Origin of the sequence: Limosilactobacillus avium, assembly GCF_947381485.1 — a bacterium.
GTDB classification, from domain to species: domain Bacteria; phylum Bacillota; class Bacilli; order Lactobacillales; family Lactobacillaceae; genus Limosilactobacillus; species Limosilactobacillus avium.
Genome location: NZ_CANCWN010000007.1, coordinates 1 through 57,671 on the forward strand (window position 1 = coordinate 1; position 57,671 = coordinate 57,671).

Sequence of the window (57,671 nt, forward strand, 5' to 3'; positions counted from 1 at the left end):
TGGCATACACCAATCGAGATCTTCCTGCTTAATTTACGTCATTAAATTCGTTCAAGTTATTTCTTGCAATCTGCCATCTTTACGTTCTTTAGAAAGAGCCATGATCAATTTCCCACCTTTCAAATTTGTGTATGCCTAGTTCTAAGTACGACGTCGGTGAGGATCGTCAAACTGAGAAGAGGCAGGACGTTAAACGTCGATAATAATATACGTCATTTACCGGATTTTTGCAACTCTTTTCGTCAATTGCCGTGCTATTACCGGTAAACTATTGCAATAAGGCCCAGTCTTTTGTATAATGACAAATGTTGAAAATTCTGGTCAACTGAATACCGGGTATCGGAGGTGAAACTCATGCCAATTATCAAATCAGCGATCGAACGTGTTAAGACTAGTGAAAAGGCCGAAGCACGTAACGCTTCCCAATTAAGCCACATGCGGACTACTATTAAGAAGTTCGACAAGGCCAAGCTTGCTGGTGAAGGTGACCTTGATCAATTATACAAGGACGCTATTTCAGCAATTGACCGTGCCCACTCAAAGGGTCTTATCAAGGCTAATAAAGCAGCTCGGGACAAGTCCCGTCTGTCAGCTCGTTACAACAAGTAGTGAGTTTGTTAAGGCAACTTGTGTGAAGTTGCCTTTTTTCTTTCTTCAACATACATTAAAAGGTCAGCAGGTTTCTGCTGGCCTTTTTCTATTTCCTAGATTCATTTTAACGCTGGCTATACTTTAACATAAAAAGCTGAAAGAGAAGCTCCGGATCGCGTTGGGTAGTCTTTAACGACCGCTCGATATTAATTAGACCTAGATAGGCATTCTCTAATGCCGTCATTGAAAACTGTCGAACCGTCCGCAAGCCCAGTTTTACCCGGTACGGGTGAACATTTAGTTGACTCGCCATGCTTCCTTGACTTAGGCCCCGGTGAGCAAGGACCTTAAGCTGGATCAGCAAGCGGAATTGGCTTACCAGCACGGCGTTTATTTGTAGTGGTTGCTGCTGCCCTGCTAGTAGCTGCTGGTAGAGGCTTAAAGAACGTGGTTGGTCGTGTTTTAAAACCGCCGTAACCAGGTCAAACACATTTTCGTCGAGTGATTGCGGTACCAAGTTTTGCACCATCGATGAATCAATATGCTTCTCTTGGTAAGCAAGAATCTTTAATTTTTCCACGTTTGCTTTCATCAGCCCGTAGTCCGCATTGGTTCGTTGGACAAGTTCATCCATTGCCGCTTGGTCAATGGTGAATCCCGCGACCTTTAGTTCACGAGCAACTTGTTGCCGTGCCTGACGTTCATCCAATGGCGCCGCGTCGACCACCACTGCACTCTTTTTTAGTTCCTTAACAACCTTTTTGCGCCCATCAAGTTTCTCATATGGTGCCAAGAACACTAATGTCGTCGATGGTTCAGGGTGTTCAAGGTATGTTAAGAGACCGGGAATATCATGATCAATCTTTCCCTTTCCCCTTTCGTTAGTCAAAAAGAAGGGTTTATTGACCAGCACCAGACGTCGTTCCCCAAAGAAAGGCGCCGACATTGCATCATCAAGGGCCGTTGCCACAGGGGTTGTTTCCATGTCGTAGCGACCAACATTCATGACCCGCTGTTCAGGCGGAACCAACTTAATAAACTGCTGGACGGCTTCATCTAAGAGCACCTGCTGAGTTCCTAATACCAGGTACACCATTGCTGGTGTTTTTGTCTTCAATTGCTTAGTGAGCTCGGCAACGTCCATTTTATCTCGTCTCCCCTTAATTTAGTCTGCCACTTTCCACTTTGGCCGCGATAATTGTATTTTATCATTCCATACTGCTGCGTGGAAAGTGGCTTTATGTTTCTGCACTTCAATTCTTCAACAACGTCGTCATTGGGGTGGTGATAGCGGTTAAACCGACCAGCAGAGATAATTCCAATTTGGGGACGAATGGCATCTAAAAACTGGGGATCACTGGCGGTTCGACTCCCGTGGTGCCCTAATTTAAGAACGTCAGTCCTCAAGCCGGGATAACGTTGTAAAATAGCCCGTTCACCTTGCCGGTCTAAATCACCGGTGAAGATAAACGACTGCCCGCCAAAATTACCAGTTAAGGCCATCGAATCCTCGTTCTTACCATCACCACGATTAAAGGGATGAAGGATTCTTAACTCCGGATCAACTTGGTTGCGGTCGGTAACTCCCCGGAGCTGTCCAGTGAAGTGACCATCATTTAACCGTTTGATTAGCTGTGTCTGATCCTCCATCCCCGCCGGCACGGCGATCTTACGCACCCGCATTTCCTTCAGAAAGGTCGGTAAATAGCCGATATGGTCCGCATCATGATGGCTAAGATAAATCGTATCAATGGTCGTAATTCCCCGACTTTTCAAATAATTGATCGTTGCCCTTTTCGCGCCGTCGCTATGCACGGTCACCCGCGCCCACTGCGGTTGTTTAAAATTTAACTTGCCCCCGGTATCAATCAACATCACCCGTCGGTTAAGGGGGGTCCGAACCAGAATGCTGTCTCCTTGACCAATATCCACGAAGGTAACTTCCCCCGTGAGCGGAAGGTGGATGGCCGTGAAGCATACCAGATAGGCAACAAGTAGGTAACCGTATTTTTTAAATGATGGCCGCTCAAGAAGCCAGAGCGTCAAGATAAAAAAGGTAAGACTCCAAAACAGTGGTGGCTTTCCAAAGGGAATCATCCCCGGAATTTGTCCGACAGTACTCAAGGAGTGCTGAAAGAAGATCAGCACCTCGTTTGCGAACTGTCCGACCAAAGGAACGCAGTCATAGGTAACTGCGCTAACCATCACCAACGGAAAAATAACGACAGAGAAGAATGGAATCATAACAAAGCTGGCAAAAAAACTTAGCCAGTGAACCTCATAGACATTTGCTAATATTGACGGTAAGCTCACGAGGCTAAGCCACCAACACCGCTTAAAATTACCTATCTGAGGGTTGATCACGTGGAGGACTAATGATAATAAATAAGTCAGTTGCCCACCCAGGTTTAACAATAAATAGGGATTCCATGCCATTCCAATGAGAAGGCTAATTGCCCAGCCATCCAAGGCATCGATTTTTAGTATTCGGTGACCAAGAATAAGCTCCATCATAATTACCGCCCGAATAAGGCTAACCGAGCCCCCGCCAATTATTAAATAGGCTGGCAAGAAGAATAATAAACACCAGTTAACCAGTTCGAGGTCGAGCCACAAGTAATTGGCGGCCATCCGTACCAAAGTAACCAACAGGACGACGTGCATTCCGGAGATACAGAAAAGGTGGATGATTCCCAGCCGTTTTGCATTCTCCATCAATTCCCCATTGTCCTGGGTCTGCTCACCGATTATCAATTGTTGACAATAACCGGCGAGCGGTCGGGGCATCCGGTTAAAAAACGTAATCAGTTGCCTGCGGATAACGTGACAGCTAACTGCAATGTTGTACCGACGCAACGGTCGTACCGTTTTAACCTCTTTGATGCGCAATTCATTGCAAATTCGTCGTTGATTATAGTAGCGCTGGGTATCAAATTGGTTATCATTGGTCGCCGGGATAATGGGCTGCCGGTCCCCCGTTACCTGCCAAACCGTGGGTAATTTTGACCGGGTAAAACGGGATAACTCTTCTGGCGTCCGTGCCCGGACCATTGCTGTGTCCTTTTGCCGTGCGCCAGGATAGTGGGCCGTAAAAAAGACTAAACTTCCATTATGCCTGACCTCATCCGGATAGACGACAATTCGCCAGGTCCCTGCTTGCACATTCCGAAGCGTGTGGGCACCGACCCAATGAATAAAATATCCTGTCAGGAGAGCTAAACCGACAGCAACGAGGGTGCTTATCAACAGTACTTTTCGTTGGCGTAATTTAAAAATGCGCCAGAAAAGATAACCAGCAATCAAAAGAAGCCACTTATTTTCTGCCGCAATTGCCGTTGCTAAAGTTCCCGCTAGCATTGCCGGGAAAATCCAATAATGACGAATCTACTTTTCTCCGTTACCTGGATCGATGTACTGGTCCAGGTGAACTTCATCAAGAATATTGGTGTCTAATTTAATTTGGCGTAATTTGACATTCTTCATCTTTATTAACTTCATCGCGTAATCATCATTGTGGTAGTTACGGATGTAGTTTATCTCCTTAATCCCCGCCTGGAGGAGGCTCTTCGTGCATTGCAAGCAGGGAAAATCAGTAACGTACAGGCTGGCGCCATCCATTGACATACCGAACTTAGCACACTGAAGCAAGGCATTCATCTCGGCGTGAATTGTCCGGACACAGTGCCCCGCACGAAGGTAACATCCTTTGTCGATACAGTGGTCATCGCCGGAAACAGACCCGTTATAACCACCAGCAATGATTCGTTTATCACGAACAAGTACCGCCCCCACCGAAAGCCGTGTACACGTGCTTCGTGAGGCGAGCAAAGCTGCTTGGATCATAAAATACTGATCCCAGTCAATCCGTTTTTTCACTCTATCACTCCCTTAATTTAAGTTTAGTATAGCAAAAAATGTTCATTAGCCAAAAAAATTAGACAGATAATTGATCTTTTATTTTAGCAACGGTTTTCTCGCCAAATCCCGAAACCTGGTTTAGCTCGTCGACACTCTTAAATTGGCCATGCTGCTGGCGGTACTCCAAAATCAAATCCGCTTTCTTATCACCGATCCCCGAAATTTGACAAAGCTGCTCCTTGCTAGCCGAATTAAGATTAACAATTGGCTTGTTATCATTACTTTCACTAGGAGTTGTGCTGCTCCCCACTGCCAATTCCGCTGGTACCTGCTCACCCTGGGTTGGCACATAAAGTGCTTGCTGGTCAGTAAGTTCCTTTGCTAAATTGACCTGGCGCATATCTGCCGTGGGTAATGGTCCACCAGCGGCGCGGAGTGCTTCATCAACCCGCGCGCCCCCAGCCAAGCGGTATACTCCGGGACGCTTAACCGCCCCTTTTACATCAACACAAATTCGCCCGGTGTGTAGCGAACTAGTGCTTGTTGACGACGTACTAGCAGGGGTTGTAAATTTTTGATCAGTGCTTGCTTCGTGATTAGTCACCGAACGGCCAACAAAAAAGAGGAGGAGGGTAACGACAATTGCTCCACCAATTAGCTGGCTGCGGTAGTTCATCCATAATTCCCTTATTTTTTCCATTTCATCCCCTCCACCTAATAAATACGGTAATAAACAAAAAAGAAACGGAAAAGCTTAATCTTCCGTTTCTTTATTAAAATGGTTAACGGTGGCTTTCCAGGTAGTTAACCGCCTGCTTAAAGCTGGTCACCGGAACAACTTTCATGTTTGGTGCATATTTTTTGGCCGTTGCCTTGGCCATCTGGTAATTCGTCTGGTGACCCTCCTCGTATTTTAAAAGCAACTTAGAGGGCTTAACGTACGGTGCAAAGAAAATCGTTGCCCCGGCACGGTGGGCGGCGATAACCTTCTTGTCAATTCCGCCAATTTCACCGACCCGACCGGCAGAGTCAATTGTCCCAGTCCCGGCAATCTTGCGCCCCCGTTGTAAGTCGTGACCACTGATCTGCTGGTAGATTTGCAAAGTAAACATCAGTCCGCCAGAAGGTCCCCCTAATTGTCCTGGATCAACCTTGACGGCCGGTCTCGTGTGAACCTTCATATTATTGGTCAACATGATACCAATTCCGGCGCGCTTTTTGGTTAGCCGAACGAGTTTCCTCGTGGCAGTATGTTCTTTACCGTTCCGCTTAAAGGTCACCTTCAACGGACTGCCAACTCTTTGCCGACCAATGTACTTTTGGTAGCCCTGGGCCGTGTTGAAATGGCGGCCATTTACCTTGGTAATCGTATCCCCAACGTGAATAACCTTCTTAAACTTTGAAGACGGTTGAACCTGCAAGACATAAATTCCCAGGTACTTCTTACTTACTGGCTGGTGAGCGGCCTTATAGGCAACCGCAATGGCTTCATTTATCGAGCTTTGCATATAAAACTTTTGTACTCGGTCAAAGGTTGCGTTATTTTGCCCGCCCGTAACGTCATCAGCACTCTCGATTGACAAATAAGGGACCATCTTTGCCATGAGGTAAGTTGCTGGCCGGGCCTGCTGGAGGGCAACTGAAGTAATCATAAAGCTTCCCTTCCCCGGGTCCGGGTGTCCCTTAATTTTTACAAATGAGCGGAGGTTACTGGCGTTGCCGGGTGCTTCAATGTAGGAGTTGAGTGGCCACAAAAGCGACCACGCAACGAAGAGGACGGCAACCAGGGCAACACCAATCCACCGCAGAACCTTTTTATCTTGTCTTTTCATTACTTTCCTTCACCTGCATCAGTTGACGTTCTTCAAGACGCTTCTTCAAGGCCGTATTAATATTGGCGGGAAGGTAGGCTGAAATATCACCGCCTGCAGCGGTTACTTCCTTCAGTAAACTACTCGACAGGTGCTGGTATTCCGGCTTTGCCAAGAAGAAGACCGTTTCACACTGGTCATCAAGGTAGTTATTCATTGCCGAAATATCACGCTCATAGCGAAAGTCTTCGGTGTTACGTAGTCCCCGCATCAAGTAATCGGCCCCAATTTTATTCATTAGGTCAACAGTCAATCCCTGAGCAGTGATGACTGATACATTAGCGAGCCCACTAACTGCTTCCTTTACCTGCGCAACACGTTCATCAACGGTAAACAGTGGTTTCTTACTCTCGTTGGTCATTACCGCCACCGCGAGTTGGTCAAACAGGGCGCTCCCCCGCTTAATAAGGTCAAGATGACCCAGCGTCAGGGGGTCAAAGGTTCCTGGAAATAATGCAATTTTCATATTTCTACTCCTTTTCGTATTGGTAGATTGTTAGGACGGTGATCCCATAGGACTGCCGTTTACAGAACTTAAAATGGTCCCAGTCATGGTCTGGCAACTTGGCTTCCTGATTTGTCTCGGCAACAATGACTGCACCATTTGCCAACAGGTCGTTTTCCGCCATCAATGACATGTCCTTAACGATTTGCTGCTTGGCGTATGGGGGATCAAGAAAGACCAGGTTAAAAGCCTGCCCTTTCTTACCCAAGAGCTTAAGAGCCTTGTGGGCGTCCATCTTATAGACTTGGAATTGGTCTGGATGTTTGGTGGTCGCAATGTTTTTCTTAATTGTCTTAATGGCTTGGTATTGGCGGTCAACCAATACCGCCATATCGATTCCCCGGGAAACGGCCTCAATACTCAGACCTCCACTCCCGCCAAATAGGTCCAGGCTCTGTCCACCGTCAAAGTAGGGGCCAATAATGTTAAACAGGGCTTCCTTGACTTTGTCAGTGGTCGGCCGGGTCGCCATCCCCGGGACCGCACTAAGCCGGCGACCACCAAATTTTCCTGCAACTACTCTCATGTTTTATCATCCTCATCATGCAATTTGTATATTCCCGTCATTTCCAAATCGGTAAGGGTGGGGTCAAGGTCTGGCCGGTAGGACTGCTCGACCCTGCGTACTGCCCGCAGTTTCTTTAGCCTGTCTGTAACAGCTGTTACTTGGTCCTGGTCAACATACAGTACAACATAGTGCATCCGCCGCGAGACATAACGAACCATTCCGTAGTGGCGGAGGGTCCGAATAACACGGTTACCATTAATGTAAACAATTAGGGCGCGCCGTGCGGTTAATTTGAACATTAATAATTACCCCTTTCATTCGCCACAAACGGTCTCCCCATTTGGAGGCGACCCTTATTTTGTTGGATACTGATGTTCATGATGATCCCCACTGCACTGGACAAAACCAGCATACTAGATCCCCCGTAACTGATGAAGGGAAAAGTAACCCCGGTGATTGGGAGAAGGCCCAAGACACCACCAATGTTAAAGGCCGTTTCAATGATCATAAAAGTCGCTGTCCCATAACAAATCAAGGTTTGGTATAGTGAATTACTCCGGACACCGACCAGGATAATCCGACAGATCAGACATAGTAAAAGACCCAAAATGACTGTTACCCCAACCAGGCCCAACTCCTCACTCACAATTGACATGATAAAGTCGGTATTTGGTTCGGGAAGGTAACCCATCTTTTGAATACTATTACCAAGGCCCACACCAAAAATTCCCCCGTTACTAATCGCGTAATAGGAATTAACCAGTTGACTCCCTGAGCCACTGGCATTGCCAAAGGGGTTCATAAAGGCAATGAATCGTTGGGCCCGGTAACCACCGTGAAAGAGTCCGGACTCAATGGCTTTTTCCAAAAGGAAGTAGCAAACAGTGGGCACACCAACAATTAGGCCGATACCGAAACCCCAGCGGAAGTCACAGGCGAGCAACATCACCGCAATAATTGCGAAGTTGATTGCGAAGCCCCCCGTATCAGGTTGAACGAGGATCAGGATCAAAAACGCGAACGCAAACAGGAGGGGACCAGCGGCAGCACCCGAGTCCAGAAAGTGGGACCCACTCTGCCGCGCCCTGGCCATCCGGTCGGCCAGGTACAAGATTAAGTACAACTTACAAAATTCCGCTGGCTGAATATTAATTGGCCCCAGGGAAATCCAACCCTTGGCCCCGTTAACTGCCCGGCCAACAACCAGGACGAATAACAGCAAGAAAAGCATTATGAAGGTTGAATCCCGCAAAAAGCGCCGTGTTCGTAAGTGCTTCATCGACAGGTTAGCGAAGAAGAATACACAGCCCATTCCCAGTAAGGCGTAGATTGACTGCTTTACTAAGTAGCTTTGCGGACTTCCCCCGTTTTGCATCTCGATGCCCGCACTAGAAGAATAAACCATGATTATTCCGGCCAAGCAAAGCACTAAAAACGGGACAAGTAAGTAGTAATCCCAGTAGCGCATATCCTGCCATGCGCTCTTCAGTGGAAGCCGCCGGAGCCGTAATTTTCTCATTTTAATTAACTGCCACCTACCTTAACCAATAAAATACAGATTTAATTATAACATTAATCGTTAATGTTAAATTTAGAAAAGGTTACGCGGATGAAAAAAGGGAACCGGTTAAGGACCAATGTCCTTTCCAGTTCCCTCCGTAGTCAGTAACTATTTCCGCGAAGCAGCACGACGGCGCTTTGCTTCCTTTTCACGTGCATTAGTGTTCAAAATCTTCTTCCGTAGACGAATGTTTTCTGGAGTTACTTCACAGTATTCATCCTCGTTCAAGAATTCAAGCGATTCTTCAAGGGAGAAGTGAGTTGGTGTCTTGATGTGGGCCATTTCATCAGAACCTGCTGCACGAACGTTAGTCAAGTTCTTACCCTTGGTGATGTTAACAGTAATGTCGTTTTCACGGCTGTTTTCACCAACGATCATCCCTTCGTAAACTTCCGTACCTGGGTCAATCAGGAGACGACCACGACTTTCAATCCCCATCATTGCGTAAGTCGTTGCCTTACCGGCATTCATTGAAACCAGCGTTCCCTTTTGCCGACCAGGGTTCCAGTTCTTGATAACTGGTGCGTACTTTTCAAAGGTGTGGCTCATGATTCCGTATCCCCGGGTAAGAGTCATGAATTCAGTGGAGTAACCAATCAAGCCCCGTGAAGGTGCGAGGAAGATCAGGCGCGTCTGACCATTTTCACCGGGTTCCATGTTTTGCATTTCACCCTTACGCTTGGATAAGCTGTCGATAACACCACCGGTGTATTCATCAGGGGTATCAATCTGGACTTCTTCGAATGGTTCGCACATTGTTCCATCAACTTCACGGTAAATAACTTCTGGCCGTGAAACAGACAGTTCGTAACCCTCACGACGCAAAGTTTCAATCAGGATTGAAAGGTGCAGTTCACCACGTCCAGAAACCGTCCAGGCACCTGGATCATCCGTGTCTTCAACCTTCAGGGAAACATCGGTCTGCATTTCACGCTTCAGACGAGTTTCCAGTTGACGAGCAGTCACAAACTTACCTTCCCGGCCCGCAAATGGTGAATCGTTGGTCCGGAAAGTCATCCGCAGTGTCGGTGGATCAATCCGCAGTGGCGTCAGTGCTTCTGGGTGGTCAGGATCAGCAACCGTTTCACCAACGTTGATGTCTTCCATCCCGGAAACAGCAATTAAGTCCCCAGCTTTTGCTTCCTTAATTTCCAGTCGCTTAAGCCCGAAGAACCCAAACAGCTTAGTAACCCGGAAGTTCTTCTTAGAACCATCAAGTTTCAAGAGGGTAACGTTATCCCCAACCTTAATGGTTCCCCGGAATACCCGGCCAATACCGATCCGGCCAACAAAGTCGTTGTAGTCAAGGATAGCAACTTGGAATTGAAGTGGTTCATCAGAGTTGTCAACTGGCGCCGGAATGGTCTTGATAATTGTATCAAACAGCGGCTTCATAGTGTGTTCCTGTGTAGAAATGTCGGAATCGTAACTAGAAGTCCCATTCATGGCAGAAGTGTAAACAACTGGGAAGTCAAGTTGGTCTTCATCGGCCCCTAATTCAATAAAGAGGTCCAGAACTTCGTCAACTACTTCTTCCGGACGAGCACCCTTACGATCAACCTTGTTGATGACAACAATTGGGGTTAAGTGTTGTTCCAATGCTTTCTTTAAAACGAAGCGGGTTTGTGGCATCGTTCCTTCAAAGGCATCAACAACCAGGAGGACACCGTCAACCATCTTCATAACCCGTTCCACTTCACCACCGAAATCGGCGTGTCCTGGGGTATCCAGGATGTTGATTTGGTACTTACCGTACTTAACAGCAGTGTTCTTAGACAGGATAGTGATACCCCGTTCACGTTCGATTGCGTTAGTATCCATCGCACGATCTTCGATTGAGAAGTGCTCTGGTAAAGTATCTGATTGCTTCAGCATTTCGTTAACCAGGGTTGTCTTACCGTGGTCAACGTGGGCAATGATCGCAATGTTACGAATGTCGTCACGTCTTTTCATTGCTTGGTTCTTCCTTTCATTTAAACAATTATTCCTGGATAAGTATACACTCTTCCAGCTTCGATTTCACAAAAAAACTGTGACAATTTAGTCACAGCTTAACAGCTAACCAGTAATCTTTGCAATATCCTCACTGGCTTGTGTTGTAGCTACCAATACAAGGTTAGATGATAGCACATCTGGCGTGGTGCCGTCAATTGATTTAACGACAAGGCCCAGTTCTTCGGCCAAAACACGTCCAGCGGCCAGATCCCACGGCCGTAAGTGTGAAATGTAAGCTACTAACTCACCGCTTAAGACACCAATCATTTCCTTAGCCGCACTGCCGTACATCCGAAGGCCGCTGGCTGCTTGGGCAACCGCTGGTAGGTGATGAACATTGCTTAAGATTAAGGGACTACTAATTGCCACCAGGCCATGGTGAAGGTCGAGATTAACTGGGGGCGCAACCCGTTTTTCATTAACGTAGACGCCCTGTCCCCTGCCACCATGGTACAGGCGGCGGTTAACACAGTCCATGATATATCCCAGAGTCGGCTGACCATCAACATACAGGGCTAACATAATACCAAAATTATCATGCTGGCGGACAAAGTTAAGCGTCCCATCGATTGGATCCACAATCCAAACATGACCGCTAAGGCTCGTCAGATTATGAGTGCCAAATCCTTCCTCACTTAAGATCCGACAGCCCGGATCAATTATTTTCAGTTGCTGGTCAATAAAACGTTCGTTTTCCTTATCAACAGTGGTTACCAAGTCATTGTAATTGGTCTTTTCTGCGACATGAAAGGGCTCGTTCATTCGCTTGAGGGTCATTTCATTAACATTTTGAATCAACTTAATAACGGCCGCGTCGATCTCTTCAGTCATTAATCATCAGCCACCTTAATCATTTTCTTTTGACTCGTTGAAGCAAGTTTCACAACAGTATAGAGCTGATAGCCAGAATTCTTAGCGAACTGCCGCCCCAGTTGCTTTTCCCCCGCTTTGCTGTTGACGACCTTTTTAAATGCACGGTACTTTTCCAAGACCTTGCTACGGGGAGCGCCAATTTCATATGCATCCTCAACTATCCGTAAAAAAGCAATCACTGTCTCCATCTCATCCGTCGTCCAGTCAGGATCAAGTGGGTATGAATAACTTTGCTGTTTCATGAATTTACCTCTCCCCTTTAACGCTAACTGGCTATATTATAACCTGCTTGCTAAAAGATGGCGAGACCCAAAAAACAAGGAGTTACAACCGCAGTCGTAACTCCTTGTTCACTTATATTAACGTTCAGTGCTAAATGTGGGTTGGCAGACCAAGCGCAATATCAGCAGCTTCTTGGATTGGTTCATTAAGAGTTGGGTGTGGGTGAATAGTTAAGTCGACGTCTTCAACATTCATTCCGCAGTTAACAATTAATGACAATTCACCAGCCATGTCACTAGCACCAGGGCCAACGATTTGGGCACCAACGACGTTCTTTTCGTCCTTAGTGTAAATCAAACGAACGAAGCCATCTGGTTCGTCCAGGGAAACGGCCCGGGCATTACCGGCAAATGGGAATTGTGCAGTAGCAACTTCAATTCCCTTGTCCTTAGCTTGGTCAACATTCATACCAACTTCTGCCATTTCAGGATCAGTGAAGCAGACAGCAGGAACTCCTACCCAGTCGTTAGCAGTGTTCTTTCCGGCAATCGCACCAGCGGCAGTCTTTGCTTCAAAGAAGGCCTTGTGAGCCAGGGCAGGACCTGGAACAATGTCACCAATTGCCCAGATACCATCAACGTTTGTCCGACCTTGTTGGTCAACGATAACTTGGTGGTGGTCATTAAGCTTGACACTGGTCATGTCAAGACCGAAGTTGTCGGTGTTTGGCTTCCGACCAACGGAGACCATGCAGTAGTCGGCCTTGATCGAGCTTTCCTTACCATCAACTTCGTAAGTAACCGTAACACTGTTGTCGTCTTGTTCTGAGTTCTTAGCCATTGCACCAGTGATGATGTCAATGCCCTTCTTCTTCATGTTCTTTTCAACAACCTTAACCATATCCTTGTCAAAGCCGTTCAGGATTGAAGGAAGGCCTTCGATAATCGTAACATGGGAACCAAGGTTAGCATATGCACCAGCCAATTCGGAACCGATGTAACCACCACCGATAACAACAAGTTCTTTAGGGATTTCTGGCAGGTTCAGGCCACCAGTAGAGTCAATAACCCGGCCTTCAAACTTGAAGTTTGGAATTTCAACTGGACGGGAACCCGTTGCTAAGATAAGGTTCTTCCAAGTAATGGTCCGGCCGGCGTCATTGTCCATGAATTGCTTTGGACCTGGCTTGATAACCCGGAGTTGGTGATCATTATCCATGATGGCTTCACCATCGATAATTTCTACCTTGTGCTTCTTGAGAAGCATCTTAACCCCACGGGTCATCCGGTCAACAACCTTCTTTTGCTTCCATTCCTGGGTCTTCTTGAAGTCGATTGTAGCGTCGGTCTTAGAAACACCATAGGTTGAGGAATCCTTTGCTTCTTGGAGACGGTGTCCGGCAGCGATCAATGCCTTTGATGGGACACACCCAACGTTCAGACATACACCACCTAGGCCTGGGTCACCCTTTTCGATTAAAGTAACCTTTTGACCTAATTCCGAAGCCCGGATAGCGGCAACATAACCACCTGGGCCTCCACCAACAATAACTGTATCCTTTTGTTCAACATCTGCCATAGTAAATTAAGCCTCCAAAGCGAGCAATTCTGGGTCGTGTAACAGCTTCTTCAGGTAGTTCATTGCGTTTTGACCTAAGCCACCATCAATCAGCCGGTGATCAACAGTTAATGATAACTTCATCATGTGGCCAACAACAATTTCACCCTTGTCATTAACAATTGGTTCAGTAGCAATCGTACCAACACCTAAGATAGCAACTTCTGGTTGGTTGATAATTGGGGTGAACCACTTACCACGCATGGAACCAATGTTAGAAATAGTCATTGAAGTCCCGGCCATGGAATCTGGTGAAAGCTTATTGTCTTCAGCAGCTTGAGCATTGTCAGCAATTTCCTTGGCAATTTCAATCATGCTCTTGGAGTCAGCCTTCTTGATGTTTGGTACATACAGACCGTGGTCAGTGTTCGTAGCAATACCAATGTTGTAGTAGTGCTTTTGAACTAATTCCATCGTGCTGTCATCAATGGAGCAGTTGAATTCAGGGAACTTCTTCATTGTGGCAACCAGGGCCTTAACAACGTATGGCAAGAATGTCAAGTGAACACCTTGATCAGCAGCAACTGGCTTGTACTTCTTCCGGTTAGCCATCATTGCGGAAACTTCAACATCGTCCAGCAATGTGATCATTGGACTGATGTCAACGGACTTCCGCATGTTCTTAGCGATGATCTTCCGCATGTTGGAAAGTGGTTCACGGGTTTCAGCGTCTTCACCAGCACCCTTGTAAGGCTTGATGGTGTTACCAGCAGCCTTAGCTGGAGCAGCGGCGGCAGCTGAGGCAGCACCATTAGCTGGGGCAGCAGCGCCATTGAAGTTGTCAATATCTTCTTTCAGAACTTGACCATGCTTGCCACTTGGTTGAACAAGTGAAATGTCAACGCCCTTGTCACGAGCATATTGACGAACAGAAGGCATTGCCATAACAAGCTTGTTAGGTTCGGCCAGTGGAGCTACGCCACCCTTAGCTGGAGCGGCATCTTCCTTAGGAGCTTCGTCCTTCGGTGCTTCCTCTTCTGCTGGAGCTTCGTCTTCATCATCGTCGTCGCCACCTTCGGCTTCAACGTTTGTGCTTACGCCGTCCTTACCATCATCAATTAAGAGCAGGTCATCACCCTTTTCAACGTGGTCGTCTTCCTTGACGTTAAGGGTCTTAACGGTCCCGTCAACTGGTGATACCAATTGAGTAGTTGACTTATCAGTTTGAATTTCAATTAATGGGTCGTCGGCCTTAATTTGGTCGCCTTCCTTTACCAACCAAGAAGCAACATCCCCTTCGGTCAGACCTTCACCCATTTCTGGTAATCTAAATTTGTATGCCATATCGAATTAACTTCCTTTCATAACCAATAGCAATCTAGCTATGATTAATAATTAACTGTCTCGCGCGCAGCTTCTTCAATGTCGTTAGCAGTTGGGAGCCAAACATTTTCTGCTTGTGGGAATGGGTAAACAGAGTTTGGTGCAGCTACCCGGCTAACTGGTGCGTCAAGGTACATAATTGCACCTTCAGAAATGGCAGAAGCAACTTGTGCACCAACACCAGCCTGCTTCTGAGATTCTTGAACAATGACAACATGGTGCGTCTTCTTGACGGATTCAAAGATAGTGTCAGTGTCAAGTGGGTAAAGTGAACGAAGGTCAATAATTTCAGCAGAAATATTGTCCTTAGCTAACTTCTTAGCAGCCTTTTGGGCTTCGGATACTTCACCACCGTAAGCGATGATGGTAACATCCTTACCTTCTTGAACGACGTTAGCCTTGTCCAACGGAACAGTGTACTTGTCGTCAGGAACTTCACCCTTAACTGAACGGTAGAGACGCAGGTTTTCAAGGAAGACAACTGGGTCGTTGTTTTCGATGGCAGAAATGATCAGACCCTTAGCATCGTAGGCAGAACTTGGGGTAACAACCCGCAGTCCTGGTACACCAACGAAGAAGTTTTCAAAGTCGTCCCCGTGCAGTTCAGCGGTGTGAGTACCACCACCGTATGGAGTCCGGATAGTAATTGGCGCGTTCTTAGTACCATTGTATTGGAAACGAATCCGTGACATTTGGGCAACAATTGAGTCTAAGGCTTCAAAGATGAAACCAGAGAATTGGATTTCAGGAACTGGACGCCAGCCGGTAACAGCTAAACCAATTGACATCCCGAGGATACCAGATTCAGCCAGTGGTGTACTGAATACCCGGTCAGCACCATACTTCTTTTGTAAACCGTTAGTAGCACGGAAGACCCCACCGTTTTTACCAACATCTTCACCGAAAACGAGGGTCTTAGGATCTTCAGCTAAAGCAATGTCAATACCTTCAGTAATAGCTTTGATATAAGTCTTTTTAGCCATGATTACTTCGACTCCTTTGCTTCGTACTTCTTAATTTGTTCTTTAATATCAGGGGTTGGTACTTCAAAGGTCCGCTTCAGCATATCCGTAACCTTTTCAGGTTCAACAGCGTCTGCTTCCTTCATGGCCTTCTTGAAGTCGTCTTTGCATTCATCAGCGTACTTCTTTTCTTCGTCTTCAGACCAGAGACCCTTTTCAGTCAAGTACTTGCGGAGACGAATCAGTGGGTCCTTGTCGAACCATGGTTTTTCTTCTTCCTTAGTCCGGTAACGACTAGGATCATCACCAGCGGAACTGTGGGCACCGAACCGGTAAGTCAAGGTTTCAATCAGAACTGGACCGTTACCAGCAGCAGCGAATTCACGAGCTTCCTTGGCAACTTCGTAACATGCCAGAACATCCATCCCATCAACTTGGACAGCTGGGATACCAGCAGCAACACCCTTTTGGGCAATTGTTTGCGCATGAGTTTGCTTCTTACGTGGGTAAGAAATAGCCCAGCCGTTGTTTTGAATAATGAAGACAGCAGGTGATTGGAAGGCACCAGCAAAGTTCATCCCTTCGTAGGTGTCACCTTGTGAACTTCCACCTTCACCGGTGTATGCATATGCAACGGTATCCTTTTCCTTGTTCTTCTTGATACCTAAAGCAGCACCGGCCATTTCAACCATTTGTGCACCAATGATAATTTGTGGACGAAGAGCACGAGCGTCGAACAGGTTACCCTTAACGTGACCCTTTGACCATAAGTACATTTGAGCAACAGTAGCACCGTGTTGAATCAGTTGTGGTAAGTCACGGTATGCTGGGAACATGAAGTCTTGCTTCTTAAATGCAGAAGCGGTCCCCATTTCGGATGCTTCTTCACCCCAGGTAGGAGCATAGAATCCTAAACGACCTTGTTGTGAGAATGACATGGTTTGTTCGTGAAGTGCACGTTCCCATACCATCTTCTTCATCAGGTCGACTAATTGGTCATCAGTAAAATTAGCCATTAAATCCTTGTTAACGACTTTACCATCGTTATCAAGAATTTGAACGGGCTTTGCAAATGCAGCGCCTTCTTCGGCTTTAATCTTAGCAAAGTCTACAGCTTTGGCTTCGGCCATTATAAACATCCCTTTCCAAATCCAATTAACATCATATATAAGCGATTGCCTACTTACAGTTTCTAGTATACCTAATTCTGGACATAATACAAGCGCTTTCATAGACTTTTTTATTATGTTTTGACTATAAGTTGCGCATGTGAAAACGCTAACTTAATAGTTTTGTATAATAATGAGACTAATTTTGGGCGTTGTCATCGATAGGCATTATGATAGACTAGTATTGATAACTATTAATGGAGGCGGAAAAAGTGTATTTAATGAAGGATATTGTTCGTGACGGCGACCCGGTATTAAGAAAGCGGGCCGCTAAGGTTGAATTCCCCCTCTCTGAGGAAGACCAGCAGTTGGCCAAAAAGATGATGGAATATTTGGAAGTCAGCCAGGATCCCAAACTTTGTGAAAAATATAAGTTGCGGGCTGGTGTTGGCTTAGCCGCACCACAGGTCGGGGTTTCTAAACAAATGGCGGCTGTTTTAGTCCCACCATTGGAAAAGGATGGTCAACCAGAATTTAAGGATGTTATTATTAACCCGGTAATTGTTAGTGAATCTGTGCAGTATGGGGCGTTGACTGAAGGTGAAGGTTGCCTCTCCGTTGATAAGGACGTGCCCGGATACGTACCACGTCACGATCGGATCACCCTCCGCTACCAGGATACGGACGGCAAGAAACACCAGGTTCGGTTAAAGAATTATCCGGCAATTGTTTGCCAGCACGAAATTGACCACCTCCACGGCGTCTTATTCTACGACCACATTAATAAACAAGCCCCATTTGAGGCCCCTGCTGATACAGTGATGATCAGCTAAAATATTAAAAGCGACTTTTGGCACCCGCTATCATGGGTACCAAAAGTCGCTTCTTCTATTTACTGTGTTGCTTGAGTTTCTTTAGGTCAGCGACATATTCCGCCGTGGCTTCATTTAAAATATACGCGACATCAATATGGAGGACGCCTTCATATTGCCACCAGTCCGTAACCTTAAACACACTAAACTTTGTGTTAACCGCCGTTAACTGGTGGTCGTTAGCGTACTTAGCTAACTGTTCATTAAGGCTCTGGGGCGTCAGCGTAGCGTCCCGTTTTTCGTCCCCATCAAAGTGATATTCAAAGGCTAAGACGCCTTTTCCCCAAACATCGGCAACGAGTTGTGAATTTAGAGAACGATTCCACCCTAATAATGTCTGTAAACTGTCATTAACCGCAGCGTCGGTTGTTTCCTGCGCTTGACGTCGTAAAATAATTGTTGCCCGGTTAATCAAGATACGGTGAACAACGGTGTACAAGCACGCCACCACCACAACAGCGATTAAGCAAATTATAATTGTCTTCATCTCGTAACCCCCATAAGCCTCTTTGTTAAATTAATCATACCATGTTGCCAATTCTGAGGACAGCTAAACTTAGATGTGCTAAAATGGATAAGGTAAAACACTGAAAATAACATCTTTTAAGGAGTTTTTAGTAGAATGATCTTTAAAGTATATTATCAACCAGATAGTACCAAGCGCCCCGTTCGTGAAAACACCAAGTCACTTTATATCGAAGCTGACTCCGAACCAGAGGCCCTTTTAATGGTTGAACATAACACCGACTACAGTATCGAGTATGTCGAACAACTTGATGAAAAGGCTCTTGCGTACGAAAAGCAAAATCCAAACTTCAAAATGACGAGTTTCTAAATTTCAGGTCAGGGGTCCACGGGTGTCCCCACATACATATGATGCTGAATACCAATGGGGTCCAACATTCGGATGAACCGAACGCTGGGCCCTATTGCATTCATGAAGAGCCCAACTTATTTTGAAGATTAATTAACTTCTTATCCGGTTATATAGTTATTAAGATCAAGAAGGAAGATCACTATGCATTACTCAATCATCCTTAACCCAACTGCCGGTAACGGTAAAGCGCAAAAAGAATGGCAATTAATTGAGCCCCAATTAATCCAAGCGCAGGCTAGCTTTGACATCCACACAACCAAGGACCGCTCAAGCGCTGAATATTTTGCAACCCGTCTCGTCCAAAGGCGCAAAAAGGATATTGTCATGGTAATTGGCGGTGATGGGACCCTTCACCAAGTCTTAAACGGCCTTATTAAGGAGAGTCACTGTCTCCACACTAGTCCCCTCCCCCTGGCCTTTATTCCGGCGGGTATTAATAATGACTTTGCCCGTGCTTTTGGGGTACCATTAAAGCCGCTGGATGCCCTCCAGCAAATTCTTAATACCACAACGGTAACCAATGTCAATATTGGCCACTACCATGAGGCAATCAAAAATGAAGAAGGCTATTTTCTAAATAACATCGGCGTTGGTTTTGATGCCGCAATCGTTAGTCGGGTTAATGGGAAAAGCGCCAGAAAGCAGTCTACCGCCTTTCATCTTTGGCACCCCGGCTACCTTCGTCAGGCCTTAGGGGTCGTTTATGACCAGCAGCCCTTCCAGCTAATGGTCCAACAAGGAAGCTCACGGAATTTTTATCCCCGGGCGTACATCGTCCTGCTTGTCAACCATCCCTTCATTGGCGGTGGCGTCAAGGTTGCGCCCACAAGTAGTCTTAGTCAACCTCAATTAGACCTGCTTGTGGCGGAACAAAAGGGCTGGCCAATCACCTTTTGGCAACTGATCCAGTTTTCCCGAGGGAAGCTGCCAAATTCCCGTTTTGCCGACCACTTAACAGGGCCCCAATTCCACTACACAACTACCTCCCTTGAGTTTGAACAAAGTGATGGTGAGCCATTGGGTAACCGCTTTGTCGATCTCCGTACGGACGTTACCCAGTACCCATTCTGGCAGACAACGAAATCATAACCACCCGTCAAACGGGTGGTTTGCACATCGGCTATAAGCCGAAAAGAAAAGCCAGCGTCTCAAGGCGCTGGCTTTCGCTTTGCTCAAGCCAAAATGCTCTGACTACTTTGCTGCTACTTTAAGTAGCGTTTGTATTCCTTCACTTACCCTTAAAGGGTCCGAATATTCAGCACTGGTTATTTTATCAACTACCATGTCATGCTTTTCTTGATCTCGAATATACTTTCTTATTGTGGCTTCATTCATGCCTACTGTGCTCACATAATATCCTTCTGCCCAGAAATGTCGATTCCCAAATTTATATTTTAAGTTTGCGTGGCGGTCAAACATCATCAAGGCACTTTTCCCTTTTAAATATCCCATAAACTGCGAAACACTTAGCTTGGGCGGAATACTCACTAATATGTATACGTGATCTGGCATCATGTGACCTTCAATGATTTGCACTCCTTTATACTTGCACAGGAGTTTTATATAATCTCTAAGATCTCTGCGATATTGATTGTAAATTATTTTCCGTCTATACTTTGGAATGAATACGATATGGTACTTACATAACCATTTCGTATGGGCTAAGCTATTTAACTTATTAGCCATATTTATAAAACCTCTTTTCCCTTATTTGATTTTGGCTTGAACACCTACATCTTAAGGCAAAAGAGGCTTTTTTATATAATCTTTATTGCCCACCCGCATAGCAGGTGGTTTTTTGTTTCGCACACTCGCTCTGCTCGCGTACTCAACTAGGTCTAAAGACGTTAATAAAATAACTCCCACGTACTTAAATGATTTCAAGTACGCGGGAGTTTTTCTTAAAATGGGAATTGCCGCAATCAAGCTAATCCTCAGAAGCTTCCATTGCCTCGAGAATTATCCGCAATTGGCTACATTCATCCCGTAATTTTTGCATTTCATCGCCACAAGTTGGCTGAATCGTAACCGTCTGCCCATCGGTGGCATCGGTTACGTTTTCTGACCGGCAAAGGCTTGCCAGTTGGTCCTCTGCCCGGTGCAAATCAGTTTCAATCTCATTCTTATTGCTCACTTTAAACACCCCTTGTAAATGGTAAATATTTAAAGCAATTTCAATAATTGCATACTGACAAGATATCATGAAACTGACCAAAAGTTAACCCCTGCGGTGATTACATCTTGGTTACTTTATGATGGTAAAATTCTAATTATTTCACTGTCCCCGCAAAACTAGGTGCAAAGTAAGGGCTCAAAGTATAAACCGATACATTTGTTCCCGGTTGGGCCGCCGCTGCGTACTGGTTGTTACCAGTGTAAATTGCAACGTGATAAGTACTACCGTGTTGACCCCAGAAGAGGATATCGCCTGGTTGGGCCTGGCTGACCGCATGCTGGTTTACACAACTTTCCAGTGCAACCGAATTATGTGGCAACTGTTTATTTTCAGCGTGAGCGTATACGTAGTCAACAAATCCAGAGCAATCCATCCCACTAAGTGAATTACCGCCCCAGACATATGGAACACTATTAGAGTTAGCGATCTTGACTGCTAAGCTGACAACAGAGCCTGACTGCAGGTCAGTCGTTGAAGTGGCCTGATTATTGGCTGCTGGTTGTTGTGCTGCTACCTGACTGGTAGGCTGTTGGGGCTGGCTAGAGTTGACAGGAGCGGCCGAAGCAGTTGACTGTGCAGCTGAGCTTGCTGGAGTAGCCTGACTTTGCACTGCAACTGCTGATGAAGCAACCGGTGCCGGTTGTTGGCTAACGGGAGCAGCACTAACTGGCTGTTGACTTGGCTGGGCAGCTTGACTAGTAACCGTTTGACTAGCACTTGCTTGCGTCGTAACCGTATTCGCCACTGTTGCTGATTCATCACTAGCTGTTTGAGTTGCATTGGCAGCAGATGGCGCTGCTAGTTGCTGAACACTAGCAGAAGTGTTCGGTGTTGCTGCTGCCAAGACTTCAGTCGTCTGCGCAGTTTCACTCCCCGCCATAGTTGCGGTGGACGCTGGCTGAACGTTAGTCTGGTTAGTGGTGTTAGCCGATGACTGAACACTAGCCTGGCTAGTGACTGCTTGGTTAACCTGACTAGTCGTACTTGCATTAGCCGCTTGTGACTGGGTTGACGCAACCGGAGCTGCACTAACCGGACTAGTGGTTACCACTGTGGCGTTATTAGTTACTGCTTGGTTAGCCCCGTTAACCGTCAATTGCTGACCAACATAAATATGTGGCGTTGTCAGATTATTCCAGGCAATGATCTGGTTGACACTCACATTGAAATGCTTAGCAATACTATTCAGCGTATCACCGCTGTTAACGGTGTAGGTTCCTACCTGTGGACGCGCTGCCGTTTGGGTAGTCTGGCCATCCGGTAAGGTTAACTTTTGCCCCACCTGAATCAGGTCAACGGTATTGCTAATCTTCTTAATCGTGGTTGGGTTGGCCTGTTCAATTGACTGGACCGTCAGTTGGTGCTGTTGGGCAATCCCCCAAACAGTGTCACCTGGTTTAACTGTAATTTGACTTGCTGAGGCAAGCTGCGACGTAATTGCCAAGAAACCAAATGCACTCAAGGTTCCCGTTACGGCATGCCGTAAGTGGTGACTCTGGTAATGTTTCTTAGTCATACTGAATAAACACCTTCTCAAAAATTATACAACATCATAATAAACACAGCGCTCCGTCAAGTATGCGCTCTCATGCTCCTAATTTTACCATTATTTTTATAATTGGTATAGCGAACACCTGGTTGGCCGGGATGAAGAAAAGGGCTGTCCAGCACCGTTAAGGTAACCAGGCAGCCTAATTTCAAACTAATTTTTCTCCATAAAGGCGGTTAAACGTTCAATTGCCTGATCAATACTTGAGTCAGCGGCCGCGTAAGAAAGACGAACATGCCCTTCTCCACCAGCACCAAAAGCACTGCCGGGAATCACGCCGACCTTGGCCTCATGTGCTAACCGACGCGCGAAGGCAAAGTCATCACTGCCAAATCGTTCGGGAACCTTTGCAAACAGGTAAAAGGCACCGTCCGGAACCGCAAATGAGAAGCCCATCTTCTGCAAAGCGCTGGCTAACTTATCCCGCCGCTTTTGATAGTGGGAACGAAAGGCAACAGGATCTGCCGAACCGTTTGTCAAGGCCTCAAGAGCTGCGGCTTGGGCGGTATCGTTAGCGGCAGTAACCATAAAGGAATGCATCTTTGAAATCTGGTTGATAACATCACCCGGTGCCGCGACGTAACCTAAGCGGTAGCCAGTCATCGCGTGCGATTTTGAAAGGCCATCGATCAGGATCGTTTGGTCAGGCAGTAAACTGGCTAACGAGGTAAAGGGTTGGTCGTAAATCAATTCACTGTATATCTCATCCACAATCGCAAGTAGGTGGTGCTTCTTGATAACCGCCGCCAGTGCCGTTAGCTCCTCCTTGGAGTAGCAACGACCAGTGGGATTATTGGGGTAGTTGAGAATTACCGCCTTAACCGCAGCACCCCCCTTTTCAATTTCTGCTTCCAGGCGGTCAGCTGTTAATAGGAAGTTATCGTTAACGGTATTTACCGAGACCGGTTCCGCCCCTGTCAAGGCAACACTGGGAAAGTAAAGCGAGAAGATTGGCGTCGGGATGATCACCTTATCGCCAGGGTTGAGCAGGGCAAATGTCGTGGCCGTGATTGCCTCCGTGGCCCCCACCGTCACGATCAGTTCTGCGGCGGGATCATAGTTAACCTGGCGGGTCTGCTGGAGATAATTACTAATTGCCTTTCGCAGGGCCATTGTTCCCCGACTGGCAGAATAATGGGAGTCATTCTCCTCAATACTCCGTACCGCCGCTTGCTTGACATGGTCAGGGACATTAAAGTCCGGTTCGCCAAGGGTCAACTTGACAATCCCCGGAATCGCGGATATTTCGTCGTCAAAGGCCCGAATCTGTGCCGGTGGAAGGGCAGCAACCCGGTGGTTAACAATTGTTTTCATTTCACTTGGTAAGGTCGGCATCTTGTCACTTCCTATAAAACATTCTCTAGTCCGACTACTAACTCGTCAAGGTCCAGCACCTTTTCTAAGGCAACTTTGACCCCACTCATGAACGACTGGCGATCAAAAGAATCTTGCCGAATCGTTAGTGCTTCACCCGCACCCCCAAAGAGGACTTGTTCATGGGCAACATAACCTGGTAGGCGAACTGAGTGGATCTTAATCCCGTGGTAGTCACCACCACGGACATTATCCAGGGTGCTGACCTCATCGGGGCTACTCTCGTGTGCTGGCCGCACCTGGTCAATCAGCTTGGCGGTGCTCAGTGCCGTGCCCGATGGGGCGTCCTTTTTGTCGGCATGGTGCATCTCAATAATTTCAACATCCGGGAAGTACTGCGCAGCCTCCTTGGCAAACTTCATCAACAGGACCGCCGACATCCCAAAGTTAGGGGCAATCAGTCCCCCCTGGTGACGTGCGGCACTGGTCTTAATTAATTCATCCTCCTGGTCATCCGTCAACCCGGTGGTCCCGACGACCGGTGCAAAGTCATTGTCAATGGCAAACTTAACGTTGTCGTACACGACTGCTGGAATCGTAAAGTCAACCCAGATATCGGCAGCGCCCTCTGGGATCTCATTTAATGAGTGGTAGATTTTCACGTCTGGGCCAAGTTGAAACTTAGCACGCTGGTCATCGGCCATGTGCGGGGCCAGGACGGCAGTCAATTCAACATCATCCATTCCGTTTACCAAGGCAACGGCTTTTTGGCCCATTGCTCCGGCAGCACCGGCAATTAAAACTTTTTTCATCTTATTATTCCCCCAAGTTCAATGGTAACTGCTTATTTAGTAACTTATCACTCGGCAGGTCGAGGGCGTTTGCCAAGGCCTTCTTCTCGTCATCGTTAAGTGGCAGAATCGGTAAGCGGCAGCTGCCCGTGCTGAAGCTCTGAGCGTTGAGGAGTGCCTTAACCGGTGATGGTGACGGGTACATGAATAGTGCCGCCATCTTTGGGGTCAGCCACCGTTGCAGCTTTCCGGCCGTCTGGTAGTCACCCTTGTAGAGGGCGTCATACATTGCCCGCATCTGGGGAGCATAGCTGTGGCTAGCAACCGAGATAACCCCGTTAGCACCGAGAACCCGAGCAGTCAGCGCCTGCGCATCCTCACCAGTGAAGACGGCAAAGTTCTTGTCCTTTCCTTCAACAATTTCTTCAAGTTCCTCCAGGGAAGCACACTGCTTAACGGCCGCAATGTTTGGGTGTGCAGAAAGTTTAATGATTGTTTCTGCCGCCATCTTAACACCTGTTCGACCAGGAATGTTGTACATCACAATTGGCATCTTCACCTGGTCTGCAACCGCAGTAAAGTGGGCAACCATCCCCCGCTGGTTAGGCTTATTGTATGGGGGAACAACTACCAGGGCATAGTCAATCCCCGGAATCTTGGCAACCTCATTGGTAAAGGCAATCGTTTCGGCGGTATTGTTGCTCCCGGTCCCGGCAATTACTGGGACGCGATCACCAACGATCTTGCCGAATTCTTGATAAAGGCTAATTTTCTCGTCGTGACTAAGTGTCGGAGTCTCACCAGTGGTCCCACCAATTACAAAGCCATTACTCCCCTGGTCAATCAGGTAGTTTGTTAACTTCTTCAAGCTTGCAAAGTCAATCTGCCCCTTATCATCGAAGGGGGTAACAATTGCTGTTAAGAGATCTGCATCTGCTAATTTCATTTTTATTCCTCCATTACTTTGCCATCCGCGCATTCATAAAGCCAGTGATTGCATCAACGCCCCGCTTAATTGCCGCCTCATCAGGTGTTAAGGTCGCTGAGTGGAGCTGCGAATCATCATCGACACCAAGCCAGAACATCGTCCCTGGAAACTTCGCCAACAAGAAGCCAAAGTCTTCGCCAGTCATTGCCGGCGCAGTTTCGATAAAGTTGACGTCGGGGGCCTTTTGCATGTAGCCAATAAAGAACTTCGTTAACTGCGGGTTGTTTTCAACTGGCCAGTAACCACCCTGGTTAAGGCCAAGCTTAACATCCATGTTAAAGGAACGCCCGATTCCTTCACAAATATCTTGCAGGCGACCATCAATCTTTTCAATCATCTTCTGGGTCAGGCCGCGAATGGTTCCCTCAATCCGGGTATGGCCAGCAATTACGTTGCGAATACTGCCCCCACGAATTTTGCCAAGGGTAATAACGCCACTGTGAATGGGGTCGATACTCCGGGAGATAACCGTCTGCACCTGCATTATTAATGCTGCGGCCGCAACCACCGTGTCATTAGCATCTTGGGGGTAGGCAGCGTGCCCGCCCTTCCCATTCAAATCAATGTTCACTTCTGTGGTCCCCGCAAACAGCGTTCCCATCCGGCAGCCGATTGCCCCAGCGGGAAGGTCCGGATTATCGTGAAGACCATAAAACTCGTCCGGGCACCACTTACCGGAAAACAGACCTGCTTCGTAGGCCCGCTTACCACCGTAATCACTCTCTTCTGCCGGTTGGAAGAAGAAGAGCAAGTTATCCTTTGGCTGGTTTTCGGCAAAGTAGTTTAGCACGCCAAGGGCAACTGTCATGTGGATGTCATGGCCACAGGCGTGCATAACACCCGGGTGCTGGGATTTGAATGGTAGGCCCGTCTTTTCCTCCACTGGTAAAGCGTCAATGTCCGTCCGGTAACCAATTGTCCGTTGGGGGTTACTCCCCTGAACACGGACAAACAAGGCGGTCGGTAATTCTGGCGTCTCCCGAATTTCGAGGAACTGTTGGTTAAAGCCCTTGATTACAGAAAGAAGGTACTCATGGGTCTGGGTCTCATGAAGGGCCAACTCCGGAATTTGGTGGAGGTGGCGACGGATTTGAATAAGTTGCTCATTTGTTAGTGTCATAATTACAACTTCCTCAAATCGTCCTGCAGGGCCGTCTTGTCACTGGTCTGTTGGTCAACATTCTTAATAAACTTTGCGGGGACCCCGGCCACCATCGTGTGGGGAGCAACATCGTGGGTAACAATTGCCCCGGCAGCCACAACAGCACCTTCGCCAACATGGACACCTTCAATTACAACGGCGTTGGCCCCAATTAAAACGTTGTCATCAATCCGCACCGGTTGGGCACTTGCTGGTTCAACCACACCTGCTAAGACGGTCCCTGCACCGATGTGACAATGCTTACCAACAATGGCACGGCCACCAAGGACCGCCCCCATATCAATCATCGAGTCGGCACCAATTTCCGCACCAATGTTGATGATTGCCCCCATCATGATGACGGCATTATCACCAATTAGGACCTTGTCACGAATGATTGCCCCCGGTTCAATCCGGGCATTGATCCCCTTCAAATTGAGCAACGGTACGGCCGAATTACGGGCGTCATTTTCAATATGGTAGTCGGCAACCTTCTCCTTATTTTCTTCTAGGAAGGGCTTAACGTCGGCCCAGTCACCAAATAGCGTGGCGGTCTGTTTTTCCGGAAATACCTGCAGATTCTCTGGAAAGGTTAGTCCGTCAATGTCTCCCTTTAGAATGACCTTCACTGGGGTCTTCTTGGGAGCATTACCAATGTAGTTAATGATTGCTTGTGCATCTAGTTTTGCCATTTTTTTATTCCTCTTTCTTCCTATATAATGGAATTAATTTTGTTCGTAAGATTGGTCCAGGTGGGTCAGGTCCGCAAAAGTTTCCCGCTTAATAACCACTTGAGAATGACCGTTTTCCGCAAAGACCACGGCCGGACGTGGGTTCCGGTTATAGTTTGAGGCCATTGAATAACCGTAGGCACCCGTGTCCAGCATGGCCAAAACATCACCCGGTTTAGTCTTTGGTAAGGCTTGGTCCTGACACAGGATATCGCCCGATTCACAATACTTACCGGCTAAGCGAACGTGCTCAGTAAGTGGGGCTTGCGGGTCACTGGCCAGAACCGTCTCGTACTTAGCCTGGTAGAGGGCTGGACGAATGTTATCACCCATCCCCCCGTCAACCGTTACGTACGACTTCAGTCCTGGGAGGTCCTTCCGTGACCCCACCGTGTAGAGGTTATAACCGGCCGGGCCAACGATTGACCGGCCTGGTTCAATCCAGATTGCTGGCTTTCCCAAGTTAGTTGGCTGAACGGCCTTCTTAATCGCCTTGATGATGGCATCAACAAATTGCTCAGGACGGAGGGGCTGGTCATCCTTAACGTAGCGAATCCCAAAGCCACCGCCAACATTGATTACCTGTGCCTGGTAACCAAACTTCTTTTGCCAGTGGTCAGCAACCTCAACTAGCTTATTAGCCACCCCTTCAAAGCCCGCAACTTCAAAGATCTGCGAGCCAATGTGGGCGTGCAGGCCAATCAGGTCCATCCGCGGGTTAGCCAGTACCTTTTGCAGGGCTTCATCTGCCTGGCCAGAAGCGAGGTCAAAGCCAAACTTACTGTCAACCTGGCCAGTCTGAATGTACTTATTAGTGTGGGCAGAGATCCCAGGAGTGATCCGAATCATTACCTTTGTCTTTGCATCCAATTCGTTTAAGACCTGACTTAGGAGGTCAATTTCGTGGAAGTTATCAATGACGATTACCCCCACGTGGTTCTTAACCGCCATTACCAGCTCATCATAAGACTTGTTATTGCCGTGAAAGCTGGCCCGTTCCATTGGGAAGCCGGCCTGGATAGCGGTATACATTTCACCACCAGAGACCACGTCGATGTGGGCACCCTCCTGGTTAACCACTTGGTACATCGCAACTGCGGCAAAGGCCTTGCTGGCGTAAGAAACCGCGTATGAAACGTCGTTTTCTTCGAAGACCCGTTTAAAGGCGCGAATCTGTTGGCGAATCTGGCTAACATCATAAACAACCAGCGGTGTCTGGTACTCATGAGCTAAGTCAATCGCGTCACAGCCCCCAATTAGCAGGTGCCCTGCCTCATTAAGCTGGTCTGCGGTAATCTGTTCATTCATAATCAATTCCTCCAATTCATGTTGCCGGGGAAGTCGACCAATAAAAAATCCACTGTTTGCGCAGAACAAACAGTGGACTAAGTTCCATTCTCATTTGTCGATAGCGCAACGCAGGCTGATATTCGTCCTACGACAGTCCGTGGCTTATTCAACCACGCCCCAGTTAACCTGGCTCCTGTCAAGTCAAGCACTTCGGCAACCGCCCTGTTGAGGTAACCTCACTGCCCGACAGTGGCTCCATTACCCTACTTGTGTTGGCTGCACCTCTTCGATTTGTATTAAGCTTATAAAAAAATAATGAGAAAGTCAATAGGGATAATGAGGTCCGGAAAAGATCTACTCATTTTTAGCATTTGGTAAAACGTTTAATCATCAACATCATAAAATTATTTTACTTGCATGTTTGGTGAAACATGTTAGAATTCGATTAAAATTGTTTACGGAAAATTAGCATTTATTGGCGTTTTCCAGAAGGAGTTCTTAAGAAATGAAAGTTGTAAAGTTTGGTGGCAGTTCGCTCGCTGATGGCGAACACTTTGCCCAGGCAATTAATATTATCACTGCTGACCCCCAGCGCCGCGTCATCGTTACCTCAGCCCCCGGAAAGCGGAACAGTAAGGATACGAAGGTTACTGACCTTTTAATCCAGTATGCTAATGAAGTCCTAAACAACCAACCATACCAGCAAACGGTTGGCCAAATTATTAATCGCTACGTTGAAATTGCAAACTACTTTAACGTTCCCCAAGAAAAGTTGGCTCCCATCATTGGCCGCCTGAAGGAGTTGCCCAGCTGGCACTTTCCTAACCATAATTACCTGATGGCAACGTTCAAAGCCCATGGCGAGCGGTCAAATGCTAAATTGATGGCCCTGATCCTCCAGCAACAGGGGTACGAAGCCCGCTTTGTTACCCCAACGGAGGCGGGTATCCGGGTTACGGGGACGCCAAATAACGCAACCGTGATGCCCGAAACCTACTCTTTGTTGGACCACTTCTCGTTTAACGACAGCGAGCTCCTCGTTTTTCCTGGCTTTTATGGCATCACCCTGGCTGGTCACATTGCAACCTTCTCCCGGGGAGGTTCAGACATCACCGGCGCCATCCTTGCCCGGGGACTGCATGCAACAATGTATGAGAACTTCACCGATGTTGACGCCATTTACGCAGCTAACCCGGCCGTAGTTGACCATCCGCAGGCAATCACTAAGATGACCTACCGGGAAATGCGGGAATTGTCCTACGCGGGCTTCTCGGTCTTTCATGATGAGGCCCTAATCCCCGCCATCCAGGGTAATATTCCAATTAACGTTAAGAATACCCAGCATCCGGAAAAGCCAGGGACCTTGATCGTTCCCGATAAGGGCTTTCAGCCGGCGGATATTGTTACCGGGGTTGTCAGTGGCAAGCACTTTGCCGCGCTCTACCTGCATAAGTACCTCCTGAACAAGGAATCCGGATTTACCCTCCGGATCCTGAATATTCTCGCCCGGCACGATATTTCTTACGAGCACATGCCATCCGGGATTGACGACATCACCCTAATTCTGGACCGGAACCAGTTAGATGACGAATTGGTCGACGTGATTTGTAACGAAATTCAAGAAGAGATTAACCCCGACCAGTTGGAATGGATCGACAACTACGCAATTACGATGGTGGTTGGTGAGGGAATGCGTAATCGAACCGGTGTGATTAACGATATCTTGACGCCCCTAACGGAGGAAAACATCCCCGTCCCAATGATCAACCAGGGGGCATCCCGCATTTCAATTATGATTGGTACCTACGACCGCGATGCTGATAAGGCGGTCCGGGCAATTTACCACCGCTTCTTTGCAAACTAGGAGGAGATTAACAAATGGCAAATTTAATAAAAGTCCACGGATCACAAAATAGTTTCTTCATCTTGGACCAAACCAAGCTAAAGACGGCATTAACTGATGACCAACTGCGCAAGCTCGCCCAGCACCTTACCAACCACCAAACGGGACTCCTTGGCGGTGCTGACGGTCTCTTAGTCGTTAATAAACCGACCCGGCCCGGTGCACTTGCCCAAATGCGGGTAATCAATGCGGACGGCAGTGAAGCCTCAATGTGCGGGAATGGTCTGCGGACCGTTGCCCGTTACCTTGCAGAACGGGACCAAAAGAAGTCCTTTAAGGTGGATACCATGGACGCAAGTCTCCAGGTACGCCGTGAAAAGGACTTCGCTCCAGATGTACCGGCCTTTGCCGTGGAGATATCACCCGTTCGTTTTAACAAGGAGGCCCTCCCCTTTGACAATCTCGGTCATGATCGCCTTTTGGGAACCCTAGTACCGGAGCTTGCTCCGCAGTTGACCTTCTCCGCAATCGCTATTCCTAACCCCCACCTAATCTCATTCGTGAGTCAGAAAGTAATTGAGGGTCCGCTCCTTGGTGAATTGGGGCCCTATTTAAACGGTGACAACCCCTACTTCAGTGATGGCGTGAACGTCAACTTTGCCCATATCATAGGTCCAAACCGCCTCTTTGTCCGGACCTATGAACGAGGTGTCGGGTTCACCAATGCTTGCGGGACCGGGATGTCTGCCACTAGCTTAGCCTTTGTCCTTTTGCATGGTGACCAGGGAGCCTTCGATGAACCAATTACCGTTTACAATCCGGGCGGAATGGTTAAGACAGTTGTCCACTACCAGGATCGTCGTTACTGGGTCGAACTGGTCGGCAACGCCACCTTCACCCACCATATCAAGGTTGAAGAAGCAGACCTCCACCAGGCAAGTGTAAACGCGGAAAATTGTACGATTACAGCAACTGGTGAGCAAGCAGCCTATGAGCAATTCATTCGCCACCTGCCGAAGTTTAATTTGAGTCAACGGAACTAAAAAAGACGCGGAAATTAATTCCGCGTCTTTTTTAGTTTACCGGTTAAACAGCGTATCAATTGATTGGTGGTTGTGAATGCGCACAATTGCTTCCTTCAACAGGTCGGCAACTGATAACTGGACCAATTTGTCAAACTTTTTCTCCTCGGGAAGGTGAATCGTGTCAGTCACGACTAACTTCTCAAGCTGCGAGTTCTGCAGGGTTTGAACCGCATTACCAGAAAGAACCGCGTGGGTGGCAACGCCGTAAACGTCCTTTGCCCCGAACTTCTTCAGTGCTTGAGCGGAAAGCTTCATCCGGACCCCGGTATCGACAATGTCGTCAACAACCAGTGCCGTCTTACCCTTAACGTCACCAATGACGTATTCGGGAACTTCCTGAACCGTCTGTTCCCGAACTTCATCGGCACGGTTATCGATAATGGCAATTGGGGCCTTAATTCTTTCCGCAAACTTACGAGCAAAGCTGACACCAGCGTGGTCGGGAGCAACAACAACGGTGTCGTCGTTGATTAGTCCTTGCTTGTCAAAGTAGTTGGCAAACAAGCTCGTTGCTTGCAAGTGGTCAACTGGAATATCAAAAAATCCTTGCACCTGGGCAGCGTGGAGGTCGATCGTAACCAGCCGGTCAATTTTGTCCATTTCAAGCAGGTTAGCAACCAGCTTGGCCGTAATTGGTTCCCGGCTGCGTGCCTTGCGGTCCTGACGCGCGTACCCATAGTAAGGCATCACCACATTGATCTTGGCGGCACTTGCCCGGCGAAGGGCATCAACCATGATCAGTAGCTCCATTAAGTTAGTGTTAACGGGATCGGATACGGACTGGATTACGTATACCTCACATCCCCGCACACTTTCGTCAATTGTAATCTTGATCTCCCCATCAGCAAAGTGGTTATCAGAGGCCTTACTTAGAGGTAGACCAATCTTCTCGGCGATTGCTTCTGCCAGCGGGTAATTTGAATTTAATGCAAACAAACGGACATTTTGAGCATTCTTGATTTGCGTCATTATTGTACTCCCTTTGATTTTCTAGCTGTTTAAACCCTATTATCGCAACAAATGGTGGTGCAATCAAGCCTTAGTTTAAAGGTCTCCTGGGCGAATTCCGTCCATGCCAATCAGTGGGTCAATCGTGCCCTGCTCGATTAGCGCCGGTGTTAAGACCGTTTCACCGCCAGTCGTGGGGGCAGACGGCGAAGGTGACTGAACATCCCCTGCGGTTGACTGTTTATGCCACTTTTCATTTAACCGTTGCAGCAGGGTCGTTTGGCGATTAGTACCAACATTGCGAACCGCCATTGCCATTGCCGAAGCCTCGCCCATCATGATTAGCTTATCCGCGGCGCGCGTAATTGCAGTATAAATCAGGTTTCGCTGCAACATCCGGCTGAACTGACGCACCACTGGCAGTAAGACCATCTTAAACTGGCTCCCCTGGGACTTATGAATCGAAATTGCGTAAGCTAACTGTAGCTGATTCCATTCCATCCGGGAGTATTTAACCTCGTTTCCGTCGAAATCAATCGTCATGCTCGGAGCCTTTTGCCCCTTTTCCGTGCCTTCAATGGCAACAATCTTACCGATGTCCCCGTTAAAGACGTTGTTCTCTGGACTGTTGACCAGTTGTAAAACCTTATCGCCAACCCGGAAGGTCTGTCCCCGGTACTCAACTGACTGCTTGGACTGACTGGCGGGATTATAAACATCTTGGGCAAGCTCGTTTAGGTTATCCACGCCGGCCATCCCGCGATACATCGGGGCCAAGATCTGCACATCCGCTGGTGAATAGCCCCGCTCCTCACTCTTTTTAATGATTTGTTCAACGACGTCCGGAACCTGACCCGCATGACAGGGAATGAACGACCGGTCCGCCTTCTTAGCCATCAGATCAGCGGGCAAACGGCCTTCCTTAATTGCGTGGGCAAGTGGAATGATCGTCGAATCGGCCGCCTGACGGTGAATATCGACCAGTTCAATCTTAGGCAACTCGTCAAAGGACAGGAGGTCATGGAATACCTGTCCGGGACCTACTGACGGTAGCTGGTCCTTATCGCCCACCAGGACAACGTGCATCGCGGTTGGGACCGCCTGAATTAACGTTTTAAACAGGAGGGTGTCCACCATCGACATCTCGTCAACAATCAGCAGGGAGCCCTTCAAATCGCGGGCACTAATGTCCGTTGGCATTTCCCGACCGTTTAACCCTAACAAACGGTGAATTGTGCTTGCCGGAAGGTCAGTAGTCTCACTCATCCGCTTGGCAGCACGGCCGGTCGGGGCAGCGAGCAGGATGGGAAAGGCCTTCCCCTTGTAATCGTTGACTTCTAAAGACAGTTGGTAGACCTTAGCATAACATTCGACGATGGCCCGGATAATGGTCGTTTTCCCGGTCCCTGGTCCCCCCGTCAACAGCATGATTTTATTGTTGAGAGCGGTTTTGACTGCTTGAACCTGGACCCGGTCATACTTGATACCCGTTTCCTTCTCTGTCCGCTTCAACGTCGCCATGATCGTCTCATCAGCAATCTGCTCCTCGTCCGTGCCCATCAGGCGTTGCAGGTGGTCGGCAATTTGGTATTCGGCCCGGTAGAGGCTGGTCGGGTACAGGCGATCATCTTCATAGTTAATTTGGTGTTTCTTCTCCATCGCAACGATCTGATCCGCAACGGTATTACTGTCCGCAAACCGACCGTCGCCATTGAGGAGCTGGAGGCTGTTAGCGAGGAGGGGCTTGATACTGGTGTAGGTATCCCCCGTGGCCATTGTGAGGTCGTCTAAGGACTGGACAACCGCCGCGTTAATCCGGCGGGGGTCGTTACCGGCAATCCCTAACTTAGCGGCAACCTGGTCAGCGCGCTTGAAGCTAATACCATCAATGTCCGCCGCGAGCTGGTAGGGATTTTCCTTAATCACCTGGAGGGCATCTTCACCGTAACGGTCGACAATGGAGGAAATCAGGTTACTTCCGAAGCCAAAGTCATTAAGGCCAATTATTACCTGATCAAGTCCCTGGTTAGCCTGGAGGTTTTCCACCAGTGAATCACGGACAGCCTTACGAAGGTTTAGGGGGTCTAAGACATGGGGATCAGCAGTAATCTTATCGATGGCGTTAGTGCCTAGGGCATCAACCACCTTTTCGGCCGTCTTCTGTCCGACACCCGGAAACTGCTTGCTGGCCAGGAATTCCACCAGGCCCCCACGACTGGTCGGCCGGTTGACGTGGTATGATTGCGCCTGAAACTGCCAACCATAACGGGGATGTTCAATAAGTTGTCCCTCAAAACGGTAAGTCTGGTCATCACTCAGGTCACCGAAGCTTCCCGTTACCGTGATCTCGTTTTCGTCCCAATCAAAGTTGGCGTCTTCCACCGAGACCGCCAATACCTTGTAGAAGGAATCCGGGCTGGTAAAAATCTCGGACTGAACCTGGCCAACAAAAAAAGACGGCTCCTGTGGCGTCTTAAATAAATCCATTTCCGTTGCCATTGAAGTCATCCTTTCCAGCACTATTTATTCTTTTTTGATTGTGTTTTTTGGAGCGTCTTTTCAATATCCGCTAACCGTTGTTCACTCTTTTGGTAATAAGTTGGGTTTAACTGCTTAGCCTGGGTTAAGTAATCGGTGTACGGTTCACCCAGCACCATGGCTACCAGTCCCCGGTTGAACTGGGTATCCGCACGGCCAGGGTGACGTTTCAAAATCGCGTCATAGTATTTCTTAGCCTCCGCAAATTCACCAAGGGCCAAGAGAGAATCACCAATGACCTGGTTGATTTCCGGATCCTGGGCCCGTAACTCATGAGCCGTCAAGCCGTATGCAACCGCCTGCTTATGCTGCCCCTTCTTCATGTAACTCTGGGCAAGCATCAAGTATGAGTCAGCCTTTAATTTGTCATCATCAATCTTATTGTAAAGCTTAATTGCCGCATTTGGTTTCCCCACTTCGTAGTAAAGGTTACCAAGTCCGTAGTTTAACAGGTTGATTGCTGACTGATCTTTTTTGGCCTCAAAAATTCCCAGGGCCTTCATAAACAGTTCTTCCGCCTGTTCATAGTCGTTTAGCCGGGTCAGCAAGGAACCGAGGTCATAGTAGTTATTCACCTTTTCCGGATGTTCATCAATTGCCCGGATCAGCTTATGAACTAGCTTTTCCGTTTCCCGCTTTTCACTTTGCTTTAACTCATTCTTCTCTGTCATCACTGCCACCCCTTATTAGATTGTATCAGTTGGATCGACCTTGGTCTTGTGTAGATAAGTTGTATCATTCCACTTCTCAAGTGTGAAGTGTTCGGCATCATCCGTCTTTAAAATAGTTGTTGAGGTATTACTCAACCCGCCCCGGTCCTTTAAATGCGGAAGGGGGGTCCCAATCAGGGCGTTTATCGTGGCGTTCAGTGCCGCCCCGTGTGAAACAATTAAGATGTTGGAATCCGGATTAACACGGCAAAACTCTTTAACGGCTGAGCCCACCCGGTCAATCACCTGCTGGAAACTTTCACTACCCGTGACTTCTTCATTATAACGGTCAGGATGGTGGCGGAAATTGTTTAGTTCGTCTGGCCACTTCTTAGCAACGTCATCGAAGTGCATTCCCTCCATTTTTCCCAGATTAAACTCCATCAGGCGGCTATCAATCGTTAACGGGATCGGTTGATCAAGGTGACTAATCAACTTTTGCGCAGTTACCCGTGCTCGTCGTAAGGGACTTGCATATACATGCGCAAAGGAGACCTTCTTCAAGGACTGGGCTAGCAATTCAATTTCCTGGTAGCTTGTCTTTAAAAGTGGTGAATCGCCATGGGCTCCCTGGTAACGAGACTGAAGATTCCATTCTGTTTTTCCATGTCGAATTAGATAAACTTTTGTCATTGTTAATCGCGGACCTTTTTTATATATTATCTTACCAAAAATATTATGAATGTTCACATTGATTGTGAAATATGTATAAGCAGGCAATAAGCATGCCCGCTTGAATAAATTCTATGTTAATTAAACGTACTGTAACTGCCGTTCGTTATTGTATGCCCGGTCAATAATGGCGCTTCCCAGGCACTCTTGGCCGTCATAGAAGACGACCGCTTGTCCCGGAGTGATTGCCCGCGCTGGGTCGTCAAATTCAACCGTCACATGCTGACTATCTTCAGCGATGTGGGCAGTTACCCCGACATCTTTTTGCCGGTAGCGGAACTTAGCCGTGCAGTGGAAGTCATGTCCATAACGGCTGACAACATCGTCAACCCACTGGATGTCACTGGCTTCCAGGTGGGTGGCATAGAGGTGCTCATTGTGGTAGCCCTGACCGACGTAGAGGATATTCTTCTTAATATCCTTGCCAATCACAAACCAAGGCTCGTTGCTCTTCTTATTACCACCCAGGCCAAGGCCCCGACGTTGACCAATGGTGTAGTACATTAATCCCATGTGTTGGCCAACAACTTGGCCATCAACGGTCTCCATGTTTCCCGGCTGGGCGGGAATATACTGACTCAAGAACTCACGGAAATGGCCGTCTTCACCAATGAAGCAGATCCCAACGGAGTCCTTTTTATCCGCCGTGGCCAGGCCGGCTTCCTTGGCAATCTGACGAATCTCCGGCTTAGTGTAATTAGCCAGGGGAAACATCACCTTATCCAGTTGGTGGTAGTCCAGTTGACTTAAGAAGTAGGTCTGATCCTTATGCTGGTCCTTTGCCCGCATCAAGTGCATCCGCCCATCGGCATCCCGCTTTAGATCAGCATAGTGACCGGTAGCCACGTAGTCTGCACCCAACTGGTTAGCATAGTCGATGAAGGCCTTGAACTTGATCTCCTTGTTGCAAATAACGTCTGGATTGGGTGTCCGTCCCTTTTTGTATTCTGCGATGAAGTACTTAAAGACCCGATCCCAGTATTCCTTCTCGAAGTTAACCGAGTAGTAAGGAATACCAATCTTGGCTGCTACCTTGGCGACATCCTTATAGTCTTCAGTCGCGGTACAGACACCGTTTTCGTCCGTATCGTCCCAGTTCTTCATGAAGACGCCAACGACATCATAGCCCTGCCGCTTTAACAGTAGCGCGGTTACTGAAGAGTCGACACCCCCACTCATCCCGACAACGACACGGGTGTGACTGTGGTCAGTCATTATTAATCACCATCATTTCAAATAGATTCTGGAATAATCTACGATTGAAGGTCGCATGCATCCAGTATCGTACATTGTACCAAAGTCCTTTCAGGACTGCACCTATTTTTGCCCGTCACTTTTAAATACGTTTCTTTTGAGCATTTCATCTAAAATAAAGTGATACTGCTCAACAAATTCCGCTGACCGTTGGTGGTTAAAAATATTGATCTTCCGGGCCCCGTTTCCGGTGACGGTTTCCATCTTGAACCCGGTCAAGTCAGCATTAATTAAAATCCGGAGCCGGGCCACGGGCTTAAAGGGGTTATCAGTATCAAGGCTCCCCTTGTACTCGAAGTTCCCCCGCTTGGTTTCTTCAAAGCCGAGGTCAATCAGGGCGTACCGTTTGACTTCCGGACTTAGCGAATAGGTAGTCTGGTCCCCCGGCACCTTAACTTTTTTAGCAAAATCCACTTTAATTTGCCCCCTTATCGAGCTTATTAAGCTTGTCGACAATCTTGACAATTGCCGCAATCAACTTATCAATGTCTTCATCCGTGTTTAGCACCCCAAAGCTAATCCGGATTGATTCACTAATCCGCGGGCTATCCGGACCAAACATCGCCGTCAAGACATGGGAGGGTTCAATGCTCCCCGCGGTACATGCCGACCCACCAGAAACCGCAATGCCAGCTAAGTCCAAGTCGGTTTGCATGACATAGGTTGAGATACCCTTGAACCAGATGTTCAGGACGTGGTTTAGATTATCCGGACTGATTTGACCGTTCACCTCAAAGGGGATGTGGTTGTCCTTGAGTCCCTGCACAATCTTCTGCTTGAAGTGGTAATAGCGTGTCTGCCGGGCTTGCTTTTCGTCTGGTGTATCAATTGCCACCGCCTTGGCAAAGGCCGCAATTGCGGGAACATTTTCGGTCCCTGCACGACGCTTGGTTTCCTGGTCCCCGCCCTTGATAAAGCTTGGGAAGCTAATTCCCTCACGGCGGTACAAGAAGCCCATCATCTTCGGCCCGTTTAACTTGTGGGCAGAGGTCGATAAGAGGTCAATATGGTCCTTTTTTACGTCAATCGGCAACAAGCCATAAGCCTGAACGGCGTCGGTATGGAACCAGGCCTGGTGGTCCTTAAGGATTTCACCAATTTCGTGAATTGGCATCCGGCTACCAACCTCGTTATTCCCCATCATGATTGTAACGAGAATCGTGTCATCGCGAAGTGCCGCTTTAAAATCGGCCAGGGAAATATTACCGTTCTCATCGACGGGGAGGTAGGTTACCTCAAAGCCATGTTGTTCAAGAAAATGCAGTGGCTTGAGAACCGCCTCATGTTCGATGGCAGTAGTGATGATGTGCTTCCCCAATTTTTGCCGGGTGAAAGCGGTCTGGATGATGGCGGTATTATCACTCTCCGTCCCCCCGCTGGTAAACACAATCTCGTTATCATCGGCATTAATACTCTGGGCGATTACGTGGCGACTGTTCTCCATTACTAGCTTAGCGTGCCGGCCGTAGGAGTATCCAGTGGACGCATTCCCCCATGATTCCTTCATCTGCCTAGTCATTTCATCAATGACTTCCGGAGTCATCGGCGTCGTTGCCGCATTATCGAGGTAAATTTCGTTCACGACCAACCTTCCTTTCATTGTGCAGCCCGGTCAGCAAACAATTGCAAAAGCATTTTGGCTGACCGCTTCCCGGCATCAATAATAAAATCATCAAAGCTGACGCCGGCATCCTCATCGCCAGTATCAGACATTGCCCGGACAACCACGTACGGGACATCGTGATCAGTGGCAACTTGGCCAACCGCTGCCCCTTCCATTTCACTGGAGAGGGCATCAGGGAAGTGGGCGAGAATCTGGTCAATTGCCTTCTTGCTGGCGATAAACTGGTCGCCAGAAACAATTAATCCCTGCTTGACGTTCAAGCCAGTTTTTTCACCGGCCTTCTTCAGTGCTGTCCCCCACTCTTTGGAGGCAAGAAAGCGGGGTTCCTTACCCGGAAGTTGGCCGTACTTGTAGTCAAACGCCGTGGCGTCAACATCATGGTAGGCGGTTGCTGTCGAGATAACAACATCCCCCACGTGCAGCCCCTGGCCAATTCCGCCCGCAGAGCCTGAGTTAATCACCACATCAGCATGACAGTCCGTAATCAGGTGTTCAGTCGTTATTCCGGCCTCAACCTTACCAATTCCTGATTCTACCAGGACAACATCCTGACCGCTGATTTGTCCCATGAAGTAGTCCTTGCCACCGATTTTTTTGGCAACACCACCAACCAACTGGGCCTTAAGTTCCTTGATCTCCTCTGGCATCGCACAGATAATTCCAAAACGCATTTTAAATAACTCCTTTACCCAACAAAAAATAAAACTAAATAGACAATAATGATTGCCACGATGAGGCCAACAATTGCAATGTTAAGCTTCCGCTTCAGGACAGCTGTTTTTTCTTCACGGCTTTTGCCCTCCTGGTCTTGCGCGTAGTGCTGGCGGGTTTGTTCTCCGCCTTCTTCTTCCTGTCCAGCAGCTCTTTTTTGGGCAAGCTGCTCACGGTACTGCTTTCGCGAAAGCTGTTCTTCAGGAAACGGCGGCTTTTGATTATCCATTGGCCCTCATTCCCTGCCAATAATAAATGGCCATAATTGTTTTCGCATCTTCAATCTCACCGGACGCAATCATCGCTTGTGCCTCATTCAAACTAACCTTTTTCACGACTAGCTCTTCGTCTTGGTCCTTGGGAAGGGCGTTGGCAACCGGGGATAAGTCGGTTGCCAAATACAGGGTCATGTATTCGTCCATACACCCAACTGAGGTATAGAAGCTGGAAAGCTTCTCTAGTTTACCGGCCTGAAGACGGGTTTCTTCGTTCAGTTCCCGCCTTGCAGCATGGTCCGCACTTGCCTGGTCCCGGGAATCGACCTTGCCAGCCGGGATTTCCAAGGTGGTCTTAGCAACTGGGGTCCGCCACTGCTTTTCTAGCAACATCTTATTATCATTAGTGATGGCCAGAATGGCCACGGCGGGAGCGTGATGAACGATTTCCCGTTGGGCGATATTGCCCTCAGGGGTCTTTACCTGTTGAACTTCAACATTAATCAGGTGGCCGTCAAATACCTCTTTGCTGCTAATCGGTTTTTCCGTAAAATCCATCGTATCCCTCCTAGCGAATTACTCTGACGTGGGCGGCTTGCGGGCCCTTATGTCCCTGAACAATCACCAGTGAAACATCTTCACCGGCCTGAAGGACCCGCCGCCTGGTGCCCTCAATACCACTGTAATGAACAAAGATCTCACCTTCGTGAGGGACGGTAATGAACCCCCACCCCTTTTGCTCATCAAAACTTTTGACTTTTCCTTTAAGCATATTTTCACCTGCCAATAAAAATAGGAGTTGTGGAAATTTCCCGCAACCCCTATTAAAAATAAGTCTGATTAATATATCACTACTCAAGTAACCTTGCGGGGTTAAGATACGAAAGGTTGCCCTTTCACATTATCTCTTCCCATTTTACACCGCAAGAAAATCAATGTCACCGTTTGGCACCTTGAGCAAGAAATTATATCACTTTTTTTACTTTTCCAATCCGGTCTCCACCGTCTCCGGGAAGTTCGTCCGGACAATCTTAGCACACCGTGCACAAAGCATTGGGTAAGCATCATCGGTGCCCACGTCTTCCTTGACCATCCGACAACGTGCACAGGTTTCACCCGTTGCTGGTGAAACCTTAACAGCAACACCGTCTTCGTACTTGTCAGCATCCGCCGGTGCTTCGTCAAATGGGTGCAAGTGCAAGGCAGATACCCCAAGCAGGAGCGCAACGTTTTCGTTTAAGCTATCAACTAGCTTTTGTTGGTTAGCATCCAGGTAAAGATCAACCGCTGCTTCAAGGGACTTACCAATTTGCTTATCATTCCGGGCTTCTTCTAGTCCCTTCAGAACGTGGGAACGGACCTCCATGAACTGCTCCCACTTATCCAGGAGTTCAGTCTCATTAGCAAAAGTCCGGGCATCAGGGATCTCCGTCAGTTGAGCAAATTGTTCTGGCTCATCCATGTACTCCCAAACCTCTTCAGTGGTGTGGGGAAGGATTGGCGTCAAAAGCTTAACCATCGTCAGCAAGATGTTGTAGAAGACCGTTTGCATTGACCGCCGTGCGTGTGAATCGGCTGGTTCAATGTACAGAACGTCCTTTGCCAGGTTCATGTAGAAGGCGGAAAGGTCATTGTTGACGAAGTTGATGAGCAGCTTGTAAGCATCCAGGAAGTCGTATTCGTCAAAGTAGTCCCGCATCTTCTTCAAGAAGTGGTTAAGCTTGACCATCATGTACTGGTCGACACTGGCCATCTTCTCATAGGAAACCGTGTTTTCTGCTGGCTTGAAGTCACCCGTGTTGGCCAGCAGGAAGCGGAAGGTGTTCCGCAACTTCCGGTAGGCTTCGGAGATCTGCTGGAAGGTCCCCATGGAAACCCGGACATCGGCAGAGGTATCAGCCGACATTACCCACAGACGAATAATTTCGGCCCCCATCTGCTTAACGACCTTGTTCGGGTCAATGACGTTCCCCATCGACTTCGACATCTTCTTCCCCTTCTTATCAAGGGTGAAGCCTTGGGAAACGATTCCCTTATAAGGAGCCTTACCAGAGCAAACCACACTGGTAATCAGACTAGAGTTGAACCAACCCCGGTACTGGTCAGAACCTTCCAGGTACAGGCCAGCCGGGTAGGTCAGGTAGTCCCGTTCTGCCAGAACACCCTGGTGAGAAGAACCGGAATCAAACCAAACATCCATGATGTCCGTTTCCTTAGTAAACTTCCCGTGTGGTGAGTGTTCATTGGTGTATCCATCCGGAAGCAGGTCCTTAGCATCCCGGTCAAACCAAACGTTGGAGCCGTACTTGGCAAACAAGTCAGCAACGTGGTTAATGGTCTCTTCTTCCATAATTGGTGTTCCATCTTCAGCGTAGAAGATTGGCAGTGGAACGCCCCAGACACGTTGCCGGGAAATTACCCAGTCGCCACGGTCCTTGATCATGTTCCGGAGACGAACCTTCCCCCAGGATGGCTTGTATTCAACATCTTCCAGGGCGTTCAGAATATCCTGACGCATCTTGTCAATGGAGACAAACCACTGGTCAGTGGCCCGGAAGATAATTGGCTTCTTGGTCCGCCAATCGAATGGGTAGGAGTGCTTCAAAGGTTCTTCAAGCAGGAGGGCACCATTTTCTTCCAGCTTCTTCAAGGAAACATCATCCGCATCCTGGTAGAAGACCCCGTCAAAGTCGGCACCATTTTCCTTAGTCAGGACCCCTTGGTCATTGATTGGGGCAAAGATTGGCAGGTTGTATTCCAAACCAAAGTGGTAGTCATCGTCACCATAGCCAGGAGCCGTGTGAACTAAGCCAGTCCCAGCATCAGCAGTAACGTAGTCCGCCGTCCCTACCAAAATGTCACGGTCGAGGTAAGGGTGCTTGGTAACCATCCCGTCAAGGTCTGTTCCGGCGAGGTGCTTAACAACCTCGTAGTTCTTCCAACCGAGCTTTTTGGCAACTCCTTCAAGCAATTCAGTGCCAATTACAAATTGCCGGTCATCATCAGCTGGCTTAACAACCGAATAATCGAACTTACCATTGACCGCCACAGCTTCAGAAGCGGGAACGGTCCATGGCGTCGTCGTCCAAACAACTAAGTAGGTATTGTCATCAAGAATACCCTTACCGTCCTTTACCTGCTCAGCAAAGAAGGCTGTCTTGGCAACAACGTCGTGGTATTCAACTTCGGCTTCCGCCAGTGCTGATTCTGAGGACCAGGACCAGTAAACAGGCTTTTTAGCCTGGTAGAGTAAGCCCTTCTTGGCAAACTCACCGAAGACCCGAACCTGGGCAGCTTCAAATTCCTTATCAAGGGTCAAGTACGGGTGATCCCATTCACCACTAACCCCTAGCCGCTTGAAGTCGGTACGCTGCTTGTCGACCTGCTCTAAGGCGTACTTGCAACACAGGTCCCGGAATTCGGATGTGGACATCTTCTTGCGGTCGTAGCCGGACTTAGTCAATTGGTGTTCGATTGGCAGCCCGTGAGTATCCCAGCCAGGAACATAGGGTGCCCGAAAGCCCGTCATTGACTTGTAACGAACAATGAAGTCCTTGGAAATCTTATTCATGGCGTGGCCAATATGAATGTTACCATTGGCGTACGGGGGGCCATCGTGAAGCACAAAGGTTGGCTTCCCCTCATTCAATTTTTGTCGTAATTGGTAAACTTTATTTTCTTCCCAAAGCTGCTCACGTTTAGCTTCGGTTACCGGCAACTTCCCCCGCATGGGGAACTTGGTCCGGCCAAGATTTAACGTATCTTTAACCCGCATAACAACTACTCCTTTCTCTTACCCTAGTAAACCGAAATAAAAAAGCTCCATCCCTGAAGGGACGAAGCTATCGTGGTACCACCCATTTTCAAGGCCAATTTAGGCCTCCTCTTGTCATTGATAACGGTCATGAGCCGGTCGCGCCTACTATTGTTGAGCACGACACTCAGAGACGATCAGGACTAAACGTCGACCATCAGTCTCACACCAAAACTACTGACTCGCTGGGGTCGGGTGGTAAAATCCACTTCTCTTCAACGTTTTATTTAAGTTTACTAGCTAATTTATCTCTAGTTCTTTTCCTCGTCACTGTCCGGGAAGACAACCACCGTTTCCCCTGAATCTGCGGGAACAACGGGCTGTTCACTAGCCGCTGGTTGTTCTGATGCTGCCGATTCCGGGTTGGTTGGTGCAGATGATGCCGGCTCAACAGCTGGTTGGTCAGCAAAGCTCTCATCTGCTGGGGATGCGGAACTAATTGCTGTTGATTCTACACTTTCCGATGAATTCTTGTCAAGGTCATTTCCAAACATCTTTTGAATTTCGTCGTATTGTTCTGGATTATCATCCGCAAGTAGTTTGTCCCACTCATCACTCTTAACAACTTCCAGTTGTGATTCAAGCATAACCTGCAAGCGTTGCCGGAAAATCCGGGTCTGCTTCTTCAGGTCGTTGGTTTCGGTCGTCAGTTTCCGGGCTTCTTCAGTTGTGTGGTCAATAACTTGGTTGGACTTTTCATTTGCTTCAGAAACGATGTCAGTAGCCTGCTTCTGCGCTTCACGAACCATGATGTCCGCTTCCCGTTTGGCATTGCTCTTCACCTTGTCAGCCGCTTCCTGGGCTACCAGGATTGATTTGTTAAGGGAGTCCTTCAGTTCACTAAAGTACTTCAGCTTCTCTTCGTCCGCCTTAACGGTCTCTTTTAACGCATGATTTTCTTCGGTTAATTCTTGAACCGTTTGTGAAACCTCTTGAATGAAGTTCTTAACTTCTTCCTGGTTGAAGCCCCGCATTTTAGTTGAAAAGTTTTGTTTATTAATTTGTTCCACAGTTAAAGCCATTTTTATTTCCTCCAAATATTATGCATGCACAACTGATAGTTTGATTTTATCCTTACCCTTCCGTGTCTTGCCATCATCTTCATCCAGCCGTAAGCGGCCAGCATGGCGAACCGAGATTAGGTCATGAACGACAACTTGTTCATCCGGCCGGGTGACATCCTCCCAGTTAAGCCGGACCATGCCATGCTCAATTAATGTCTTCGCCCGGTTACGGGAGTAATTAAAGCCGGCCGCAACGATGCTGTCCAGGCGTAAGGAGGTCACGGTCGTCGCTACCGCTTCCCAATCTTCGACGGGGGTTAACACCGCGGCTGGATCATTTACTGAAAGCCACTTAACCTTTGCCCGGCCAACATGGTGCACACTTGTCCGTAAGTACTGGGCCATGGAAGTTGTCACTACAACTTGCCACCGTCCCTGGTCACCTAAGATATCACCAAACGCGCTCCGTTCCATCCCTTCGCCAATTAAGGTTCCCATAATCTGTCGGTGGTGGAGTTCCACGAACTTAGTTGGGTAGTCAACCTCTAAGACTTGGAGGTCGAAGTCACTATCCTGGGGTTCGTAATACGGTGGATAAAATAGGAGTCGTTGCATTTCGGCACCTTTCCAACCACCGTTACTAACCACTTTGACCTGGTCATCATGACGGTTGGCCATTGTTTGTGCAATATAACGCTGCCGCGGGTTCAAAAAGGAAGTAAGAACCGGGCGATACTGGTCAATTGTCGTACTGATCCAGTCCGCGACTTGATCGATAAAAGGACCTTCGTTCGGTCGAAAATGTTGTTTAATATTTTCTTCTGCCATTTTTCTAACCAAACATTCCTGCTAAAGCAGAAAGACCTGACTGCGCAAGGTAAAGGACGAAAATCGCCACGACCGGTGAAAAACTAATTCCGCCCAGTGGTGGGATAAAGTTGAACCAACTCATGTACGGTTCAACCAGCCGGTCAATGATTTCGCCCAGTCGTGTTCCCCGCGCATTCGGGAACCATGAAAGGAGACACCAAATCACGATAACCCAAATATAAGCATCAATTAAGCTGTTTAAGACCCAAAAAATAAAGCCAAGCATGCTTTTTCTCCTTAATTATTAAAACTGTCTGTCTCTGCCTTTAAGTTACTGGACAGATTTCCCGAAAGTTCAAAATTATTCGGGGCGCAAAGAAAGATTTCCTTTCCAATGCGTTTCATTTCACCATTGATGGCGTAGACTGCGCCGTTGAGAAAATCAACCATCCGGGCCGCCGCCTTAGTGTCCATCTGGGTAAAGTTGACAACGATTGCCCGCCCGGCCAGTAGCTGGGAAGCAATTTGTTTTACATCCGCATACATCCGTGGCTCGTACAGTGAAATCTGACTGATGTTCTGACTGCCCCGTTTGGCGCGACTTTCGTTAAAGGAAACAACCTTGTTATTTCCCTTTGCTGGTGCAGCAGGGGCATCGTCATAATACTCTTCTTCTTCAATTCCGTCATCGCCGAAAAGGCTCTTGAGAAATTTTGCAGCCATTATAGGACCTCCTTCATAAATACTAAAAAGAGGTGTAATCTAACTCGCTTGTTAAACCACTCCCCCTTAGTTTTTAACTATTTACGACGATTCTTAAAGAATGGTGGCGTCGATAAATTAGTGTCATCGTTATCATCGGAATTAGCCGTATCATCATTGAAGACATTAAATTCCGGCTTATCAACATGTGAAAATTGATTATCACTATTTTCCCGTTGGTCATCGGCAGTTGCCGTTGGGTCATTCCAACCATCAAACGGGTCACTGTTCTCCTCTTGGCCGCCATTATTTTGGTTAGCAGGCCGGTCAGTAGCAGCGGGACGACTTGGCCGGTTGAGCGGTTGCGCCTGCTTAACTTGTGGCTGACTCTTCTTTGGCTTGTCAATTCCGGTGGCAATGACCGTAACCCGTACTTCATCACCCATATTCTTGTCTAAGGACATCCCAAAGGAAATATCCACGTTGGTACCAGCAGCCTGCTTGATCACATCAGAAGCTTCCTGAGCTTCGTACATGGCCATGTCTTCGCTACCAGTGATGTCCATTAAGACGTGTTGCGCACCGTCAATGGAGAGTTCCAGGAGTGGGGAGGAAATTGCCTTCTTAGTTGCCTCAGTGGCCCGGTTTTCACCAGTAGAAGAACCAACACCCATCAAGGCAGCTCCTTGGTTGGACATCAGCGTCTTAATGTCGGCAAAGTCCAGGTTAATGTACCCTGGGGTAACAATCAGGTCTGAAATCCCTTGGACACCCTGACGCAGGACATTATCGGCTTCCTTAAATGCTTCCATCATTGGCGTCTTCTTGTCAATCATTTCCAACAAGCGGTTGTTAGCGACAATAATCAGGGTATCAACGTTAGACTTCAGTTTTTCCAAACCTTCAACCGCAAACTTGCCCCGCCGTGGACCTTCAAAGGAGAATGGCCGGGTAACAACGCCGACGGTTAAGGCCCCACTGTCCTTGGCAAGCTTAGCAACAACCGGCGCCGCACCGGTCCCGGTTCCACCACCCATACCAGCGGTGATGAAGACCATGTCTGCACCTTCGAGGACCTTCTTAATTGCCTCTTCGCTTTCTTGGGCGGCCTTTTCACCGACTTCTGGGTTAGAACCCGCACCAAGCCCCTTGGTAAGCTTAGGTCCTAATTGAATCTTTGTGGAAGCCTTAGAACTATTGAGGGCCTGAAGGTCAGTGTTGGCAACAATAAAGTCAACCCCCTGAACCTTTTCGGTAATCATCCGGTTAACGGCGTTTCCACCACCGCCACCGACACCGATGACCTTAATACGTGCCCCGGCAAATTCGTTTTCCATTGTGCTTGTATCGTTATCCATTTACTTCTCCTCCGTGACTTTAATCAAATAGGTTGTCAAACATACCCTTTAACCGGTTACCAAACGAATGCTTTTCCTTTTTTGGCGTTGACCGTTTTTCTTGCCGCGAATGGTTAGCCTCACGTGCTGGTTGCGCCTGCTTATTTGACCACTGGTGAACCATTTGGCGCCCACCGTCAGCAGACTTTTCGTCTTCTCGTGGGCTTTCTATTATATCAGGTTGTTGGATCGTCTGCTTAATGAGTTTATCAACATCCGACAACTGGCTTTCGTACATGGCCAGTGCCAAACCGGCAGCATAACCGGGGTGACGAATTCCCATCTGTTCTGGTGCATAAATCTTAATGCGACCCGCAAAGTATTGCTGAGCCAACTCCTTAACACCAGGCATTGCTGCACCACCACCGATAATTGTGACTCCCCCAGGTAATTCTGGAGCATGAATGCTTTGCAGACGCTGGTGGATTCGTTCAAAGATTTGCCGCATCCGGGCCTCAATTACTTCGGCCAGGTATTCTTCGGTAAATTGAACGGGCTCATTCTTACCGACAACGTTAACATTGATTTCCGCTTCTTCGTCGGCAAGCGTGTGGTCAGCATAACCATGGTTAAGCTTCAACTGTTCCGCATTCTTTAATGAAGTATTGAGGACCGTTGAAATGTCCTTGGTGACGTACTGGCCACCTTCCGGATCAACGAAGGTATACTTCAACTGGTGATCATGGATGATGCTGGTGGTTGTCTGACCGCCACCAAGGTCAATCACGACCGTGCCAAAGTCCTGCTCACCGTCATTAAGAAGGTTAAAGTCCGTTGCAATTGGTTCAATGACAAAGTCTTTAATTTCATAACCAGCTCTTTGAACCGCCTTTTTGGTGTTATGAATAATGGTTTTAGGACCGGTGTATAGCGTTGCTTTCATTTCCAAGCGGACACTAACCATTCCCCGTGGATCCTTGATTCCGCCGAAGCCATCAACAGAGAACTCGGTAGGAATCAGGTCTAAAACTGTCCGCTCTGGTGGAATATTTTGTGTTAGGGTTTCTCTGGCAACATCATTAACATCACTGTTGACAATCTCGCGCGACTGTCCCTGTGATGCAATGGTAATCATTCCATGAACCTTTTGCATTTGTAAGTAGTTGGCGGGGAGGCCAACAATAAGTTTTTTGATACTAAGATTGGATTTTTCCTCTGCTTTAGCAACCGCTTGTGAGATAGCATGGGCGGTCTTATCGATATCAACGATTACGCCATGGTTAAGTCCGGTGGAAGGAGCAACCCCCACCCCGACAACTTTTAATTGCCCTTTAACATTCTCGCATACTAATGCCTTAATCGAGGTGGTTCCAATATCCAATCCAACAAATACTTCTGAATTATCCATCTGAACGGCACCTTCCTAAAACTATTAAATATACTCAATTAAAAATTTTGTATTTTAAATTATACCTAAGTAAGATTTTACCACATATTATTCACTTCAAAAATGCTTTCCCCAATCTTTTCTAAAATCATTTGTCATGGGACCCGTAGCTGTACGAGTAAGCACCCACTTGAAGGTCAATAACCCCAGGATCCTTCATTGTCGCCGCAATTCCTGGGTAATAGGCTAACTTCTTACCAACCGTTTTATAATCCGCGTATACGGTATTACCATCCCGCATGTAGATAACTAACCGTCGTGGCGAGATCTTGTTAGGACGGTACGCGATTGCTGAAATACCATTCCGAATCACTGGCTTGACTTTGCCAATCTGCACCGCAGTTTTTCTTAACGCTGTCCGGTTCTTACCGAATCCCTGGTATGTAATCTTACTCTTGTCGCTCTTTGCCGCCTGCAGCTGACCATTTGCTAAGACGTCATAATCGCGCTGCTTGATTTCAACCAACCCAACAACCGGATTTTCCTGAACAGTAATTTTAACCGCCTGTGGGCCGGTGACACGAACCCGAATACTTTTAACTTGCGGGTTCTTCTTGTGGGCACTTTGGCTGAGGGCATTCCGGTTAGCGTAGACCCCCCAAATGTAACGTCCCGGGTGAATCTGGGTTGCTTTTTCAATCTGGCGGACACTTAATTCGTTGTTACCAACCACTTGGATCTGTTTGATCTTGCTGAGCGGTGAAATAACGTAAAGGGCGAGCAGGAAAATCCCACCAAAGAGACAAACCAGTTTGGCGACCCGTTCTCCACTGGTGAAATACCGGTACCGCTTGATTTTATGGACCTTATGACCAATTCTTTCGCCACCCTTATGGGGATGGTCAGCTTGGGCACGACGCTTTTCCAGGGCGGTTAAACGTTGTGCATATTGTTGGTGTTCTGGAATGAAATGAGACTTATCCAAGCCAACCTCCTCCTTACTACTTTTGGTGGTCATCAATCGCCTTATGCAAGACCTTAATCAGGTGGTCAGCAGCATCCGGCTTTCCTAATTTCCGTGAAGCAGTTGCCATCTCTTTGCGCAAATCAGCGTTTTCCATAATCTTATCTGCCTGAACCATCAACGACCGGGCGTCAAGGTTATCTTCCGTGATCATTACCGCAGCATTCTTCCGTACGAGGGCCTGGGCGTTTTTAACCTGGTGGTTAGCCGTAACGTAGGGACTCGGGATCAGGATAGTTGGTACACCAAGCGCGGTAACCTCCGCAATCGTGGTTGCCCCTGCCCGTGAAACAAGCGCCGCCACCTTGGGCATCTTCGCCGGCATGTCCTTGATATAAGGCACAACCTTAACGTTATCCGCAATTTGGACACCCTTCAGCTGTTCCTGAACCTGATCGTAGCGTTTTTGACCAGTGGCAAAGATAACCTGGTATTTCCGCTTATTGAACTGCGGAATCGCGTCAACGACGGTCTTATTAATCTTTGGTGCGCCCTGGCTTCCCCCAAAAATCATCAGGGTTGGGACGTCATCTTTAAGGCCGTAGCTCGTCCAGGAGAACTGGCTATCCGTTTGCGAAACCACCTGTTGGGCCCGGGGGTTACCAACCATTGTTACCTTTTCTTGAGGGAACTGGCTCCGGGCCGCCTCAAAGGCGATTGCAATCTCGTCAACGTAACGACTCAGAAACTTATTAGTGACCCCGACAACACTGTTTTGTTCGTGAATAACCGTCGGGATATGGTGTTTGGCTGCCGCATATAGAACGGCCCCACTAACGTAGCCACCAGTTCCCAAAACAACGTCGGGTTTAAAATCCTTAATAATCGACTTAGCATGGTGGACCGACTTCAAGAAGAGGTAGACGGTCTTAAAATTTTCCAAAGAGAGGGATCGCTTGAAACCTTGCATTTTCATTGTTTCCAGCTTAATTCCTGCATCCGGAACAATCTTGTTTTCCAAACCACGGGTCGTTCCCACGTACAGGACCTCGGTCCCCGGTTCAACCTGCTTAAGACGCTCAATTAATGCTAAGGCCGGATAAATGTGGCCACCCGTTCCGCCTCCAGAAACTAGTAAACGCATTAGTTATTCTCCTTTCGTCCAGTCAGCTTTTCAACAGCTTCAATAAAGCGGTCACCCCGCACCTCAAAGCTGGGGAACTGATCCCAGCTGGCGTTGGCCGGTGAAAGAAGGATTACGTCTCCCGGTTCACTAACCTTCCAAGCTGCGGGTACCGCTGTAATAGCATTTTCACTCTCCAGGATTGTCGGAATGCCGGCTTGTTCAGCCGCGTCCTTCATCTTATCCTTGCACTGGCCAAAGACAATAATGGCCTTAACGTGTTTTTTAAAGTACGGTACGAGCCGTTCGAAGGTGTACCCCCGGTCTAAGCCGCCGGCTAACAGGATTACCGGCTGTTCAAAGCCCTGCAAGGCAACCTCAGTCGCTTCAATGTCGGTCGACTTTGAATCATTGTAGAAACGCCGCCCCTTGTAATCGAGCACGTACTGAAGACGGTGGCGGACCCCACTGAAGGTCGTGAGGACACTGACGATATCTTCATTGGCGACCCCACTTAGCTTAGCAGCCGCAATTGCCGCCAGTGCATTTTCCACGTTTTGGGGTCCAATCAGGCGGATATCCTTTGCCGCCATAATTCGTTCACCGCGCCAGTAAATATCACCATTTTCCTCGTATGAACCCTCATGACTCTTGTCTTGCCGTGAGAATGGAACAATAGTTGCTTGACTACGGCGGGCAATCTCTTGCCACTCGTCCCGGTCCCAGTTCATGATCAAAAAGTCGTCCTTGGTTTGGTTCCGGGTGATATTTAACTTAGCGTTAATGTAGTTTTCACGGGTCTTATGGTAGTCCAAGTGATTGGAGAAAATATTGGTAATAATCGCGATGTGGGGATGAATTGTCGGGGCCCCCAACAGTTGGAAGCTCGAGAGTTCCGTGACCAAGGTGTCATCAGGGCCCAGTTCTTCAGCAACCTTGCTAAAGGAAACCCCGATATTTCCAGCATACTTCACCGTATGGGTGGAACTTTTCGCTAGCATCAGCTGCGTTAAGGTTGTCGTCGTTGTCTTACCATTACTCCCGGTAACACTCACCAGGTGGCCGTCAAAGATTTCCCAGCCTAACTCGGCTTCGGTGATGATTGGCGTCTTCTTCTCAACAAACTTGGCAACCAGGGGATTATCATACGGAATACCCGGATTCTTGACTACCACGTCAAAGTCTTGGTCAGCTAGAGACAAGGGGTTACTCCCGGTGATGACGTTAATACCATCCGCCTTCAAATCGGCAACCACTTGTGGATCCTTCGGCGTCTTCATATCGTTTGCCGTTACCTGCGCCCCAAGCTTAACAAGCAGGTGGGCAGCGTTTAATCCACTAATTCCAAAACCAATCACGAGGGCCTTTTTCCCTTGATAATCTTCAATCTCTTTCATCGTAACTCATTCTCCCGTTTTAAATTTAACCAACTAACAAAATCGTGCTGACAGCAATAACTGCCCCAATTAATCCAACAATCCAAAAGACAATATCGATCTTCCATTCACTCCACCCACACATTTCAAAATGGTGGTGAATTGGGCTCATCTTGAAGATCCGCTTACCAGTTAGCTTAAAGGAAGCTACCTGGAGGATTACACTAGCCGTTTCACAAACATAAACAATTCCAATGACCAGCAGCGACCATTCGTGGTGTAAGAGCAGGGAAACGGCCGCTAAAGAGGCACCAATTGCTAAAGATCCCATATCACCCATGAAAATCTTGGCCGGCTTGTGGTTGTAAGGGAAGAAGCCCAGCATGGTCCCAATCATTGCCAAACAGAAGAGGGCAATTTCTGGATAGCCCGGTTGGTTTAAGTTAACCAGGGCAATTACCAGGTAAGCCAAGAACGAAATGATCGATAGGCCACTGACCAGGCCATCCAACCCATCAGTCAGGTTAACGGCGTTAGAGAAGCCGACAATCCAGAAGATGATGAAAAGGCCGTACAGCCAGCCGTATTGGTTGGTTCCGAAGCCCATTTGAAAGCCTTCGTACTGGTAAATTACGGTAAATACCATCGCCGCAATCACCTGACAGAGGGCTTTTTGCCAAGCTTTAAACCCTTCATTTTGGTGGTGGAAAATCTTAATACTATCGTCCCACATCCCAATCAGGCCGTAGACAACAAGAATCAACAGGAGGGCCCAGAGGGTATTGTCAATTAGCCCCCGCCAGGCAGCCACCCACAGGATCGTAACTACTGCCGAAATGATGAACAGAAAGCCCCCCATTGTCGGCGTTCCCGCCTTCTTGGCGTGCCAAGTTGGGCCCTCTTTTCTAATCTGTTGGCCCTCCTTCTTGGCCCGGAAATACCGAATCAACGACGGCATTAGCAAAAAGGTAATTAGAAACGCACTGATAAGCGTTAAAACACCACTTAATAGATTCATATTGTCCTCCTATTACTGTTTATTTTGGTACTCAACAGTAAGGGTCTGGTGACCATTAACCTTGCTGTTGGCTTTAATACTTTGTTTACTTACGTAACCACTACCGTGTTCAACCAGCTTGATATCCAATTCGTTAGCCAGTTGTTGGACGTCGGCCGCACTCCAGCCACTTATGTCAGGCATCTGGTACTTGCCACCCGTATTAAGAATTACGCGCTGGTTTTTAAGAACCTGCTTGCCCGGTGCGGTTGGCTGGTGACGAACCTTCTTGCCATCACCAATTACCACTGGCTGAATATGCAGCTTGTTCAAGCGGTCAGAGGCAGCAGTTGGTGTTTGACCAACCACGTTGACCATCTTAATGACACTGCTACTTGCCCCCTGCTTATCTTCGAGCAGGCTCTTCATTACCGGCTTGAAGATCGATGCCATCTGCTTCGTTGCCGGTTGGCTCAGGTTCTTTGGTTGCCGTAATGTGATGTACATTACGTAACGCGGGTGCTTTGCGGGCGCCATCCCCGCAAAGGAGTAAAGATAGTTGGTATCACCATTACTGTAACCGTTGGCGCCCCCAATTTGAGCAGTCCCGGTCTTACCAGCGATACGGTGACCCTTTAACTGAAAGTCATGGCCTAAGCCCTTTTGATCATAGACAACTCCCTCCATGTAGCCGCGGACTTGCTTGGCCGTTGACGCCTTGATAGGGTGACCAACAACCTCCGGCTTAACGCGCTTAATAACCTTACCATCGGCGTTAACGATTTTCTTGACGATGTATGGCCGCATCATCTTACCATTGTTGCTGACCGCGCTAAACGCCTGCAGCATTTGCATCTGGTTGACCGTAATCCCCTGACCAAAGGCGGTGTTCGCCTGTTCCAGGATCCCTTTGAACTGGGTAAAGCCGGAAACCTCATTGCCCATGCCAAGCACGTTAACCCGCTTGAGGAGGCCAAAGCGCCGGATATACTTCATCCATGTCTTTGCCCCCATGTTTTGTTCAATATGGGCAAAACCAACGTTACTGGACATGTCGAAGGCGTCCTTAAAGGAAATCATCCCCCAGCCACTAGAGGACCAGTCGACGATTTTTCCGCCACCCATTGCCCAGGTTCCGGAATTAAAGGTGGCGTTCGGGTCAAAGTGCCCCGAGTCAATTGCCGCGCTTAAAGCCAGGATCTTCATTGTCGAACCGGGTTCATAGGCGTCCTGGACAAACATGTTCCGCCATACCGGATTCTTCGAGCGGAGAGTTGGCCGTTGGGTTGCGGCAACAATTCTCCCCGTCTTGGCATCCATCACAATTGCGGTGACGGCGTTTGGGTTGGCGGTCTTATATACGTTGTTGACCTTGCTCTCCAGCAGGTGCTGGGTCTGGGCATCAATGGTAGTATAAATGTCGTCACCATTAACGGCTTCCCGGGTAACTCCTTTCGAGTTAGCCAGCCGGTAACCGTAAATATCCCGCTTATCTTGCCGCATCCCGTTTTTACCAGTCAGTTCCTTGTTAAAGTAACCTTCAAGACCGAGCTGACCAGAAAGGGTCGTCTGCCCGGTCTGAGCATTGACCTTGGGGCCCGCCATCCCAATAATTTGGGAGGCAAATTCCCCCTCTGGATATTGACGGGCGGGGGTCGCTACAAAGTTAATTCCCGGCAAGTGTTCCTGCTTGATCTTTTCCATTGTCGCCACTGATAAATTATTGCCGGCCGAGCCAAACTCAACCTGGTAGGGCTGGTTTTTAGCATCCAGGCGTTTCTTAATTTGTTTAGGCGTCATGTTCAAGTACTTGGCTAACACCCTGGCCGTCTTAGCCTTGTTCGTAACGTAAAGCGGTTTCCCCTTTGAAGACCGCTGGTTATGGTCCAAGACCGCATAGATTGTGTATTTGCTGGTATCCGTTGCAATGGCGGTCCCCTTGCTGTCGTAAATATTGCCCCGTTTGGCCTGGATTATTTGCCGCTGGGTGTAGATCTGTTCTGCTTGCGACTTCAGGTTAACGTGCTGGACATCCTTATTAATCGCAATGTAAGCAAAACGAACGAAAAATAAGGAAAATAATCCAATCGTGATTAGGAAAAGCCATTTCCCAAAGTTCCCCTGATTGCTATTATTTTTCTTACTCCTCGTTCGCTGTGGCTCTTTATTCATTATCTATTAATGTTCCTTACGTTTGAATTTTTATCAGATAAACCGTACTTGTGAGCGGCCCGCTTTAAGCTGGCCTGACTAGTTAAAACAGCAATTTCTTGACGGTCACTCGAATTACTGTTTTTTACTCGCGAAACACGGGACTGCAGGTCCTGCAGGTCGTGCTGACGATTATTAATAGAAATTTTAGTTGAAAGTAAGGTAATTATCAACAGCAGGCTAATGGCACCACCCACAACCATCAGGGCCCGCTCTAACCGGTTCCACCCTTTCGGCTGCTGTTGCATTGCTGGTGCTTGCCTAACCTGCTTAACCTGTTGACTTTCGTATTTTCGTGCTGCATTCGAAACCATTGTATCCACTGTCCTTAATCTTTAATTTTTTCAATAATGCGCAACTTGGCACTGTGTGCTCGATGATTATTAGCTAACTCCTGCGCACTAGGTAGAATTGGCTTCTTATTAACTAGTTTGAACTTCGGCGTCATCCCGGCTGGAATAACCGGTAGGCCCTGTGGAAGGTCAGCAGCCAAAGACGATTTTTCCCGAAACATCGTCTTCACAAGCCGGTCCTCCAGTGATTGGAAAGTGATTACGCTGATCCGGCCCCCAACGTTCAAAAGGTCAAAGGCTTGCTCAAGTGACTCCTCCAATGCACCGAGCTCATCGTTAACCGCGATCCGAATGGCCTGAAAGCTTTTCTTTGCGGGATGCCCGCCGTGGCGTCGCGCCGCCGCTGGGATTCCCTCTTTAATGACGTCAACCAGTTCAAAGGTCGTCCGAATCGGCTGACGGCTGCGTTGCTGTTCAATTTTACGGGCAATCTGCTTAGCAAAACGCTCTTCACCGTACCGGTAAAGAATCCGAACCAATTTTTCGTATGGCCAGTCATTCACCACATCCATCGCCGACAGTTCCTGGTCTTGGTTCATCCGCATGTCCAGGGGGGCATCTAGCTTATAGCTAAACCCCCGCTGGGCGTCATCAAACTGGGGTGAAGACACACCCAGGTCATATAAGACCCCATCAACTGTAGCAACTCCCTGCTTAGCCATTTCCCTCTTCAGGTTACGGAAATTATCCTCAATTAAGGTTAGCTTTCCCGCGCTAATCTGGTCCGCAAGTGCTGCCTTGTTGTAATCAATGGCGGTTCTGTCCTGGTCAAACGAAAAAAGGTGGCCGGAATCGAGTTGTTTTAAGATCGCACTGGTATGGCCGCCCCCACCGAGGGTTGCATCAACATACTTTCCGGCTGGGTTAATATCTAAACCAGCAACGGCCTCTTTTAGTAGAACCGTTATATGTTTAAACTCGGCCATTCAAATCCACCTCATCTTAAAAATCAATCTCTAAATCCTCAGCAATTTCATCAAAGTTTTCGGCCGTATCGCCAGAGTAACTCTGCCAACGATCCGCACTCCAAATTTCAAAGCGGTTTGATACCCCAATAATCACGCAATCCTTCGTCAATTTGGCATGCTGACGTAATACTGGTGGAATGTTCACCCGTCCCTGCTTATCAAGGACGCATTCGGTAGCCGCCGAGTAAAGGAAGCGCACAAATGCCCGCGCGTCCCGCTTTGTTAGCGGTAGCTTCTTCAGTTTGGCTTCTAAACTCTGCCATTCGGTTTGAGGGTAACCAAAAAGGCACCCGTCTAGTCC

Annotated in this window: 58 protein-coding genes, 1 riboswitch and 1 other annotated feature (1 of these 60 running past the window's edge); of the genes, 6 read left to right on the top strand and 52 right to left on the bottom strand. The window is 48.0% G+C overall.

Annotated elements, in window-relative coordinates; all coding sequences use genetic code 11:
• Window positions 1-354: 354 nt before the first annotated feature.
• Window positions 355-609 (top strand): 30S ribosomal protein S20, encoded by a 255-nt coding sequence (rpsT, locus tag QOS01_RS03585; protein ID WP_283621151.1) that lies wholly within the window; start codon window positions 355-357, stop codon window positions 607-609.
• A gap of 106 nt (window positions 610-715) precedes the next feature.
• On the opposite strand, the gene holA is transcribed toward rpsT, so the two are convergent.
• From holA to pdhA, 16 genes are all read right to left on the bottom strand, one after another.
• Window positions 716-1,735 (bottom strand): DNA polymerase III subunit delta, encoded by a 1,020-nt coding sequence (gene holA / locus QOS01_RS03590; protein ID WP_283621152.1) that lies wholly within the window; start codon window positions 1,733-1,735, stop codon window positions 716-718.
• The gene (locus QOS01_RS03595) at window positions 1,705-3,948 is read right to left on the bottom strand and encodes a DNA internalization-related competence protein ComEC/Rec2 (protein WP_283621153.1); all 2,244 of its coding nucleotides are present in this window, start codon (window positions 3,946-3,948) and stop codon (window positions 1,705-1,707) included. Before QOS01_RS03595 ends, holA begins: the two co-directional genes overlap by 31 nt.
• Window positions 3,949-3,975: 27 nt before the next feature.
• Window positions 3,976-4,467, bottom strand: coding sequence for a ComE operon protein 2 (locus QOS01_RS03600; RefSeq protein ID WP_283621154.1), 492 nt, complete (start codon window positions 4,465-4,467; stop codon window positions 3,976-3,978).
• A gap of 58 nt (window positions 4,468-4,525) precedes the next feature.
• Complete coding sequence (locus QOS01_RS03605) at window positions 4,526-5,149, bottom strand: helix-hairpin-helix domain-containing protein (protein WP_283621155.1); 624 nt, start codon at window positions 5,147-5,149, stop codon at window positions 4,526-4,528.
• An 82-nt stretch (window positions 5,150-5,231) separates the two neighbouring features.
• Window positions 5,232-6,281 (bottom strand): SepM family pheromone-processing serine protease, encoded by a 1,050-nt coding sequence (locus QOS01_RS03610; RefSeq protein ID WP_283621156.1) that lies wholly within the window; start codon window positions 6,279-6,281, stop codon window positions 5,232-5,234.
• Window positions 6,265-6,786, bottom strand: a complete 522-nt coding sequence (gene coaD / locus QOS01_RS03615) for a pantetheine-phosphate adenylyltransferase (RefSeq protein WP_283621157.1) — start codon at window positions 6,784-6,786, stop codon at window positions 6,265-6,267. Before coaD ends, QOS01_RS03610 begins: the two co-directional genes overlap by 17 nt.
• Before the next feature lie 4 nt (window positions 6,787-6,790).
• Window positions 6,791-7,351, bottom strand: coding sequence for a 16S rRNA (guanine(966)-N(2))-methyltransferase RsmD (rsmD, locus tag QOS01_RS03620; protein WP_283621158.1), 561 nt, complete (start codon window positions 7,349-7,351; stop codon window positions 6,791-6,793).
• Window positions 7,348-7,632 carry a YlbG family protein gene (locus QOS01_RS03625; RefSeq protein ID WP_283621159.1) on the bottom strand — a complete coding sequence of 95 codons (285 nt, stop codon included), beginning with the start codon at window positions 7,630-7,632 and terminating at the stop codon, window positions 7,348-7,350. Before QOS01_RS03625 ends, rsmD begins: the two co-directional genes overlap by 4 nt.
• A complete protein-coding gene (locus QOS01_RS03630) occupies window positions 7,632-8,852 on the bottom strand; it encodes an FtsW/RodA/SpoVE family cell cycle protein (protein WP_408612450.1) in 1,221 nt (406 codons plus the stop codon). The genes QOS01_RS03625 and QOS01_RS03630 overlap by 1 nt, the downstream gene beginning before the upstream one ends.
• 150 nt (window positions 8,853-9,002) lie before the next feature.
• Window positions 9,003-10,847 carry a translational GTPase TypA gene (gene typA / locus QOS01_RS03635; protein ID WP_047769062.1) on the bottom strand — a complete coding sequence of 615 codons (1,845 nt, stop codon included), beginning with the start codon at window positions 10,845-10,847 and terminating at the stop codon, window positions 9,003-9,005.
• A 105-nt stretch (window positions 10,848-10,952) separates the two neighbouring features.
• A complete protein-coding gene (locus tag QOS01_RS03640; protein ID WP_283621160.1) occupies window positions 10,953-11,720 on the bottom strand; it encodes an inositol monophosphatase family protein in 768 nt (255 codons plus the stop codon).
• The gene (locus QOS01_RS03645; protein ID WP_283621161.1) at window positions 11,720-12,004 is read right to left on the bottom strand and encodes a UPF0223 family protein; all 285 of its coding nucleotides are present in this window, start codon (window positions 12,002-12,004) and stop codon (window positions 11,720-11,722) included. Before QOS01_RS03645 ends, QOS01_RS03640 begins: the two co-directional genes overlap by 1 nt.
• A gap of 130 nt (window positions 12,005-12,134) precedes the next feature.
• A complete protein-coding gene (gene lpdA, locus QOS01_RS03650; protein WP_283621162.1) occupies window positions 12,135-13,562 on the bottom strand; it encodes a dihydrolipoyl dehydrogenase in 1,428 nt (475 codons plus the stop codon).
• Window positions 13,563-13,568: 6 nt separating this feature from the next.
• Window positions 13,569-14,885, bottom strand: a complete 1,317-nt coding sequence (locus tag QOS01_RS03655) for a 2-oxo acid dehydrogenase subunit E2 (protein WP_283621163.1) — start codon at window positions 14,883-14,885, stop codon at window positions 13,569-13,571.
• Between the two features lie 44 nt (window positions 14,886-14,929).
• Entirely contained in the window at window positions 14,930-15,907 is a 978-nt protein-coding gene (locus QOS01_RS03660) for an alpha-ketoacid dehydrogenase subunit beta (protein WP_283621164.1), read from the bottom strand.
• A 2-nt stretch (window positions 15,908-15,909) separates the two neighbouring features.
• Entirely contained in the window at window positions 15,910-17,016 is a 1,107-nt protein-coding gene (gene pdhA, locus QOS01_RS03665; RefSeq protein WP_283621165.1) for a pyruvate dehydrogenase (acetyl-transferring) E1 component subunit alpha, read from the bottom strand.
• Between the two features lie 251 nt (window positions 17,017-17,267).
• On the opposite strand from pdhA, the gene def reads away from it, so the two are divergent.
• Complete coding sequence (gene def, locus QOS01_RS03670; RefSeq protein WP_222259513.1) at window positions 17,268-17,828, top strand: peptide deformylase; 561 nt, start codon at window positions 17,268-17,270, stop codon at window positions 17,826-17,828.
• A gap of 55 nt (window positions 17,829-17,883) precedes the next feature.
• Here def and QOS01_RS03675 read toward each other — a convergent pair whose 3' ends face one another.
• On the bottom strand, window positions 17,884-18,354 hold the full coding sequence (locus tag QOS01_RS03675; protein ID WP_283621166.1) for a hypothetical protein: 471 nt from the start codon (window positions 18,352-18,354) through the stop codon (window positions 17,884-17,886).
• Window positions 18,355-18,489: 135 nt separating this feature from the next.
• Between QOS01_RS03675 and QOS01_RS03680 the strand changes: the two genes are divergently transcribed.
• Window positions 18,490-18,702, top strand: coding sequence for a DNA-directed RNA polymerase subunit epsilon (locus QOS01_RS03680; RefSeq protein ID WP_047769047.1), 213 nt, complete (start codon window positions 18,490-18,492; stop codon window positions 18,700-18,702).
• Between the two features lie 183 nt (window positions 18,703-18,885).
• A complete protein-coding gene (locus QOS01_RS03685; protein ID WP_283621167.1) occupies window positions 18,886-19,833 on the top strand; it encodes a diacylglycerol/lipid kinase family protein in 948 nt (315 codons plus the stop codon).
• A gap of 102 nt (window positions 19,834-19,935) precedes the next feature.
• On the opposite strand, the gene tnpA is transcribed toward QOS01_RS03685, so the two are convergent.
• The 9 genes from tnpA to lysA form a co-directional block, all read right to left on the bottom strand.
• Window positions 19,936-20,430: an IS200/IS605 family transposase gene (gene tnpA, locus QOS01_RS03690; protein WP_283621168.1), complete on the bottom strand. Its 495-nt coding sequence runs from the start codon at window positions 20,428-20,430 to the stop codon at window positions 19,936-19,938.
• Between the two features lie 241 nt (window positions 20,431-20,671).
• Complete coding sequence (locus tag QOS01_RS03695) at window positions 20,672-20,878, bottom strand: hypothetical protein (protein WP_283621169.1); 207 nt, start codon at window positions 20,876-20,878, stop codon at window positions 20,672-20,674.
• 136 nt (window positions 20,879-21,014) lie between these two features.
• On the bottom strand, window positions 21,015-22,436 hold the full coding sequence (locus QOS01_RS03700) for a C40 family peptidase (protein WP_283621170.1): 1,422 nt from the start codon (window positions 22,434-22,436) through the stop codon (window positions 21,015-21,017).
• Between the two features lie 186 nt (window positions 22,437-22,622).
• Entirely contained in the window at window positions 22,623-23,804 is a 1,182-nt protein-coding gene (locus QOS01_RS03705) for an aminotransferase class I/II-fold pyridoxal phosphate-dependent enzyme (RefSeq protein ID WP_283621171.1), read from the bottom strand.
• Between the two features lie 11 nt (window positions 23,805-23,815).
• Window positions 23,816-24,595: a 4-hydroxy-tetrahydrodipicolinate reductase gene (dapB, locus tag QOS01_RS03710; protein ID WP_283621172.1), complete on the bottom strand. Its 780-nt coding sequence runs from the start codon at window positions 24,593-24,595 to the stop codon at window positions 23,816-23,818.
• A 4-nt stretch (window positions 24,596-24,599) separates the two neighbouring features.
• Window positions 24,600-25,520 carry a 4-hydroxy-tetrahydrodipicolinate synthase gene (gene dapA, locus QOS01_RS03715; RefSeq protein WP_283621173.1) on the bottom strand — a complete coding sequence of 307 codons (921 nt, stop codon included), beginning with the start codon at window positions 25,518-25,520 and terminating at the stop codon, window positions 24,600-24,602.
• 13 nt (window positions 25,521-25,533) lie between these two features.
• Window positions 25,534-26,682 (bottom strand): N-acetyldiaminopimelate deacetylase, encoded by a 1,149-nt coding sequence (locus tag QOS01_RS03720; protein ID WP_283621174.1) that lies wholly within the window; start codon window positions 26,680-26,682, stop codon window positions 25,534-25,536.
• 2 nt (window positions 26,683-26,684) lie between these two features.
• On the bottom strand, window positions 26,685-27,395 hold the full coding sequence (dapD, locus tag QOS01_RS03725; protein ID WP_283621175.1) for a 2,3,4,5-tetrahydropyridine-2,6-dicarboxylate N-acetyltransferase: 711 nt from the start codon (window positions 27,393-27,395) through the stop codon (window positions 26,685-26,687).
• Window positions 27,396-27,428: 33 nt separating this feature from the next.
• A complete protein-coding gene (gene lysA, locus QOS01_RS03730; RefSeq protein ID WP_283621176.1) occupies window positions 27,429-28,742 on the bottom strand; it encodes a diaminopimelate decarboxylase in 1,314 nt (437 codons plus the stop codon).
• A 92-nt stretch (window positions 28,743-28,834) separates the two neighbouring features.
• Window positions 28,835-29,019, bottom strand: a riboswitch (Lysine riboswitch).
• 210 nt (window positions 29,020-29,229) lie between these two features.
• Here lysA and QOS01_RS03735 point away from each other — a divergent pair.
• Complete coding sequence (locus tag QOS01_RS03735) at window positions 29,230-30,588, top strand: aspartate kinase (RefSeq protein WP_283621177.1); 1,359 nt, start codon at window positions 29,230-29,232, stop codon at window positions 30,586-30,588.
• Between the two features lie 14 nt (window positions 30,589-30,602).
• Window positions 30,603-31,610 (top strand): diaminopimelate epimerase, encoded by a 1,008-nt coding sequence (gene dapF, locus QOS01_RS03740; RefSeq protein ID WP_283621178.1) that lies wholly within the window; start codon window positions 30,603-30,605, stop codon window positions 31,608-31,610.
• Window positions 31,611-31,646: 36 nt separating this feature from the next.
• On the opposite strand, the gene QOS01_RS03745 is transcribed toward dapF, so the two are convergent.
• The 26 genes from QOS01_RS03745 to mraZ form a co-directional block, all read right to left on the bottom strand.
• The gene (locus tag QOS01_RS03745; protein WP_283621179.1) at window positions 31,647-32,621 is read right to left on the bottom strand and encodes a ribose-phosphate diphosphokinase; all 975 of its coding nucleotides are present in this window, start codon (window positions 32,619-32,621) and stop codon (window positions 31,647-31,649) included.
• A gap of 75 nt (window positions 32,622-32,696) precedes the next feature.
• Window positions 32,697-35,099, bottom strand: coding sequence for an SF1B family DNA helicase RecD2 (recD2, locus tag QOS01_RS03750; protein WP_283621180.1), 2,403 nt, complete (start codon window positions 35,097-35,099; stop codon window positions 32,697-32,699).
• Between the two features lie 20 nt (window positions 35,100-35,119).
• Entirely contained in the window at window positions 35,120-35,809 is a 690-nt protein-coding gene (locus QOS01_RS03755; RefSeq protein ID WP_047767515.1) for a tetratricopeptide repeat protein, read from the bottom strand.
• A gap of 15 nt (window positions 35,810-35,824) precedes the next feature.
• A complete protein-coding gene (locus QOS01_RS03760) occupies window positions 35,825-36,481 on the bottom strand; it encodes a histidine phosphatase family protein (RefSeq protein WP_283621181.1) in 657 nt (218 codons plus the stop codon).
• Between the two features lie 120 nt (window positions 36,482-36,601).
• Window positions 36,602-37,735 (bottom strand): tRNA 2-thiouridine(34) synthase MnmA, encoded by a 1,134-nt coding sequence (gene mnmA / locus QOS01_RS03765; RefSeq protein WP_283621182.1) that lies wholly within the window; start codon window positions 37,733-37,735, stop codon window positions 36,602-36,604.
• Between the two features lie 102 nt (window positions 37,736-37,837).
• The gene (locus tag QOS01_RS03770; RefSeq protein WP_047767513.1) at window positions 37,838-38,188 is read right to left on the bottom strand and encodes a DUF1831 domain-containing protein; all 351 of its coding nucleotides are present in this window, start codon (window positions 38,186-38,188) and stop codon (window positions 37,838-37,840) included.
• A gap of 1 nt (window position 38,189) precedes the next feature.
• The gene (locus QOS01_RS03775; protein ID WP_283621183.1) at window positions 38,190-39,356 is read right to left on the bottom strand and encodes a cysteine desulfurase family protein; all 1,167 of its coding nucleotides are present in this window, start codon (window positions 39,354-39,356) and stop codon (window positions 38,190-38,192) included.
• Window positions 39,357-39,370: 14 nt separating this feature from the next.
• Window positions 39,371-40,069, bottom strand: coding sequence for a 5'-methylthioadenosine/adenosylhomocysteine nucleosidase (locus tag QOS01_RS03780; RefSeq protein WP_283621184.1), 699 nt, complete (start codon window positions 40,067-40,069; stop codon window positions 39,371-39,373).
• A 14-nt stretch (window positions 40,070-40,083) separates the two neighbouring features.
• Complete coding sequence (locus QOS01_RS03785) at window positions 40,084-40,338, bottom strand: hypothetical protein (protein WP_283621185.1); 255 nt, start codon at window positions 40,336-40,338, stop codon at window positions 40,084-40,086.
• Complete coding sequence (locus QOS01_RS03790) at window positions 40,331-40,882, bottom strand: NUDIX hydrolase (RefSeq protein WP_283621186.1); 552 nt, start codon at window positions 40,880-40,882, stop codon at window positions 40,331-40,333. The genes QOS01_RS03785 and QOS01_RS03790 overlap by 8 nt, the downstream gene beginning before the upstream one ends.
• Window positions 40,883-40,892: 10 nt before the next feature.
• Window positions 40,893-41,096 carry a cold-shock protein gene (locus QOS01_RS03795; RefSeq protein ID WP_047767508.1) on the bottom strand — a complete coding sequence of 68 codons (204 nt, stop codon included), beginning with the start codon at window positions 41,094-41,096 and terminating at the stop codon, window positions 40,893-40,895.
• Window positions 41,097-41,303: 207 nt separating this feature from the next.
• Complete coding sequence (gene ileS / locus QOS01_RS03800; protein ID WP_283621187.1) at window positions 41,304-44,099, bottom strand: isoleucine--tRNA ligase; 2,796 nt, start codon at window positions 44,097-44,099, stop codon at window positions 41,304-41,306.
• Window positions 44,100-44,153: 54 nt separating this feature from the next.
• Window positions 44,154-44,366, bottom strand: a binding site (T-box leader).
• Between the two features lie 23 nt (window positions 44,367-44,389).
• Window positions 44,390-45,160, bottom strand: coding sequence for a DivIVA domain-containing protein (locus QOS01_RS03805; protein ID WP_283621188.1), 771 nt, complete (start codon window positions 45,158-45,160; stop codon window positions 44,390-44,392).
• Window positions 45,161-45,178: 18 nt separating this feature from the next.
• Entirely contained in the window at window positions 45,179-45,970 is a 792-nt protein-coding gene (locus QOS01_RS03810) for a YlmH family RNA-binding protein (protein ID WP_283621189.1), read from the bottom strand.
• 4 nt (window positions 45,971-45,974) lie between these two features.
• Window positions 45,975-46,238: a YggT family protein gene (locus QOS01_RS03815; RefSeq protein ID WP_047767500.1), complete on the bottom strand. Its 264-nt coding sequence runs from the start codon at window positions 46,236-46,238 to the stop codon at window positions 45,975-45,977.
• A gap of 11 nt (window positions 46,239-46,249) precedes the next feature.
• Window positions 46,250-46,675 carry a cell division protein SepF gene (locus QOS01_RS03820; protein ID WP_283621190.1) on the bottom strand — a complete coding sequence of 142 codons (426 nt, stop codon included), beginning with the start codon at window positions 46,673-46,675 and terminating at the stop codon, window positions 46,250-46,252.
• Window positions 46,676-46,752: 77 nt separating this feature from the next.
• Window positions 46,753-48,012: a cell division protein FtsZ gene (gene ftsZ / locus QOS01_RS03825; RefSeq protein WP_283621191.1), complete on the bottom strand. Its 1,260-nt coding sequence runs from the start codon at window positions 48,010-48,012 to the stop codon at window positions 46,753-46,755.
• A gap of 19 nt (window positions 48,013-48,031) precedes the next feature.
• Window positions 48,032-49,399 carry a cell division protein FtsA gene (gene ftsA / locus QOS01_RS03830; RefSeq protein WP_283621192.1) on the bottom strand — a complete coding sequence of 456 codons (1,368 nt, stop codon included), beginning with the start codon at window positions 49,397-49,399 and terminating at the stop codon, window positions 48,032-48,034.
• Between the two features lie 127 nt (window positions 49,400-49,526).
• Entirely contained in the window at window positions 49,527-50,363 is an 837-nt protein-coding gene (locus QOS01_RS03835) for a cell division protein FtsQ/DivIB (RefSeq protein WP_283621193.1), read from the bottom strand.
• Between the two features lie 16 nt (window positions 50,364-50,379).
• The gene (gene murG, locus QOS01_RS03840) at window positions 50,380-51,486 is read right to left on the bottom strand and encodes an undecaprenyldiphospho-muramoylpentapeptide beta-N-acetylglucosaminyltransferase (RefSeq protein WP_283621194.1); all 1,107 of its coding nucleotides are present in this window, start codon (window positions 51,484-51,486) and stop codon (window positions 50,380-50,382) included.
• The gene (murD, locus tag QOS01_RS03845; RefSeq protein ID WP_283621195.1) at window positions 51,486-52,862 is read right to left on the bottom strand and encodes a UDP-N-acetylmuramoyl-L-alanine--D-glutamate ligase; all 1,377 of its coding nucleotides are present in this window, start codon (window positions 52,860-52,862) and stop codon (window positions 51,486-51,488) included. The genes murG and murD overlap by 1 nt, the downstream gene beginning before the upstream one ends.
• Window positions 52,863-52,887: 25 nt before the next feature.
• The gene (gene mraY / locus QOS01_RS03850; RefSeq protein WP_283621196.1) at window positions 52,888-53,859 is read right to left on the bottom strand and encodes a phospho-N-acetylmuramoyl-pentapeptide-transferase; all 972 of its coding nucleotides are present in this window, start codon (window positions 53,857-53,859) and stop codon (window positions 52,888-52,890) included.
• Window positions 53,860-53,871: 12 nt separating this feature from the next.
• The gene (locus QOS01_RS03855) at window positions 53,872-56,010 is read right to left on the bottom strand and encodes a penicillin-binding transpeptidase domain-containing protein (protein WP_283621197.1); all 2,139 of its coding nucleotides are present in this window, start codon (window positions 56,008-56,010) and stop codon (window positions 53,872-53,874) included.
• Window positions 56,010-56,363, bottom strand: a complete 354-nt coding sequence (locus QOS01_RS03860) for a cell division protein FtsL (RefSeq protein WP_283621198.1) — start codon at window positions 56,361-56,363, stop codon at window positions 56,010-56,012. The genes QOS01_RS03855 and QOS01_RS03860 overlap by 1 nt, the downstream gene beginning before the upstream one ends.
• 14 nt (window positions 56,364-56,377) lie before the next feature.
• Window positions 56,378-57,328 (bottom strand): 16S rRNA (cytosine(1402)-N(4))-methyltransferase RsmH, encoded by a 951-nt coding sequence (gene rsmH / locus QOS01_RS03865; RefSeq protein ID WP_283621199.1) that lies wholly within the window; start codon window positions 57,326-57,328, stop codon window positions 56,378-56,380.
• A gap of 16 nt (window positions 57,329-57,344) precedes the next feature.
• Window positions 57,345-57,671: the 3' portion of a division/cell wall cluster transcriptional repressor MraZ gene (gene mraZ / locus QOS01_RS03870; protein ID WP_283621200.1), read on the bottom strand. It continues 102 nt past the right edge of the window; only the last 327 of its 429 coding nucleotides appear in the window; its start codon lies off the right edge, out of view; the stop codon is at window positions 57,345-57,347.

Coding starts and splice junctions, on each gene's coding strand:
- QOS01_RS03860 (WP_283621198.1), bottom strand. CDS start 56,363: ATGGTTTCGAATGCAGCACGAAAATACGAAAGTCAACAGGTTAAGCAG.
- dapA (WP_283621173.1), bottom strand. CDS start 25,520: ATGAAATTAGCAGATGCAGATCTCTTAACAGCAATTGTTACCCCCTTC.
- QOS01_RS03680 (WP_047769047.1), top strand. CDS start 18,490: ATGATCTTTAAAGTATATTATCAACCAGATAGTACCAAGCGCCCCGTT.
- QOS01_RS03640 (WP_283621160.1), bottom strand. CDS start 11,720: ATGACTGAAGAGATCGACGCGGCCGTTATTAAGTTGATTCAAAATGTT.
- dapD (WP_283621175.1), bottom strand. CDS start 27,395: ATGGCAAAACTAGATGCACAAGCAATCATTAACTACATTGGTAATGCT.
- QOS01_RS03660 (WP_283621164.1), bottom strand. CDS start 15,907: ATGGCTAAAAAGACTTATATCAAAGCTATTACTGAAGGTATTGACATT.
- rsmD (WP_283621158.1), bottom strand. CDS start 7,351: ATGAGAGTAGTTGCAGGAAAATTTGGTGGTCGCCGGCTTAGTGCGGTC.
- mnmA (WP_283621182.1), bottom strand. CDS start 37,735: ATGACTGACCACAGTCACACCCGTGTCGTTGTCGGGATGAGTGGGGGT.
- QOS01_RS03675 (WP_283621166.1), bottom strand. CDS start 18,354: ATGAAGACAATTATAATTTGCTTAATCGCTGTTGTGGTGGTGGCGTGC.
- coaD (WP_283621157.1), bottom strand. CDS start 6,786: ATGAAAATTGCATTATTTCCAGGAACCTTTGACCCCCTGACGCTGGGT.
- mraY (WP_283621196.1), bottom strand. CDS start 53,859: ATGAATCTATTAAGTGGTGTTTTAACGCTTATCAGTGCGTTTCTAATT.
- QOS01_RS03700 (WP_283621170.1), bottom strand. CDS start 22,436: ATGACTAAGAAACATTACCAGAGTCACCACTTACGGCATGCCGTAACG.
- QOS01_RS03625 (WP_283621159.1), bottom strand. CDS start 7,632: ATGTTCAAATTAACCGCACGGCGCGCCCTAATTGTTTACATTAATGGT.
- ileS (WP_283621187.1), bottom strand. CDS start 44,099: ATGCGGGTTAAAGATACGTTAAATCTTGGCCGGACCAAGTTCCCCATG.
- murG (WP_283621194.1), bottom strand. CDS start 51,486: ATGCGTTTACTAGTTTCTGGAGGCGGAACGGGTGGCCACATTTATCCG.
- QOS01_RS03735 (WP_283621177.1), top strand. CDS start 29,230: ATGAAAGTTGTAAAGTTTGGTGGCAGTTCGCTCGCTGATGGCGAACAC.
- QOS01_RS03595 (WP_283621153.1), bottom strand. CDS start 3,948: ATGCTAGCGGGAACTTTAGCAACGGCAATTGCGGCAGAAAATAAGTGG.
- recD2 (WP_283621180.1), bottom strand. CDS start 35,099: ATGGCAACGGAAATGGATTTATTTAAGACGCCACAGGAGCCGTCTTTT.
- QOS01_RS03685 (WP_283621167.1), top strand. CDS start 18,886: ATGCATTACTCAATCATCCTTAACCCAACTGCCGGTAACGGTAAAGCG.
- QOS01_RS03815 (WP_047767500.1), bottom strand. CDS start 46,238: ATGCTTGGCTTTATTTTTTGGGTCTTAAACAGCTTAATTGATGCTTAT.
- rsmH (WP_283621199.1), bottom strand. CDS start 57,328: ATGGCCGAGTTTAAACATATAACGGTTCTACTAAAAGAGGCCGTTGCT.
- tnpA (WP_283621168.1), bottom strand. CDS start 20,430: ATGGCTAATAAGTTAAATAGCTTAGCCCATACGAAATGGTTATGTAAG.
- murD (WP_283621195.1), bottom strand. CDS start 52,862: ATGAAAGAGATTGAAGATTATCAAGGGAAAAAGGCCCTCGTGATTGGT.
- QOS01_RS03795 (WP_047767508.1), bottom strand. CDS start 41,096: ATGCTTAAAGGAAAAGTCAAAAGTTTTGATGAGCAAAAGGGGTGGGGG.
- holA (WP_283621152.1), bottom strand. CDS start 1,735: ATGGACGTTGCCGAGCTCACTAAGCAATTGAAGACAAAAACACCAGCA.
- QOS01_RS03820 (WP_283621190.1), bottom strand. CDS start 46,675: ATGGCTGCAAAATTTCTCAAGAGCCTTTTCGGCGATGACGGAATTGAA.
- typA (WP_047769062.1), bottom strand. CDS start 10,847: ATGAAAAGACGTGACGACATTCGTAACATTGCGATCATTGCCCACGTT.
- QOS01_RS03785 (WP_283621185.1), bottom strand. CDS start 40,338: ATGGATAATCAAAAGCCGCCGTTTCCTGAAGAACAGCTTTCGCGAAAG.
- dapF (WP_283621178.1), top strand. CDS start 30,603: ATGGCAAATTTAATAAAAGTCCACGGATCACAAAATAGTTTCTTCATC.
- QOS01_RS03755 (WP_047767515.1), bottom strand. CDS start 35,809: ATGACAGAGAAGAATGAGTTAAAGCAAAGTGAAAAGCGGGAAACGGAA.
- QOS01_RS03705 (WP_283621171.1), bottom strand. CDS start 23,804: ATGCCGACCTTACCAAGTGAAATGAAAACAATTGTTAACCACCGGGTT.
- ftsA (WP_283621192.1), bottom strand. CDS start 49,399: ATGGATAATTCAGAAGTATTTGTTGGATTGGATATTGGAACCACCTCG.
- QOS01_RS03810 (WP_283621189.1), bottom strand. CDS start 45,970: ATGGCAGAAGAAAATATTAAACAACATTTTCGACCGAACGAAGGTCCT.
- QOS01_RS03630 (WP_408612450.1), bottom strand. CDS start 8,852: ATGAGAAAATTACGGCTCCGGCGGCTTCCACTGAAGAGCGCATGGCAG.
- QOS01_RS03605 (WP_283621155.1), bottom strand. CDS start 5,149: ATGGAAAAAATAAGGGAATTATGGATGAACTACCGCAGCCAGCTAATT.
- QOS01_RS03655 (WP_283621163.1), bottom strand. CDS start 14,885: ATGGCATACAAATTTAGATTACCAGAAATGGGTGAAGGTCTGACCGAA.
- dapB (WP_283621172.1), bottom strand. CDS start 24,595: ATGAAAAAAGTTTTAATTGCCGGTGCTGCCGGAGCAATGGGCCAAAAA.
- QOS01_RS03720 (WP_283621174.1), bottom strand. CDS start 26,682: ATGACACTAACAAATGAGCAACTTATTCAAATCCGTCGCCACCTCCAC.
- QOS01_RS03645 (WP_283621161.1), bottom strand. CDS start 12,004: ATGAAACAGCAAAGTTATTCATACCCACTTGATCCTGACTGGACGACG.
- ftsZ (WP_283621191.1), bottom strand. CDS start 48,012: ATGGATAACGATACAAGCACAATGGAAAACGAATTTGCCGGGGCACGT.
- lysA (WP_283621176.1), bottom strand. CDS start 28,742: ATGAATGAACAGATTACCGCAGACCAGCTTAATGAGGCAGGGCACCTG.
- QOS01_RS03760 (WP_283621181.1), bottom strand. CDS start 36,481: ATGACAAAAGTTTATCTAATTCGACATGGAAAAACAGAATGGAATCTT.
- pdhA (WP_283621165.1), bottom strand. CDS start 17,016: ATGGCCGAAGCCAAAGCTGTAGACTTTGCTAAGATTAAAGCCGAAGAA.
- QOS01_RS03745 (WP_283621179.1), bottom strand. CDS start 32,621: ATGACGCAAATCAAGAATGCTCAAAATGTCCGTTTGTTTGCATTAAAT.
- lpdA (WP_283621162.1), bottom strand. CDS start 13,562: ATGGCAGATGTTGAACAAAAGGATACAGTTATTGTTGGTGGAGGCCCA.
- QOS01_RS03855 (WP_283621197.1), bottom strand. CDS start 56,010: ATGAATAAAGAGCCACAGCGAACGAGGAGTAAGAAAAATAATAGCAAT.
- QOS01_RS03790 (WP_283621186.1), bottom strand. CDS start 40,882: ATGGATTTTACGGAAAAACCGATTAGCAGCAAAGAGGTATTTGACGGC.
- QOS01_RS03805 (WP_283621188.1), bottom strand. CDS start 45,160: ATGGCTTTAACTGTGGAACAAATTAATAAACAAAACTTTTCAACTAAA.
- rpsT (WP_283621151.1), top strand. CDS start 355: ATGCCAATTATCAAATCAGCGATCGAACGTGTTAAGACTAGTGAAAAG.
- QOS01_RS03610 (WP_283621156.1), bottom strand. CDS start 6,281: ATGAAAAGACAAGATAAAAAGGTTCTGCGGTGGATTGGTGTTGCCCTG.
- QOS01_RS03780 (WP_283621184.1), bottom strand. CDS start 40,069: ATGCGTTTTGGAATTATCTGTGCGATGCCAGAGGAGATCAAGGAACTT.